This is a genomic window from Vreelandella arcis, assembly GCF_900103865.1.
Lineage (GTDB): Bacteria > Pseudomonadota > Gammaproteobacteria > Pseudomonadales > Halomonadaceae > Vreelandella > Vreelandella arcis.
Genome location: NZ_FNII01000001.1, coordinates 341,339 through 399,009 on the forward strand (window position 1 = coordinate 341,339; position 57,671 = coordinate 399,009).

Annotated in this window: 36 protein-coding genes, 3 pseudogenes and 1 riboswitch (2 of these 40 running past the window's edge); of the genes and pseudogenes, 17 read left to right on the top strand and 22 right to left on the bottom strand. The window is 52.5% G+C overall.

What is annotated here, in order from left to right; all coding sequences use genetic code 11:
* The 7 genes from BLR97_RS01655 to BLR97_RS01695 all read right to left on the bottom strand — a co-directional run.
* A protein-coding gene (locus tag BLR97_RS01655; protein ID WP_139172875.1) for a site-specific integrase crosses the window boundary here: on the bottom strand, nucleotides 1-1,848 show its 5' portion. The gene continues 1,530 nt to the left of window position 1, outside the view; only the first 1,848 of its 3,378 coding nucleotides appear in the window; it begins with the start codon at nucleotides 1,846-1,848; its stop codon lies beyond the left edge, outside the window.
* Nucleotides 1,845-3,431: a hypothetical protein gene (locus BLR97_RS01660; protein ID WP_089701824.1), complete on the bottom strand. Its 1,587-nt coding sequence runs from the start codon at nucleotides 3,429-3,431 to the stop codon at nucleotides 1,845-1,847. The genes BLR97_RS01655 and BLR97_RS01660 overlap by 4 nt, the downstream gene beginning before the upstream one ends.
* Before the next feature lie 44 nt (nucleotides 3,432-3,475).
* Complete coding sequence (locus BLR97_RS01665) at nucleotides 3,476-4,255, bottom strand: hypothetical protein (RefSeq protein ID WP_089701826.1); 780 nt, start codon at nucleotides 4,253-4,255, stop codon at nucleotides 3,476-3,478.
* Between the two features lie 2,006 nt (nucleotides 4,256-6,261).
* The gene (locus tag BLR97_RS01680; protein ID WP_139172877.1) at nucleotides 6,262-8,862 is read right to left on the bottom strand and encodes a hypothetical protein; all 2,601 of its coding nucleotides are present in this window, start codon (nucleotides 8,860-8,862) and stop codon (nucleotides 6,262-6,264) included.
* 98 nt (nucleotides 8,863-8,960) lie between these two features.
* On the bottom strand, nucleotides 8,961-9,779 hold the full coding sequence (locus tag BLR97_RS01685; RefSeq protein WP_211605019.1) for a fimbrial biogenesis chaperone: 819 nt from the start codon (nucleotides 9,777-9,779) through the stop codon (nucleotides 8,961-8,963).
* 122 nt (nucleotides 9,780-9,901) lie between these two features.
* Complete coding sequence (locus tag BLR97_RS01690; protein WP_089701834.1) at nucleotides 9,902-10,372, bottom strand: DUF4402 domain-containing protein; 471 nt, start codon at nucleotides 10,370-10,372, stop codon at nucleotides 9,902-9,904.
* 160 nt (nucleotides 10,373-10,532) lie between these two features.
* A complete protein-coding gene (locus BLR97_RS01695) occupies nucleotides 10,533-11,045 on the bottom strand; it encodes a DUF4402 domain-containing protein (RefSeq protein WP_170832958.1) in 513 nt (170 codons plus the stop codon).
* Nucleotides 11,046-11,222: 177 nt separating this feature from the next.
* Nucleotides 11,223-11,311: riboswitch (cyclic di-GMP riboswitch) on the bottom strand.
* Nucleotides 11,312-12,440: 1,129 nt separating this feature from the next.
* On the opposite strand from BLR97_RS01695, the gene BLR97_RS01700 reads away from it, so the two are divergent.
* The 8 genes from BLR97_RS01700 (at nucleotide 12,441) to BLR97_RS01740 (ending at nucleotide 20,355) form a co-directional block, all read left to right on the top strand.
* Nucleotides 12,441-13,460, top strand: coding sequence for an IS30 family transposase (locus BLR97_RS01700; RefSeq protein WP_089701837.1), 1,020 nt, complete (start codon nucleotides 12,441-12,443; stop codon nucleotides 13,458-13,460).
* 49 nt (nucleotides 13,461-13,509) lie between these two features.
* Entirely contained in the window at nucleotides 13,510-14,697 is a 1,188-nt protein-coding gene (locus tag BLR97_RS01705) for an autotransporter outer membrane beta-barrel domain-containing protein (RefSeq protein ID WP_089701839.1), read from the top strand.
* 752 nt (nucleotides 14,698-15,449) lie between these two features.
* A complete protein-coding gene (locus BLR97_RS01710) occupies nucleotides 15,450-15,896 on the top strand; it encodes a LexA family protein (protein WP_089701842.1) in 447 nt (148 codons plus the stop codon).
* Nucleotides 15,893-17,167 (top strand): Y-family DNA polymerase, encoded by a 1,275-nt coding sequence (locus tag BLR97_RS01715; RefSeq protein ID WP_089701844.1) that lies wholly within the window; start codon nucleotides 15,893-15,895, stop codon nucleotides 17,165-17,167. The genes BLR97_RS01710 and BLR97_RS01715 overlap by 4 nt, the downstream gene beginning before the upstream one ends.
* A gap of 146 nt (nucleotides 17,168-17,313) precedes the next feature.
* Entirely contained in the window at nucleotides 17,314-17,520 is a 207-nt protein-coding gene (locus BLR97_RS01720) for an AbrB/MazE/SpoVT family DNA-binding domain-containing protein (protein ID WP_089701845.1), read from the top strand.
* Between the two features lie 713 nt (nucleotides 17,521-18,233).
* A complete protein-coding gene (locus BLR97_RS01730; protein ID WP_089701847.1) occupies nucleotides 18,234-18,608 on the top strand; it encodes a histone-like nucleoid-structuring protein, MvaT/MvaU family in 375 nt (124 codons plus the stop codon).
* 108 nt (nucleotides 18,609-18,716) lie between these two features.
* Nucleotides 18,717-19,805, top strand: coding sequence for a flavin monoamine oxidase family protein (locus BLR97_RS01735; RefSeq protein ID WP_089701849.1), 1,089 nt, complete (start codon nucleotides 18,717-18,719; stop codon nucleotides 19,803-19,805).
* Nucleotides 19,806-19,983: 178 nt separating this feature from the next.
* A complete protein-coding gene (locus BLR97_RS01740; protein ID WP_089701851.1) occupies nucleotides 19,984-20,355 on the top strand; it encodes a diguanylate cyclase domain-containing protein in 372 nt (123 codons plus the stop codon).
* A gap of 115 nt (nucleotides 20,356-20,470) precedes the next feature.
* On the opposite strand, the gene BLR97_RS01745 is transcribed toward BLR97_RS01740, so the two are convergent.
* Together BLR97_RS01745 and BLR97_RS01750 are read right to left on the bottom strand one after the other, a co-directional pair.
* A complete protein-coding gene (locus BLR97_RS01745; RefSeq protein WP_244511105.1) occupies nucleotides 20,471-22,333 on the bottom strand; it encodes a diguanylate cyclase in 1,863 nt (620 codons plus the stop codon).
* Nucleotides 22,334-23,478: 1,145 nt separating this feature from the next.
* Nucleotides 23,479-25,128 carry a methyl-accepting chemotaxis protein gene (locus BLR97_RS01750; protein ID WP_089701855.1) on the bottom strand — a complete coding sequence of 550 codons (1,650 nt, stop codon included), beginning with the start codon at nucleotides 25,126-25,128 and terminating at the stop codon, nucleotides 23,479-23,481.
* A 476-nt stretch (nucleotides 25,129-25,604) separates the two neighbouring features.
* Here BLR97_RS01750 and BLR97_RS01755 point away from each other — a divergent pair, with 476 nt between their 5' ends.
* From BLR97_RS01755 to BLR97_RS01765, 3 genes are read left to right on the top strand one after another with little or no spacing between them, the layout of a single operon-like run.
* Complete coding sequence (locus tag BLR97_RS01755; protein WP_089701857.1) at nucleotides 25,605-27,911, top strand: hybrid sensor histidine kinase/response regulator; 2,307 nt, start codon at nucleotides 25,605-25,607, stop codon at nucleotides 27,909-27,911.
* Nucleotides 27,901-30,069 carry an EAL domain-containing protein gene (locus BLR97_RS01760; protein ID WP_089701859.1) on the top strand — a complete coding sequence of 723 codons (2,169 nt, stop codon included), beginning with the start codon at nucleotides 27,901-27,903 and terminating at the stop codon, nucleotides 30,067-30,069. The genes BLR97_RS01755 and BLR97_RS01760 overlap by 11 nt, the downstream gene beginning before the upstream one ends.
* Nucleotides 30,069-32,699 (top strand): hybrid sensor histidine kinase/response regulator, encoded by a 2,631-nt coding sequence (locus BLR97_RS01765; protein ID WP_089701861.1) that lies wholly within the window; start codon nucleotides 30,069-30,071, stop codon nucleotides 32,697-32,699. Before BLR97_RS01760 ends, BLR97_RS01765 begins: the two co-directional genes overlap by 1 nt.
* A gap of 145 nt (nucleotides 32,700-32,844) precedes the next feature.
* Here the strand turns inward: BLR97_RS01765 and BLR97_RS01770 are convergent, their stop codons facing one another.
* The 9 genes and pseudogenes from BLR97_RS01770 to BLR97_RS01810 form a co-directional block, all read right to left on the bottom strand.
* Entirely contained in the window at nucleotides 32,845-34,578 is a 1,734-nt protein-coding gene (locus BLR97_RS01770; RefSeq protein ID WP_089701863.1) for a PilZ domain-containing protein, read from the bottom strand.
* 255 nt (nucleotides 34,579-34,833) lie between these two features.
* Entirely contained in the window at nucleotides 34,834-38,019 is a 3,186-nt protein-coding gene (locus BLR97_RS01775; protein ID WP_244511107.1) for an EAL domain-containing protein, read from the bottom strand.
* 12 nt (nucleotides 38,020-38,031) lie between these two features.
* The gene (locus BLR97_RS01780; RefSeq protein ID WP_170832959.1) at nucleotides 38,032-39,024 is read right to left on the bottom strand and encodes a GGDEF domain-containing protein; all 993 of its coding nucleotides are present in this window, start codon (nucleotides 39,022-39,024) and stop codon (nucleotides 38,032-38,034) included.
* Between the two features lie 4 nt (nucleotides 39,025-39,028).
* On the bottom strand, nucleotides 39,029-39,838 hold the full coding sequence (locus BLR97_RS01785; protein ID WP_089701867.1) for an alpha/beta fold hydrolase: 810 nt from the start codon (nucleotides 39,836-39,838) through the stop codon (nucleotides 39,029-39,031).
* Between the two features lie 273 nt (nucleotides 39,839-40,111).
* Nucleotides 40,112-42,427, bottom strand: a complete 2,316-nt coding sequence (locus BLR97_RS01790) for a putative bifunctional diguanylate cyclase/phosphodiesterase (protein WP_089701870.1) — start codon at nucleotides 42,425-42,427, stop codon at nucleotides 40,112-40,114.
* Nucleotides 42,424-43,887 carry an ATPase domain-containing protein gene (locus tag BLR97_RS01795; protein WP_089701872.1) on the bottom strand — a complete coding sequence of 488 codons (1,464 nt, stop codon included), beginning with the start codon at nucleotides 43,885-43,887 and terminating at the stop codon, nucleotides 42,424-42,426. Before BLR97_RS01795 ends, BLR97_RS01790 begins: the two co-directional genes overlap by 4 nt.
* Nucleotides 43,888-44,106: 219 nt before the next feature.
* Nucleotides 44,107-44,256 (bottom strand): annotated as a pseudogene (locus BLR97_RS01800) (transposase domain-containing protein); the annotation flags it as partial.
* 829 nt (nucleotides 44,257-45,085) lie between these two features.
* Nucleotides 45,086-46,423 carry an AbrB/MazE/SpoVT family DNA-binding domain-containing protein gene (locus BLR97_RS01805; RefSeq protein WP_211605021.1) on the bottom strand — a complete coding sequence of 446 codons (1,338 nt, stop codon included), beginning with the start codon at nucleotides 46,421-46,423 and terminating at the stop codon, nucleotides 45,086-45,088.
* 125 nt (nucleotides 46,424-46,548) lie between these two features.
* Entirely contained in the window at nucleotides 46,549-47,295 is a 747-nt protein-coding gene (locus tag BLR97_RS01810; protein ID WP_089701874.1) for an antitoxin Xre-like helix-turn-helix domain-containing protein, read from the bottom strand.
* 223 nt (nucleotides 47,296-47,518) lie between these two features.
* On the opposite strand from BLR97_RS01810, the gene BLR97_RS01815 reads away from it, so the two are divergent.
* Nucleotides 47,519-47,767, top strand: coding sequence for a hypothetical protein (locus BLR97_RS01815; protein ID WP_089701875.1), 249 nt, complete (start codon nucleotides 47,519-47,521; stop codon nucleotides 47,765-47,767).
* A gap of 721 nt (nucleotides 47,768-48,488) precedes the next feature.
* Here BLR97_RS01815 and BLR97_RS01820 read toward each other — a convergent pair.
* Nucleotides 48,489-49,736 (bottom strand): annotated as a pseudogene (locus BLR97_RS01820) (O-acetylhomoserine aminocarboxypropyltransferase/cysteine synthase family protein).
* Nucleotides 49,737-49,928: 192 nt separating this feature from the next.
* Here BLR97_RS01820 and BLR97_RS01825 point away from each other — a divergent pair.
* Both BLR97_RS01825 and vapB read left to right on the top strand, forming a co-directional pair.
* Nucleotides 49,929-50,168, top strand: coding sequence for an AbrB/MazE/SpoVT family DNA-binding domain-containing protein (locus BLR97_RS01825; RefSeq protein WP_089701878.1), 240 nt, complete (start codon nucleotides 49,929-49,931; stop codon nucleotides 50,166-50,168).
* Nucleotides 50,169-50,856: 688 nt separating this feature from the next.
* Complete coding sequence (gene vapB, locus BLR97_RS01835; protein WP_089701879.1) at nucleotides 50,857-51,090, top strand: type II toxin-antitoxin system VapB family antitoxin; 234 nt, start codon at nucleotides 50,857-50,859, stop codon at nucleotides 51,088-51,090.
* 522 nt (nucleotides 51,091-51,612) lie between these two features.
* Here the strand turns inward: vapB and BLR97_RS19870 are convergent.
* The 3 genes and pseudogenes from BLR97_RS19870 to BLR97_RS01850 all read right to left on the bottom strand — a co-directional run.
* A pseudogene (locus BLR97_RS19870) lies at nucleotides 51,613-51,795 on the bottom strand (ISL3 family transposase); the annotation flags it as partial.
* The gene (locus tag BLR97_RS01845; RefSeq protein ID WP_089701881.1) at nucleotides 51,782-52,414 is read right to left on the bottom strand and encodes a GntR family transcriptional regulator; all 633 of its coding nucleotides are present in this window, start codon (nucleotides 52,412-52,414) and stop codon (nucleotides 51,782-51,784) included. The gene BLR97_RS01845 and the pseudogene BLR97_RS19870, both read right to left, overlap by 14 nt.
* 97 nt (nucleotides 52,415-52,511) lie before the next feature.
* Entirely contained in the window at nucleotides 52,512-54,149 is a 1,638-nt protein-coding gene (locus tag BLR97_RS01850) for a BCCT family transporter (protein ID WP_089701883.1), read from the bottom strand.
* Between the two features lie 319 nt (nucleotides 54,150-54,468).
* Between BLR97_RS01850 and BLR97_RS01855 the strand changes: the two genes are divergently transcribed.
* The 3 genes in view from BLR97_RS01855 to BLR97_RS01865 are tightly spaced (each overlapping or abutting the next) and all read left to right on the top strand, a layout consistent with a single transcriptional unit that may run on beyond the window.
* Nucleotides 54,469-56,115 (top strand): GMC family oxidoreductase, encoded by a 1,647-nt coding sequence (locus tag BLR97_RS01855; RefSeq protein ID WP_089701885.1) that lies wholly within the window; start codon nucleotides 54,469-54,471, stop codon nucleotides 56,113-56,115.
* A complete protein-coding gene (locus BLR97_RS01860; protein WP_089701886.1) occupies nucleotides 56,116-57,225 on the top strand; it encodes a mandelate racemase/muconate lactonizing enzyme family protein in 1,110 nt (369 codons plus the stop codon).
* Nucleotides 57,222-57,671, top strand: partial view of an aldehyde dehydrogenase family protein gene (locus tag BLR97_RS01865; RefSeq protein ID WP_089701888.1) — the 5' end (the start) only. It continues 1,038 nt past the right edge of the window; only the first 450 of its 1,488 coding nucleotides appear in the window; it begins with the start codon at nucleotides 57,222-57,224; its stop codon lies off the right edge, out of view. Before BLR97_RS01860 ends, BLR97_RS01865 begins: the two co-directional genes overlap by 4 nt.

Genomic DNA, 57,671 nt, shown 5'->3' on the forward strand with positions numbered 1-57,671 from the left:
CTCTTCAGGCATCAATAACCACAGTGGCAAGCGTCGTGTTGCCGAGTAGCTTTTGCCTCTGCGGTATTCATTGGATCGAATGATGACCTCACCCTCGAAAGCATCGTTATCAAATAGGTAGGCGACATCCTTTATCTGAAGCCCGGCGCATTCGCTGCGGCGGACCCCGAGACGGTAACCAAGAATAAGCGCAAGTTTTTGCATGGTGCGAAAGCGTTCGGGCTGCTGTGAGGCTTCAATCAGTGCCAAAGCGCGGCGAAATTCGGCAGGCGTGACGATGTTGACGTCGACACGCTGTTTTGCTGTATTGCCACTCTCCAGATCGATGTGGGGGATTGCGAGGGTATCAACGAGGAAATGATGAAAATCAATAAGACGATTTTGCATTTTCGCTCTGGAAGCGGGGGTTTTGGCACTGTTTAGCACGTTTTCATACAGCGCTTCCCACTCATCAGCACTGGCAGCAAGTACGTCACCGAAGGTTTGGCTGTGCGCTACTAGCGGGCGTGCAATGGTCGATAAGTAAGTTTCAGCCGAACGGGCGACGAGCTTTGATTTAACGCGGCCCCCCTTTTGCATCAGCTTTAGGCACCATTTGGCGAGCAGCGTCACCATGGCACCATTACTGTTCGACACCGCCAGAAATGCATCGATATTGGCAATGGCTTCACGTCGGCCTGTGTGGCCCACCAAAGAAGCGGAAAAACAATGCTGCAACTGACGTAGCTGCTGTAATTGGTCGACTGGAGTAGAGCTGACCTGGTCAGTGGCTTGGAAGTCCAGGTAGACGTTATCGTCGTGGGTGTCGATTAGTGTGTTGGGTAATACGCTGCGAGTCAGCAAGCGCTGCCATGAGGACGGACGTAACGAGAGCGATGAGTCGGCTTTGCTTGCGTAGTGTACCAACAATGGTGGCATATCCAGTGCCGACGCTGTGTTAGCCATCGTAAGCAGGGCGGCGAGGCTTGTTGGCGCGCTATCGGCAATGTGTTTGATATACACCATCAAGCACTGCTCGACAGATACCAGGCTGTTGGAAGCGGTTTGCGGCCATGCCTTGCCAATGGCTTGATAGGTAATGAGGAGTAGCAACTGACTCATCGGACTCAAACAGAGTCGCCGGTATTTAAATCGAAGCTCTTTGTCGATGGGTGTTTCAGTATTCGATTCGGAAGGTGGATTACCACTAAATGCTTCGTCGGCTTCTTCCTGTTCTTCCTCATCCGCATTAGCCGACTGAATGCAGTCCGTTAAGGTGACAAAGCCAGTGCCAGGCGCAAAGGAGATGCCTTGCTCAAACGCTTTAGGTAGCTGTTCAAGGTGGTGCTTATTCAGCACCGCACCTTCCCGGACCAATTGAAATAGCCATCGCCCCACCATCCACTTTCGCAGCGCAATGTCGCTAAGCTTTTCCACACTGGGCAAGGCTGCGTCATGCACGGCTACCAGGGCATCCCAGCGATGCAGTTCAGAAAAAGACGCCGTGGTGACGGCAGGCGGCTTGCGGGCGTTAGTGACCAATGGGCTCGGTATCGTCACGCGCCATTTCAGATTTTTATGGCCGTTTTCCAGACCTCTCACTAGAAAATTGTGCGTCTTGCGCAGCGCCTTTGGCGGCGTGTTCTGGTGCAGAGTTTCAAATACCGCCGTGGTATCTGCGTCTGAAAAAGAGAGGTTCGGTTTGCCTTCCATGGAACCGGGTACCTTTTGTTCTAATGTTTCGAGAAGGCCCATTAGATACTGGTACCGCTCACGGTCGCGTTGATAGCGGCGCTCTTCTTGGCCGTCGCTTGTCTTCTTTTGAGGCTGCGGTAGTCGCCACCCAGACCAGAGAGTCTTGTCGCTCACAGCAAGGCTCCTTTTAATGCCTTCCAGCCTTGCTGCACCATCAAGCGTTGTATGACTGACGCGATAAGGGCCTGATACTCACGAGGGCAAAATGTCGAGTAGCTGGCCCAGGGCTCCTGGCCTGGATCCCAGTGACCCATAAAGGCATCGACGACTTCCGACGATAAATCGCTCTCTTTTAATCGCGTATGCAAAAAGTGGCGGTTGATATTTAAAGGGGGGCTGTCGATCCACTGTAACTGGTCATGTAGCCGGGTCGGGGTGACTTCTTTTGGATTGCCATAGTGATCCAGGAACATGAACGGCGTATCCCACCTGTTTTGAAGATAAAACGATAAACGCTCGATTATTCCTTCTCGATGGCGTTGATAGTGCTGCAGCTGCTCAACCATCAGGCTGGTCAGCGGCAGAAAACGCGCATGGCTTTGTTGGTCGTCGGTTTTGTCCGCGATGACAATGATGCGCCGCGATAATGAAATATTATCCCAGCTTGGCAGCGGGTCACGGACGCTTCTATAGCCTGTCGAGAACATCAGCATGGCTACGGTATACGCCACATAAGCGTTGTGCACACTGCAAAGGGCAGTCCACGTAGAGCCCTTTTTCGCGGCCTTAATCTGCTGTTGCATGCTGGCGACAAGGCCGTTTACGTATGTTGTTGTGGGGACTAGGTTGGATCCCACATGGTGGGCTGAATCAGAGGAAGCATTAGCGTACGCAGCCGCATGGGAAGGCTCAGCAACAGATGATGGAGAGCTGGGCGTCCATTGCTGCCTGATGGTCTCCATGGCGTGAATATAGTGCTGTTCCAGACGTTTCATGTGCGGGGCATAATAATAAAGAGAAGCCTGCTGACCGAATGAGGGAACACGTGCGGTTATGAGGCATGCCGCTGTTAAATCAGCGTCACCCTGGTTGAGCGTATTGAAAAGGTGGGCTCCTAATCGATGGACAGTTAACCGTGACCCAGTGTTGCGGTTTGCCTCAGAGAGCAGGGCTTTCATCTCCTCTCTCAAGTCTTCCCGATAATCTTTTGGAAACAGCGGCACAGAGCGCTTATTAACTCTTATAGCGACTTCGAGTACATTTTGCTTTATGAGTCGCCAATATATTAGCGGGATGGGTAGTGCTAGGCGGTCTTGTGTGGTGCGCATGTGAGCGGGCCAATCGCCTGTCAATTGGCGACTATTTTCTGGTCGATAAACCCCTGATACCCAGCAAGCGGGCTCATTGGATAGAATGTAAATAGCCTGGTCGGTAATGACCTGTGGGATTCGCTCAAGGCGCTTTATGATCTGCGTGTCCAGCACACTGTCGAGGCTACGGCCCGTGATTAATAGCAGTCCGATTACACACTCAAGTCGCTGACGTAGAGCGGGTTTCTTTTGTTCTAATTGGCTTTTTAATTGCTGAAAGTCGAACGTATTTAGCTGTTCCCATCGCCCCGGTAACAATTGAGCGGCTTTATCCTGAAAAATTTGCTGGCTGCGTGCGCGAAATACTGCCAGCAGCGAGCTATCACCCTTCGCGGCTTTGATTGGAGCGTCATTTTGGGTGAGTTCGGTCGCTGGGCGCTCTTCCATGGTAGATAACCCGGAAGCACGCAGCGTGTTTTTCGTTTTTTCATCTATATCGGGTGGCAGGGTGATCGCTGAATTAGCTGTCTCGCTCCAGCTTTCCTCAGGATCGTCATCGAAGCGACGCTTGCGCTGTACTTGCGCTGTACTTGCGATGTGTTGTTCGCTTCATCAGAGCTAGGATCTTGATAACCTTGGCGTGGCTGACGGCGATTGAGAGCGTAGGCAAAGAAACGCTCTAATTCAGTAATATACTTTTCTTGCTGATTTTTATCTCCGTATGCCCGGTAATTCCTGCATCTTTTATAAAGTTCGTCTGTTGGCTCATCGAATGGTTTGAGATATACAAGCCACTCAGCCTCCATACGCCTGGCAACTTTGCAAGCGGATTCCAGGGTTTTAAGGTAAGTTGTTCTCTTAAGCCGCTTTTCATCCTCTTCGTTAAAATTTAAATAGTTGTTCGCGGCTTGAATATCGGTGCGCCAGTGAAACGCCGCATTGATAATGTGCGCCAGTAAGTGAAGACGATCATTGAGCCCTTCAATATCGTCTTGCATTTTTGTCAGCTTATACAAAGCACCATGGATGGGGTGCGTGCCATGAATGCCTTTTTCCCTCTGACTTGGCAGTGATGTGAGTGCTAACTCTCCCTTCATTAAGGCGTCTGCAAGCTGAGCAAGTGCTGATGAGTCCCAAGCGTCGTCACAAATAACAGCCAGTTTTTCAATGGTAGTGACCAGAAGTGGACGAATGGTCTCAATAGCAAAATAGCCATCGCGGGGTTGCAGCACTTCATCTAGCAGAGCAGTGAGTTGCGCATTACTGTCCATAAATTTAGCTGCCCTTAAACGTTCCGCCGATTGATACTGAGGGCCTCACAGAAGGAAGTCTTACTGTTGAATTTTTCCGACAGGGCTGTTAACGCTTTGTGGTCAGAAGAGGCTAAGTGTTCCCATAGCGATACGATATAATGCGAGAGATCTTTTGGCGGAAGTGAATGGCAAGTTTCGGAGGTTAGCGCTAAAGAAAGTGCCAATGCTTCTGTGTTTTTACTGAGGGGCGCATCCACCAAAGTGACGCGAACCTTTTCGCTTCCTGCTAGGCGAAGCCGGGCAAGGTATAAAGGGAACAGGTTAGCAATGCACATGAGCTGGGTGCGGCTCTTACCTCGTTTAGCCCCGTATACAACAGGAGGGTGCTGAATCATATAGATTTTTAATGCCTCATCTGACAAGCTCTTGACGTCCCGCAAAAACGATGAGCGCGCTAGGAATAGGCGAAGCACTGAGGGGGAGAGATGCGGACTGACTTCAATTTGAGATAATGACACCCGTCGTGAGCCTCGATCATTTAGCATTAAAACACCTGTTTTACTTTCTTGGCGAGCCTTGCCTAGCCAAGTGGCTAGCTTTCTCTTAAAGGGTTATACACCTCCTTTTATCATGTTTTTTGATGATCGTAACCCCTGGACTACAAAAAAAATTGGAGAGTTTTATGGCCACTAGCTTTGGCTTATTATTTTCTTTTAATATTTATTTACGTAAATAATATGGATGCGGTTATTATTTTAAATAAAATGGCAGTCAATTTTATTTAGTTGTTTTTTATGAAACAGGCTGGCTGCCTCACCGTACGAGACCAGTGGCATGGCTAGACGTCGGCGGCGCGGAGATATCCGTTTTTCCAATCCGAAAGGGTGTGTGTGAGGGCTGCTCGCCAATCATTTTGCTTATCAAGCCGATGGCAAGCGCACCTCCTACGAGGCGAATCTGAAGGTAGTTCGAAGCAGAGCGGTGACCTTACAACCGAGAAGAGGACCTGAGGCGTTTGTCTGCGTTAAGCGTATCCGCCTTGGCGGATGTGGGTGAGGTAAGCGATTACGTCGTTAGCTCTGCCCCGCATAATCAGTTGTTCGGCTGTAAGTCCCCCCAAGGCAGAAATTGTATATGTTCGATACCACGTCCAGGCAGCGGTTCGAGAGCCCGCCCAAAGTTCGACCAGGTCCAATATGGTTTGAGTTATCTTTTCTCGTTCTTCCTCGCTTTGGCGATCGCGGTAGCGGGCCCAAACCAAGCCGGTCCCAAAGAGGAGTAGGGCGGCACACAGGATGCCGAGAGGAAGAAGAATAGCCAAAACATCAGGCGATAAGGGCTGCATTTGTAGACTCCTCTTCGATGTTCAGGATGAGCCTTATGACTTCTTTAGGCGATAGCCTAGCAACGAGGATAGCTTCTCGTAAGGCCGCTAGGTCTGAGACCATGCTTTCCAAGTTAGCGCTAGCCGTGATTTTACGCTGTCGTCGATTTCTATAACTCTATCATACTCGCCCATCGATGGGTGTCAGGCGGGGCTGCTCGAGGTAACCTCTGGTTACCTCGAGCACCGTGAATCCGTCGCGGTGGCCATTCAAGGAGCATGACTTCTCTAGCGCAATGGGTTTGGTATTCACAAGGGGGGCTTGATGCTTCTCGATCTCTACCCAGCGCAGCACAAGATCGCAACCGTAGATGCTATGCATTTATAGATGTGCAGGCAATTCATTGGCCACCTTAACCACAACAAACATTGGAAAGCTTTGAGCCTATATGACGAACCTCTAAAAGGCTGCTCAGGGTCGATAGCACCTATGCATGAGTATTCCTGTTTCGGCCAAGAGCAGTCGTTCAGTCGAAATACAGCTAGGTGATTTGATATAGCAATAGAAAATGGATTTAAAGGTACTGACAGCTATGCCTCAGATGGCCACTGGTCGCGGAACGACTAATCCAAGCAGGGTCGACTGCGCAGTGTGATGTGTGTGCGAAGGTTGGGGCCACTTCATATATCGGTAAACACTTCAATCCAAAAAGTCGACGACGGGTTCTAATGGTGTAGTGAGTGACGAAGGAAATACCTTCAGATCGATGCCGCTGATGAAGTCGCCATCACCTGACACGGTCAGCTCTCTTCTGCCGCTATCGCTCAGGCTCAGGCGCTGCAGTTGCTGCGGTGAAATTCTTAACTGGTACTCCCCAGCGATGACGCCTGGCACAATATAGAAACCGTCCCAGCTGCTTGTCGTGCGGGCCACTACCTCTTGCCGGTTGTTGAGCAATTCCAGCTCAATATCACCGACACCGCGCTCGACACCCTTCTCCAGCAGGTAGACCGTGCCATCGATTTCCGTGGTCATGCGCACCGGGAATTCCAGGCTGGCTACGCTGCCCGGTCGCGGCACCAGCCTCAATCCTTCGATTTCCGGTGCCCATTGCGGGTCTTCCAGCGTCGCGGTGTCTATCGCGATGTCGAGATGCTGCTTCACAGGCAAGTGATCGATATAGGCGATACCTTCCGCATCCGTGTGGGCCCGGTGCTTGACGCCATTAACCTTGAATCCAGCACCTTGCAGCGGCGCCTCATTGTTGCCCATTACGCCATCGTTGTCCTCGTCGATGAAAACGCGCACGGAAGCGGCCCCTGTGTTCGCCATGGGCTGGGCATCGAATCGCCAGTCGGAACGCCGAGAATCCCTGCCCATGGCAATAAACAATTGCGCCCCTAGCGCGATATCTCCTGTGTCTACATAGCTGGCACTAACACCCAACCCGAAGCGGCCCAGGCTCTTGGTTAAGCCAGCGGAGTACCGGGTTTCAGGAGGCAAAAAGGTGTGGGCGATGCCCAGGGCCCCGCGGTAGCCGTCTGCAAGATATTTTTCGGCGGAGAGCGCCACCGAGGAGATGTCACTCTCAGCGTCCAGCCGGTAGTCGACCTGGCCGCGCAAGCTCATATCGCGTACACGGCGGCTGACCTGGAGGCTGCCAGTCGTGTCCTCGCTGATATCGGAGGCGCGCCAGCGAAGGGTGTTGGTGAGGGCCGTGCGATACACATAAGCGGAAACGCGGGCGCTGACATCGGTATTGGCTCTGCCGGACTCACGCTCGTCCCGCGTGGCCTCCAGGGTGAGGGGTATGCGCGAGCGAGAAGTCAGCGGAAGCGAGCCGGTGAGTCGAAGTGCATCACGGGTGAGAATGGGGTCGTTACTGGTGGTGAACACCTCGCTGGTGAAGTCGGTCAGGAGAATGCGACTCGCGTCCACGGCCACGCCGCCGATACGGGTCTGGACATCTAGCTTGGCCAGTGCGCCTCCGTCCTTCGCCTGGACAAGGCCCCCGCCGAGACTCAGCGACCGCCAGAAGGTGCGTACTCCCAGGGTGGAATAGAGCTCCTCTTCGCCGTCGGTCGGTGCGCGGATCAGCCCGGCCGAGGCGGTCAGTGAGCGCGAGAGGCCCAGGTCGAACTGGGCGATGGTTCGGGATTGCCCGTCGTCGTCCCGGTGCTCGGTCAGGCTGTACTGAAAATCACCGGGGAGCACCATAGATTGATCCAGGGGAAAACTGTATTGCTCAACCCGGGTCTCGCCCAGGGGACCGTTGAAGATAAGCCGGAAATCATTGCGACCATAGCTCAGTGGCTGATCCTCGAAACGATAGCGCCCCTCGGCATCAGGCTGTGCGAAGCTTACCAAGGCACCATTGTAATAGAGCTCCACGTCCCATCCCGGCAGCAAGTCGCCCTCGAAGGTCTGGCGGTCGAAGCTGGTGGGCCGTGTCAGAGGGCGATTGCTCAGCGTCACCCCTTCACCTCCGATTCCGCGGGAAACGTTGTCAACGCTGGGGGTCGAGAAGCTGCCCAACTGAAACGAACGGGCATGCAGGGGACCCAGCAGTTCTCCATCGGGATCGTGACGACCTAATGTCGCTCGCACCTCCGGCGAAGGGTTCTTTAGGCCGCTGGAAAAGTAGAGCGAGGTCTCCATGCCCAGCAGATCCCCCGTGAGGTAGGCGGTATAGGCCGTATCACCTTGGGTACGGTTATTGCTGTGCTGCACTTCGGTGGTCAACGTCTGATCGATGAAGGGCACGCTCAGCAGGCGATACGGCTGCTCGTGGCGGGGATAGTCGGGATCCTCATAGCCACCAGGCATTCCGGCACGACCCCCGAGGTCTTCCCGAGCCAGGCGGGCCTGCAGTGGCAATGCCTCGAGGGCATGAGCGCGCAGGGAGAGGCTGGCACGGTCGACCTCGAATGTCAGCGGCAGCCAGTCTTCGAGCAGCGACGCCGCGACATAGATATCGTCAGGCTCCGCCAGCACCAGCGCCGGATCGAAGGTCTGGGTATTCCCGGCGAGGGTCACGCTAGCGTTGTCTAGGTTCAGGCTGAACCCGCGATCCTCGCTGAGGATAAAACCGCGGGCGACGCCTTCTACTGGCTGAGTCTGGATGGAAATGGTCAGCAAACTGGCCAGCTCGCCCAGCGGCAGCAGGGTATGGTTGCCCACCGCATAGGCAGGAATGGCGCCTGAGAGCACGGACTGGTCCAGGCGCACTTCCAGGATCAGTAACTCCGGTTCGCTTTCCGGCTCCTGGGCTAGCATGACGGGGGCGTGGGCCAGCAGCATTAACCACAACGCCAGCATCACCAACTGACTGGTCCGGTGGACGTGACTGGCTCGGTGGGTGGTAGTGAGTATCGGATCATTGCGGTAGAGCAAGGGGGCTATAGCGATAGCTCCGCTTCGGCCAGCAGCCTGCCACCGTCTTCCGCCTGTTCCTGGTAGGTGACGCGCAGGGTGCCGTTGCTGAGGGGCAGGCCACTCGGTGGTTGCAGTGCAATGCCCGCTCGACGCAGGGGGTTGGGGGTATAGACAGCCACCCCATTGGCACGGCCGATGACCTGCTCTGCGCCGCTTCGCGGGGTGAAACTGACGGTCAGATCGCCGAAGACGGACTGGGTACCGTTGCGCTGCATCTGCAGGGCAAGCAGCGGTAATCCGCTTGAGGATCGCTGAAGCTGGAGCTGGGTCAAGGCAACATTGGCGTCTGTCGCGCCATGACGCACGATCACCGGAACGGAGGCGCCGACCAGGGCCGTCAACTGAATGCCTATCTCGCCAGCGCCAGACTCGATGCTCCGAATTCCGCTGATTTCTGGCTGTTGTGCGAACAGCAAGTGAGATCGGTACTCACCGGCCACCAGATCGGCAGGCTTGCGTACCATGATGCGTACCGCCTGCCCGGCACCGGGCTCGAGGGTCACCTGGCGCGGCGAGTACTGCAGCAGATTATCGGCAAGCTGTTCTCCCGCCAGAGGCTCGGCGACGTCGGAGAACTCACCGGTTTCACTCATGCGCCGGTTGACCAGCGTGATGCGATAGGTGGCAGTTTCGCTGCCATTGTTGATCAGCTCCAGCTGGGCCGACCGCTGGTTGCCCTCGAAGACGACCCGGGTCGGATAAAGCATCAACTGGGCCAATGCCTGGCCCGCCGGCAACATGAACAGCAGGGCGCAGAGGGTGAAGCGGGAGATTGACGTCATGCCACGCGCTTTCTGGGTCGAGGTCTTGGGGATCATGGTGGAATCCATTTATCGTCTGTTTCGGGAGTACCGGATGGCACTTGGAACGACGGGCGCCACCCGGTCGCGGCGCTCGAGATGCATCAGTTGTAGTTCACGATCACGCTGAAGCTGCCGGTATAATCCCCTGGTGTCTGTGCAATACCGACATTGAGTGTTCCCCCGACCGTCAGGGCCTGGGAGCCGCCGGCACTCAGCTGGCCGCCAGCCCCGGAGGGAGCACCGGTAAAGTCGTTGATGACCATATCGCTGCCCGGGCCCGTGAGCGTCACGAAATCGTTGCCAGGCAACTGGGTCGTATAGGTCGCCTCGGTATCGCCGGTTACCGTAAACTCGGCGGCGAAGCCCTCGCCCGAGCGGAGCAAGAGCACCTCCCCGCCAGCAGTGCGCAAGCCATTGGGGCTGACGGCGACCGAACCGCCATTGCCTGCCACGAAATTGCCGAACGACAATCCTCGGGTATTCTGGATCACGATGTCCTGCGCCAATCCATGGGAAGCAACGAGAGTGGCCAATAAGGCACCAGCCGTGATCACTGCCCATTTATGGTTCATCGCAATATCCTTGGAGTCTGGTAATGCGGATCTGGTGGTAGAGTAAAGTGACGCTGACGTTGGTCAGCGCCAAATCAGGGTGGAGCCTCCGAAAGGTCCTTTCAGCACTCCACCCTGGTCGTCGCCGGGCTGGCGCCCGGCTCGACATGCCGGTTATCGGTTAGTTGTACTCTACCGTTGCCGTTACACTGCCTGTGTAGTCCCCGGTCACTTGCGCTGCACCCACTGTCATTACTCCACCCAGATAGATGGATTGAGCACCTGCTGTGAGTGTGCCGGATGTCACTTCACCGGAGGTAGCATTGGAGCCGGTTAGGTCACTGATTCTTGCCAGTGCCATGGTCTCCCCCACTCCGCCCGCACCGGTCGAAAGCTCGGTATCGCCGGACCAGGTAATACTGTAGGTGGCGGCACCGTCACCGGTAACGTCGAACTTGGCGGCGGTCGGAGAAGACCCGACGCTCGAGAGAATGACACCCGAACCTGTTCGTGCACCACTGGTTGAGACCGTCACACTACCACCGGCACCAGGGGCGAACTTGCCAAAAACCAGGTCCGCCGACTTTGCGATGGCGATGGGCACGATAACGGTACCCGTCGCTGTGGTCGAAGTGGCCGCAGCAAAGCTGTTGGATGCCCCGAACGCCCCAATCGCGACGACGGAAGCCAGCACGGTACGGCGAAAATTCTTGCGAATGAAAGCAGATGATTTCATTTGTCTATCCCCTGTAAGTCATTGCCACGGTGGTTTGCCGTGGGCAATCGTTTGAGTTAAAACCCAAGTAGGGGAACCGTGAACATTGCGATGGAGGGCGGGCATGAGAAAAGCGTGCTCGGACCCAAAGGAGATGTAGGCGATCCCGCTGTCTTGAGGTGATTACACCCTTTAGACCGGTGACTTTGCGTCCCCGCCTTTCGACGGGTTTGCCTTTTTCTTTCTTTCCGAAAAACGGTAAAGTTATCGTTTTTCTTCGGGGTCTTATCACTCTTCAGTGAGTTGACCTAAGTGTATGCTGGCTGAAGGCGAAGGTTTCCACAAGCTTTTTATTTGCAATAATTCTAAATTCAGGGGGGGATTACTCATATTAAATTCTATCTGTTTTATTTATAGAATAAATACCATTAAATGCTGCACTGGATGCCAGTTTTTTAAACCTCTATTTGAGCATGAAAGTTCTGCGAGATAAAAGCACGGAATAAATCAGCACATTAATCACTCCAGAGTTATGAAAAGAGTATGCCATTCAATGGTTTGTTATTTTCCTTCCGATGCGGCCGAACTTTCATCTAACCTTGCTATTGGAATTATTAAATCGGGTAGTTTGGGGTTTCTATAAAGAAATATCCGGAAAAGTTTTCTCGTCGGTTTTTTCTTTTAAGTATATCTTAATTTTCAACAACTTACTCTTTAGCTGAATGTACTGTAGGCTCGACGTCGTCAGATCAATATCGCATTGAGTAGATTTTTTCTTTTCTGACGCTTCTGATAAAAAGCTTGTAACAGAAAGCGGAGTGCAGCAATCAGGTGGATATGTTAACTGCGAGTGATCTTCCTCTGATTACTTTCATTAATATCGAAGTTTCGGGACTTGAATCCAGGGTACAAGGCCTGAAGGTGCCTACAAACTCGGGCCATTCAATAATCTGAAATAAATATTGCACTTTAATCGGCCAGGGCGGTCTTAAGAGCTATGTAACAGGTGTCGCTCATCCCTCGCTCATCCCTCGCACATCCTTCGCTCATCCCTAATGAACTGTATTCTTTATAAACTTGTGACGGGGTCATGCCTCATCACTCTCTTGGCGGGCAAAAGGTGATATCAAAAGTCAAAAGTTTCGGACTGTCTCCATCATTGCTGTTGGCTTGTATAACAAGCTCTATGATCCATACGGCAAGCGCTGCCAGCTCCATTTCGTCACTTGAGTACGACGGCTTTACCTACGATTTGACGACGACCTTGACATCCTACACGGAAAATCTCGGTCTTCTGGAATCACAACCATGGTGGGGGGATGGGCGGTCTCAATGACCAAGTGCAACACCTAACCTATCAGGTAGGGTATTGCCATGACTCACTGTTATCGCCATCTTTCTGCTGAAGACAGAGCCGTCATCATGCTGATGCGGGTTAGCTACTCGATTCGCGCTATCGCCCACCAACTGGGACGTGCACCTAGTACTATTTCACGCGAACTGGTGCGCCATACAGTCAAGCCTGACGGGGCGTATGACGCTAGCCTCGCTGGACACAGAGCCCGACTGACCCGCTGTCGGCCTCATCGTAGCCCGAAGCTACCTCTCAATGGTGAGCTTTTTGAGCTGGTGGTCTACCTGCTGCGCAAGTACTGGTCACCAGAGCAAATAGCCCGCACACTGAAGCGTATGTTTCCTGATAACACTGACCGCCACGTCTCGCACGAAGCCATCTACAATGCGCTCTACCTCATGCCGCGCGGCTCGCTCAAGAAGGAGCTGATTGCCTGTTTGCGCCAGGGTAACGGCAAACGACGCCCTCGCAGCCGTGGCAAGGATAGGCGGCAACAGATTCCTGACCTGGTGAGCATCCACCTGCGACCACCTGAGATTGAAGACCGCCTGATGCCTGGCCATTGGGAGGGTGATCTCATCATGGGTGCCAACAACCGCTCTGCCGTCGGCACGTTGGTAGAGAGAACCACGCGTTTAGTGATCCTGGCGAAAGTGGATGGCACCACGGCTACAGCGGCGGCTGTTGGCTTCAGCGACAAGCTCAATGAGGTGCCGCGCGCTCTGCGCCTGTCCATGACCTATGACCAGGGCAAAGAGATGGTGAAACATGCCGAGATCACTCAGAAGACGGGGACAGCGATCTACTTTGCCGACCCGCATAGCCCATGGCAGCGGGGTTCCAATGAGAACACCAACGGGCTGTTGAGACAGTACCTGCCGAAGGGCACGGATCTATCGGTCTACAGTCAGGAAGAGCTCGACGAGATCGCCGACTCACTCAATACACGGCCGCGCAAGACACTGGACTGGCGCACGCCGTTGGAAGTCTACGCCGAGGTGCTCAAGAAATCCGTCGCCGGACCGAGCACGCTTCAATAGTGTTGCACTTGGAACTTGAGGCCGCCATGCCTCATTAGCCAATGCATTGATGGATTTAGTTCGGTACGATCTTGGCGACTATTTCGATAATTACCCAGCTTCATCAGAAACAACCGTAAGTGCTTTGACAGCTTATGATATCAGCAACGGTTATGTGTCTATCTCGTACTGGAATGGAACAGAGCTGATCGATTGTCCTGAAAATTGCCCCCGAGTATCTGATTTATATGCCTATATCATCGGTTCCAGAACGGTGCTGGTCTTGGTGGATTTGCCCCCAGATTCTAAACCCGAACTGGTCTTGTTAACTTTGGCCGACATTCAAGCCAGTCTGCTCTCCACTAGTGCCGGCATTCAGTCCAGTCTTTCCAGTGTCAGCACACTGGTCAACGGAGCCCACAGTCGCCCCATGTCGCGGTGGGTTGCCCCGGGCCAGAAAACATTCTGGGTGGCCGGTGACTGGGGTAATGACAACAATGGTAGCCGTGACGGTACGACAGGCCTCGCCGAGTTGGGTGCTGGCTACAATTTTGGCTCTGCACAGATCAATTTTTCCCTCGGCAAGACATGGGCTGATCAAGATCTGGTTCATAGTGGTGATCTGGATGTTGACGGCCAATACGTCATGGTAGAGAGTATCTTTCCCGTCTCTAAGTTAAATGGTGTTTACGCCACACTGGGTGCCTATAGGCACTGGGCAGATGCCGATATCCAGCGCGGCTATCTCAATATGGGAAATCCGGAAACTTCATCGTCCAGCCCCGATTCACGCTCATGGGGCGTAAGAGGGCGGCTTGATTGGGAAAATGCTTTCGCTGTGAAGTCCGCACGATTTAGTCCCTATGTGGACCTATGGTATACCGAGACTAAGCTGGACAGCTATACCGAATCAGGCGGGAGCTTTCCTGCGCGTTTTGATCGCCGTGAAGACGATGTCTCTGAGCTACGGTTTGGTACAAATATGGCCTTGCCTATCAAGGAAACCGGTTTTGATTTCATCGCCAACCTCGAAGCAGCCCGCCGCTTTGAAGGCAATGCCGAAAACACCACAGGTGAGGTCATTGGCCTTTTTCCCTTCGATGTTGATGGGGGAGAATATGACCGCAACTGGCTGAAAGGTGGTGTTGGCGTTGAGGGAAATCTTGGCAACGGCAAAGTCTCACTGATGGTCAATGGCACCACTGAAGGTGAGTTTATGAGCTCCTGGGTGGCGGCTTCCTATCAGTTGGAGTTTTAAAATCTGTAAAAGGAGTTGGCTAACCCTCATGTTTCATGAGGGCTGGCCGTCCGTGGCAGAGCTGCAAAGTGGCAATTGTCCCTAGGGTGCAACCTGTAGGCGACTGAGACCGGGACTAAAAGGCGCTACCTTGAGTATGACCCAGGATACCCTCTGCGGCTTAAGACATTGCCTACTCAAAAGGTACCCCTCACCTACCCCATCGCTGAGGGGCCGCCTAGTTATTTCCTGAGAGTTATCCAATTGAACTCGGCTGGGCCGACACGCTTGGCAACGGCGATGGGTTTCTTGTTCACCCCCTAGACGACTGGACGCATTGGGATCCCGTGGCAGCGTCTATACACGGTATACGGCGAGACGAGCTGTTCGAAAAAGGTTTACCTGCCCATGAAGCTGCTGATCGGCTTAACGACATGCTTGGGTGTGAAGTCGTGTTTTGTGACGGACTGGATTCAGATCAATTATGGCTAAATAGGCTCTTTGATGCCGCAGGCGAAGTGCCTTCGTTCGAATTGGCTGATTTTCATCAGCTGCATACATTGCTCAGCAAGCAGCAGATAAAGTGTCGCTTCAACACATCCTTAGAGGCCTGCCCATACCTCACCGCACACAGGCTGATGCCGAACGTTACGCTAACGCCTTGCTCGCGAGCTACGCCAAAGAAGGCTCTCGCTAATATAAAAGCGGTGGCTTGTGTTCATTCCTGGTCTCCTTGATACTGTTTTTATATACAGTCTTTTGAGGTCGCCAATATGTCGCTCACCGCATCCTTGCTGGGGCGTGCTGATTCAGCCGCATCTCCCTATCGAATACCGCTTTATAGCAGCGCCGTGCGTGCTGGTTTCCCGAGCCCCGCTGATGACCACCTCGATACCGAACTGGATTTACACCGCTACGTCGTGAAGCGCCCCGCGTCGACGTATTTTGTGCGGGCGGAAGGGGATTCGATGATTGGCGATGGCATCCATCACGGTGACTTGTTGGTGGTGGATCGAAGCCTTGAAGCGCTCCCTGGCCGTATTATCGTTATCGCCGTCGATGGCGAGCTGACCGTAAAAAAGCTGGACCGCATTGGCCAGCGCGCGTACCTCAAAGCCAGCAATCCTCATTTCAAACCGATCCCTCTCGAAGGACGGGAGTCCCACGTGTGGGGCGTGGTCACCCATGTTATCCATGGTCTGCCGGGATCACTGCCATGATCGCGCTGGTCGACTGCAATAATTTTTACGTCAGCTGCGAGCGGGTATTTAATCCCGCTCTGGAAGGGCGCCCAGTGGGGGTATTGTCGAATAACGACGGTTGCGTCGTGGCGCGTAGCAATGAGCTAAAAGCCCTGGACGTTGAGATGGGCGCTGCCATGCACCTGCTATCGCCTGGGATTCGTCGGCAAGCGACACTGCTTTCCAGCAACTACGCGTTGTATGGGGACATGAGCAAACGCGTCACCCAGGCGCTTAGCGAGTTCTCTCCCCACGTGGACATTTACTCCATCGACGAGAGCTTTGTGGGGTTTCAAGGTTTTGACCCCGCCAGTCTAGAAGCGCGAGGCCATCGCATGCGCGCCACGGTGCGCCAGTGGACGGGCATTCCGGTATCGGTGGGCTTTGCCCCAACCCGCGTCTTAGCCAAAATTGCCAACCACGTGGCCAAGAAAGACCTCGTCTGTCACGGGGTCTGCAAGCTGGAAGCCAATAGCCTGGCCACCCAAGTGCTGTTGCAACGGCTGCCGGTCACCGAGTTATGGGGCGTCGCCAGACGGACAGGCGAACGCCTGAACGTGATGGGCATCGAGACGGCGTGGCAATTGCGCGAGGCCGACCCCAAGCAGATACGTAAGCGGTTCTCCGTGGTTCAGGAACGCATTGTGTGGGAGCTGCGCGGAGAGAACGCCATCAGCTTGGATGACATGAGTTTGCCCAAACAGCAGATCATGGTCTCCCGCAGCTTTGGCCGGCTGACTGAAAGCCCTCACGATCTTCGTGAAGCATTGCGGACGCACGCCTCTCGGGCTGGCGAAAAGTTACGCAAACAGGGCAGCGTCACGTCGGCGGTGATGGTGTTTGTGCGTACCAATCCTTTTCGTACGGATTTACCCCAATATCGGAACCGGATCGTGGTGACGCTGGAACGACCGACGGACGACAGTCGAGAACTGGTCGCCGCGGCCATTGAAGGACTGCGGAAGCTCTGGCGTAAGGGATTTGGGTATCACAAGGTAGGCGTCATGCTGCTGGATCTGTCCCCCAAAACGAATCGTCAGCTCACGCTCAACGAAACACCCCAAACGGAAGCCGAGGCCAAACGTAGCGAACAGCTGATGGCGACCGTGGATAAGCTGAATCGTGAGCTAGGGCGGGGCACCATTCAGTTAGGCGTGCCACGCCAACACAATGCCTGGACGCTACGCAGTGAACGGCGGACACCTCGTTACACCACCCAGTGGCGAGAGTTATTAAAGGTGCGTGCCTGATACAGAAGGGGGCGAGGGTGGATGCTATGCTGTTGCTAAAGGTTAGCGAAGGGCCTTTAACGGCTCTTCACGATGGCATACTCATCCATCAGTGGATCAGACCCAACAACCTCATGATTGATGCCAGCTAGCGAGGTTTATACGCCATGACGGATCCCCAGGAGAAACTCCGCAGCAGTGTCACCTCCCAAGGCGATTTACTTAGCCCTGTGGGCGAAAACGAGTGGGAAGCCCTAAGTGAGACGCCACGGTATACGCTGGAACAGCTGCTCGCCCAGTGCGATGCCGATGCCCCTGAAATGAAAGACGTCATGGATTGGCAACTTCTGAAGCGGACTGGGCGTGAACAGTAAGGTCTTTTCATCAGTCACACCTGATGGAGGAGGCGCAAACGAACGGAAAGCAAAGCGAGCGAGGCAAGCGTTGAGAGCAAAGCTGTCATTACCTCAACTATGGGAGCGCGCCAAATACGTCTCATGGCCACGTAGTCACGCCAACCCCATTGTCCGCGTGCCGAGGAGTCTAAAACGATTGCTCGGTTGCCCAATGAGTACGATACGTTTGAGTGCTGTATCGCGTATAGGGATCAGCGCGGCGTTGAGGTGTGGGGAAAGAAGCGCTGGAGGGAGTTACTGCTCGTCGAGGCACGCTCGGTCGCGAAGCATCATCAACGGCCTGCGGGTCCGATAACAGGTGTCTATCACTATGAACGCCCGTCGGGCTCAACCGCATGGATTGCAGCATGGTATGAGCTAACAGCCGACGGATCACGAAAAAACGCAGCGCCCAATTTACTTATGGCACTGACATATCCCGCTATGCTTCTTCTGATGACGCCATGCTGGCCGCGATTAGTAAACGAAAGGAAGAAGAAGCGCGATGGTACTGTTTACTGGGAGAGTGGGATGAGCGCTATGTGAGCAAATAGATGGACATCAAGCATTGCTCAGAAGCTTATGAAGTATGTGGTTTTAAACTAAAATCGAAAAGTTAGCGGTCCAAGCTTGATATGGTATATTAACCAACGGATAATCGTGAATAATTTAAAATCGTTTGAGTAAATTATATGCCGTCAGTATTAAATGATTACCTTAAGAAAGAACAAATGTTAAAGCAGCTTCAAGAAGAGCTGCAGCAGCTAGAAAGTAATAGCGAGCTCAAGAAGGAGCTAGAATTCAAAGAAAAATTGCACGCGCTTATGTCTGAATACGGAAAAGCGGCACGTGATGTGTGTGAAATCTTAGACCCTTCTAGCCTTAAGGCTCCCGCCAAGGGTGCCAGTGCAGGTGGACGTAAAAAACGGCTATTGAAGGTCTACAAGAACCCGCACACAGGCGAAGTGGTCGAGACTCGCGGCGGGAATCACAAGGTTATTCAACAGTGGAAAACTGAGTATGGTAACGACGAGGTCGTAAGCTGGGTTGTGGAAGAACGAGGCTAGCCCTCTCCTCGCCCATCGTCTTCGTGGTTATAGACTGCTTTAGGTGAAGACAATCTACTCACCACAATGCGTTATGCCTTCGGTTCTTATCAACCACCGAGACTTTTCATGCACACTCCACGTATTGCCATTGTAGGCGCTGGATTGGCAGGGCTTTATGCAGCGTTTTTGTTGGAGCAGCGGGGTATTACTGATTACGTGGTGTTGGAAGCGCGGGAGCGAGTGGGGGGGCGTATTGCGTCGTTATTGCCTGATGAGACTAACACTATGGAGGCGTTTGATTTGGGGCCTTCTTGGTATTGGCCGGGGTTTCAGCACTCGCTAGGAGCGCTGGTGGACTCGCTAGGTCTTACGTCGTTTGCCCAGTATGAAACTGGCGATATGATAGTGGAACGCTCTCACCAGATGCCGCCAGTACGTATGCAGGGCTTTGTAAATCAGCCCCCCTCCATGCGTCTACGGGGCGGCATGCAGGCGTTGATTGATGCGTTGCACCAGCGCGTTGGTTTTGCACGTATTTACACTGGGCAGGCTGTTCAGTCTATGTCGCTCACTTCCAGCGGCAGTGTGGAGTTGGTGTGTGCTGGCGGGCAGCGTTATACCGCCCAGCATGTGCTGCTGGCAGTGCCACCGCGGTTAGCAGCGCAGGCGGTTACGTTTTCACCGCCGCTACCCGAGCGGCTGACCCACCAATGGAAGAGTACCGCTACCTGGATGGCGCCTCACGCTAAATACGTCGCGCTGTACCCCACGCCTTTTTGGCGTGAAGAGCAACTTTCGGGAGAAGCGCGAAGTTTGATGGGTCCGCTGGGTGAAATTCATGATACGTCACATCCGGATGGCCACGGGGCGCTGTTTGGCTTTTTCAGTTTGCCCGCCAGTGCCCGTGCGCAGCTTGGCGATGAGGCGCTACTCCAGCACTGCCGTGCGCAGTTGGTTAGGCTGTTTGGTCCTCAAGCATCTAGCCCTAGGTGGGAGATGATTAAAGACTGGGCGCAGGAGCCGTTTACTGCTACTGATGCGGATCAAATGCCCAGCGAACACCACGGTATGGCGCCGCCAGCGCGCGCTGAACATGGCGCTTGGCAGCCTTGTTTAACTGGGATTGGCAGTGAGTGGGGCGAGCAGTATGCCGGTTATCTAGCAGGCGCCATCGAGGCGGCCGAGCTTGGCGTGGCGGATGTGTTAGCACTTTAGTGCGTTTGCTTGTCTTTGCATTAATTCCAACAGCTAATCACTAGAGCGCGTCAGTAGCGCTTTTAGGCTGTGGGATTCAAATCGCTGCTGAATATTATTGGCATAAAACTCTTCCAATACGTCGGGCAGCTTGCCGTTGAGCAGCTCATCGTACGGTGACAGGTGGCATTACGAAAATATGCTGGGTGTCTCTGTCCAGGAGATATATCATGGCCATGCCGTTGGTGATCAGACACTCATCGAAACGGCAAAGCAATTGAGTGAATGCGTACGAACCACTGATACGGTTGCACGCATTGGCGGTGACGAATTCGTGATTCTATACGCGCCGCCACTCCAGCCTGACGATATTGAAACTCTGCGCGCCAGAATCATCGCCTGCACGGATATACCCATTACCCTTAACGACGGCCTTTCCCTGACGTTATCGCTTAGCGTGGGGCTGGCTATTTACCCGACTGATGGGCAGCACATTGATAACCTGTTTACTACTGCCGACAATGACATGTACTCGCACAAATCAGCGCGAAAATCGCAAAACCGCCGCTAGATGTAAAGAAAATTCGGCTTTGAGTCGTTTTGTGGGATGTTTATCGCCTGTGGGTGGTAAGCTCCCCCCCCCTTGCTTATGAAAACTCACCAACCCCTGGTGTGCTACCTATGTCTCACAGCTTTCTAATGACAATACGGTTCCTGCCTGTGTCTTTTGCTTCATAAAGACCATTGTCAGCGCGCTTGATGGCGGCTTTTAACGTCTTTTCGTTGCTAGCGACATGCGTGACGCCAAAGGAAGCAGTAATGGTAATAGTGGCAGGCGTGTCATCGTGCTCAATAGATACATGAGCTTTTTCCACGGTAGCCCGTATGCGCTCAGCAACTTGCCACGCTTCCTCCAGCGTGGTGTTAGGCAGCAAAACTGCGAACTCCTCGCCACCGACGCGGCACAAGAGATCTTCCTGGCGCAGTAATCCTTTAATCTCGTCGGCAAAGCGCTTGAGTACTTCATCGCCTGCGTCGTGACCGTAGTCATCATTAATCTGCTTGAAATGGTCGATATCAATGGCGATGAGCGAAATGGGAGTTTGGTGCCTTGAAGCACGTGAGATTTCAACGCTGGCCTGAGCTTGTAAATAGCGCCGATTGAATACACCGGTTAACGGATCAGTCATTGCCTGGGCGCGAAGCTTCTCTTCAAGGTGCTTTCGATCAGTGATATCAAAAACAGAGGCGTTTGAATAAATAAAGCGGTCTTGTTCTAAATATCCAACGCTCTGAATCACCACCTGGCGCTGTTCGCCATCGGTGGCTACCAATTTGCATTCCGCTTCACCTTGGCGACCTGCTTTTACTTCCTGAAATGCTTGATCAAAATCCAGCAGTGAATCGGAGGAAATAAAGTCACGATAGCACCGATAACCGACGGCATCACGAGTTAAGCCTAGCCAGTCAAGCTCGGTTTGATTCATCTTGATGATCACACCATCGGCATTTAACGAGTGGTAACCACAGGGGGCACTTTCATACAGGTTGCTGACTTCAATGGCTCGCTGCTGAGCTTGGTGGCGCAGCAGACGCTGCTGATGACTGCTGAAAGCCCAATAGATACCAAGTGCAACAGCTGTCGAGTAGATGAGCAGTAAAAACCACACAACACTGGCATCGTCTTGTAGTAGCGATTTCCAGGTAGGGTTGGGGAGGCTGACTCCCAACACCCAGGGTAGGGTGTCGTCCTGACTGAAAATATGTCCAGCTAAACCCTGGTGAGTTTGGCGACGCATATCCATGCGCTGAAAACGTAGTAATCGGTTCTCCTGGGTCAAAACTCCTTTATCGAGTCCGGTAATATGCTGCCATGATTCGTCGGTAAGTTGAGCGTAATCATCACCAAAGCTCATTGGGGGCAGTTGTTGGTTTCGTTCTGTAAGTAGCCATCTTCCCTGTGCATCCGTCAATATAACGCCCGCAGTAGGTTCCATTTGCGCTGCCTGATGAACGGCCTCGGTCAGGTGCTGCCAATTAAGGCTCAGCAAAACCATCCCTTGGCGTTCACCTTGGTCGTCAAACACAGGAGTGGCAACATTGACGACCGGAATCACTTCGCCGCTAAAAATTTCATACTGAAGATTGCGTCCGGGAGGAGAGATGTAGAGATCACGTGCAAATAGTTCACTGGCACTTTTAAAGTAATCTGTGTTGGCATGATCTCTTCTGGCTAAGCGAGGATCGGAGGGAGTATCACCTGGAATACGCAGAACCTCTACGCCTTGGTTATCGATCAGCATAAGCTTGGTGTAGCGGGGGTAATGCTTGATCAAAGTCGATAAAAATCCGGTCAATTGTTCTGGCGCTGGGCTGCCAAGACCTGCCTTACCGTCTTTGGTCATGAGCGCTTTGATGGTCGGCATTTCTGCAATAGCGAGCGCGTAGCTAAGCGTCTCGTTGATATCGCGCCACAAGGTATTTTCACTGACTTTCAAGATAGCACGTATCTCTGAGCGGGTATTCTGCTGTTGTGTTTCCAAGTGCACATGAAGAACCGGCCATAGCGTAGCGGTGACTAAAACCAGCGGCACTATCACAGCCAATAATAGGCGCGTGAACAAACGTTGCTGAGTCAATGTTGGGTACCTGTGGTGGTTCAGACTCGCCATTCTATTATTACCAATGCATTATACGACGCCAAGCGACGGGCTGATACGCCAGTAAGCACACTAATTGAAGAGTAGTTAACGGTATTTAAACCATAGTGAAATAAACGTCAATCGGCCTATTAAGATCGGGCTAGAAAAAATTCATGCGGTAATACAGCCTGCAGTTAGAGATAATTGTCTTGCTTTTCTGATTTATGGATGTATTAAAATTTAATTGTCGCACCATTGAAATTCCTTTCAGAAAAACAGTCACGGTTTTTGAGTTTTATAAGCAATAACCCGAATGACCAGCTGAATTAAGTTAAATTAAAAACTGGAAGTCGCTCAGGTAACTGCCTAACCATTTCGCAACCATGTGAACTATAGAAATTATTTTCTAGCTATAAGTAAAATAAGAAGCTTGAAATCTATGTTTATCGGCAATCATATCACCGAAAAGGATTTACTGGCGAATCCCAGTAAAAAAACTGCTTATTTTTAATTTAAAGATGTTAGCACGGTCTCGCGAAGATTGTTTCCAGTGACCCGACCTCGATCCATAAAATCCACTGAAGTGCTGCTATTGTTGACTATATATTTAGTGAAAAGCAATCTCATCGAGCCGCACAGCTCGATCTCTTGGGTATCGCATATGACGCTACTGCCTATGATATACCGGGTTGGCGACTAGCTGAGATGTTACTTCAGTGGGCTAAAGAGTACGTGAGGCCAGAGGATTGGCGACGATTGCAAGCACGTGTCAGAAGGCGCCGCGGTTGACTTGCTATCTAGGAAGCCAGAAACCTGCGTCTCCAGACAATTTTTCGTTTTGTGCCTCATTAATAGACCTTTGAATAATTGGCTTTTAAAGTCAGTGGCCTCGAGTTCCAGTCATGGGTAATGGAGCAATATCAGCGGTATCTATCTAGTTTATTTGTTATTTTTTGACCGATTTCCGCCGTGTTGACGGAAACCGGAACTTCCTCATTCAAGGCGTTAATGCTTACTGAAAGAAAGCGCCACAATGTCATCTCAGTCGTGCGTTAAAATGACTCCCACTCCGGCTCTCTGTTTGTGCGGCTGTGCGTGCTCGGCAAGCTGGCTGATGAAGAGCTCTGCTTGGCGGGTGAGGGGGCGTTGCCCTTTGGATCACTGGGCAGCTTAAAGCTCGTAATTAGCTCAGCAAGGCGATCCGCCTGATCTTGCAGTGAGGCCGCAGCCGTACTGGTTTGTGTAACAAGCGAAACGTTTTGCTGTGTCGCCGAATCCATTTGCGTTATGGCTGTGCTCACCTGGTCGATACCGCTTTTCTGTTCGTTAACAGCCAGCGCAATTTCCTGCATCAGGTCGGTTACTTGCCTAACGGCTGCGACCGTCTCGTCCATTCCCTCGCCGCTGCGCTCCGATTGGCGAACGCCTTCTTTAATGCGCGTGGCAATGTCGTCGATGATAACGCGGATCTCGCCGGATGATTCCGAGGTCTTAGTGGCAAGCTTGCGCACTTCGCCGGCAACTACCGCAAAGCCTCTGCCATGTTCACCTGCACGGGCAGCTTCTACCGAAGCGTTAAGCGCCAAAATATTGGTCTGGAAGGCAATGCTTTCAATGACCTGGATGATTTCCTGCACCTTTTTGGAGTGCTCTTCCATATTGGTCATTAACTCTGTGGTTTGGTCGACTTCCTTGCGGGTATCACCGGCTTTGTGTGAAGCACTCTCTGTTAACTGACGAGCTGAGCTTGAAGTTTGATTGTTTTGATGAACGGTCGATGACATTTCCTCCATACTGGAAGCAGTTTCCTGCAGAGCGCTTGCCTGTTCTTCGGTACGCGAGGCTAGGTCTTCACTGCCGCTAGCAATCTCACGGGCGCTATTCGCCACAAGCTCGCCGGTTTGGGTCAGTGTGAGCATCATGTCGGTGAGCTTGTTCTGCATCAGCCGCATAGCCTGGTAAAGCTTACCGATCTCGTTGCTGCCTTCATTATGGATCTGACTGGTTAGGTCTCCTTGAGCGATATTCTCACAGATAGTGACTGCCCGGCTTAGCGGCTTAACGATAAAGTGACGCATGCCAAATTGAAGGGCTACAAAGAGGATCAACGCTATCACTAGTAATATGGTGGAGATCCAAATCACTTGCTGGCTATAGGCTTCAGCGTCTGCCTCCATTTCACTGGCGCGATCACTGGCATAACGGCCGAAATCACGCGTTGCGCTGGTCAAATCACTAGCGTTATCTTCCAGGCGTTGTTCGTCAGCGGCAATTTGTTCTACGTCGCCTTGCTCAATGCCGGCCACCAGATCCTCTGTAATTGCTTCTCTGTAGCTGGTGAGAACTGCCATATAATAAGGAAAACGCGATTGGTCTTCCGTGATGTCATGGGCATCAAAGGCGTCAAAGCGTGCTTGCGTACGTGCGAGACTTTCGCGAACTTGCTCAATCGATTCATCAGCCCCAGGTTCGTTGTTGCTTGAAAGTTCAACAAACTGCGCCATACGTAAACGCATTTCCATCAAGTTAACTTCCATCCGATTAGCAGCCATTACTTGGTCTGCACTCAATTCAGACAGCTCATTGATCTCATCCAGGCTGGTGCGCGAGGCGTTGATGGAAAAAGCGCTAATGATGAGCACCATAACAATGAGCAACGCCATCGCGCCGGTTAAGCTATGCTGAATGCGTATGTTTTTCATGTGTGTTCCCTTGGGTTTAGCTGCGTGGGTTTCAGAGGTGTATTAATAAGTCATTTTTAATTTATTTAATTTTTATGACATCTTTGTGTTAAGCAGCTAGCGTGTCTCGCATTAGCTCTATAACTTATTATTAAGTAGCATTTGAAATGCTTCTTAATCAAGTGTCTCTTGGGAAAAATGCTTCCAAATTCCACTTGCAATGTAGCCCCCATCATTGGTAACGCCTTGGGTTTATTTCTGGATCCTGTTGCAAAAATGATTTCTGCCTCGTTGTCAATTATCTAAAGGGTGGAGGGAGGCGCTCATCATCTCGTCCATATTTGCAATACTACCATCGGCATTGGTAGAGGATCGTTGAATTACTAAAGCTGATGCCTAGTGACTGGTCATTGCAACTAGCTTAAATTATAACTAATGATATTTTGTCCTTCTTGAAGGCCAAACAAAGCACCACATTTTGTCTCGGGTTAAAACTTATGCGCAAGGACGGCCTGAAGGATCAAGAAATCGAGCAGCTCAGGAAAGAGCGAGACAGGTACCGGAACCTTTTCGAGTCGGCACCCGGCCTTTACCTTGTGCTTTCACCAGAAGAATTCCGCATCGAAGGCGTGAGCGATGCGTATCTGGACGCTACTTACACTCGAAGAGAAGACATCATCGGTCAGAAGCTCTTTGATGTTTTCCCGGACGACCCCAAAGACGCTAGCGCGGATGGAAGTCTCAACCTCAGGGCATCTCTGCACAAGGTTAAGATGACGTTTGAACCCGACGCCATGCCACTTCAGCGTTACCCGATTCTTAATCCGCAGACCCATCAGTTCGAGCAACGTTATTGGAGTCCTGTCAATGTTCCGGTTTTTGAAGGTGATGCGCTGGTTCTGATCATCCATCGGGTTGAAGATGCCTCCTTGTCACATCGGTTATTCAAGACCCTGGAAAGCATGACTGATGCCTTCTACATGTTGGATCAGGATGCCAACTTTACCTATGTGAATAGAGTGGCCGAAAGCGTCTTGCAGAGATCCTCTGCTGAGCTGATGGGCAAAAATGTCTGGGAAGCGTTCCCGGAAGCAAAAAACACCGAGCTCTATCCTCACTATACTGAGGCAATGAAAACAGGTCAGTCCAGGCACTTCGAGTTTTACTTTCCTCCGCTCGATCACTGGTTCGAAATCAACGCCTACCCTTCCGAGGGAGGGTTGTCAGTGTATTTTCGAACGGTGACAACACGGGTACGGCTAGAAGAACAGATCCGGGAGGCGGAAGAACGTTTTCGGCTTGCCGTGCGGGCGACGCTTGACAATATCTGGGATTGGGATCTGGTCGCCGATAGAGTTCGCTGGAACGATGGTATTGAGCCGGTATTCGGTCATGCTCAGGCGGAACTGGAATCCTCCTCGGCTTCCTGGATAAGGCGTATCCATCCTGACGATCGGGATGCCGTTGTCAGTAGTATTCATAAAGTGATTGAGGATCCTGCTGAGTTATTCTGGGAAGGTGAGTATCGGTTTCTGTGCGACGATGGCTCCTTTGTCATCGTGGATGACCGCGGGTTTGTCATCCGGGATTCATCTGGCTCGGCGACGCGAATGGTGGGAGGAATGAATGACCTTACCGAAAAGCGACTTGCCGATCAGAAACTCAGTCAGGCTCAAAGGATGGAGTCGGTTGGTCAACTTACCGGTGGTATGGCTCACGACTTCAATAATCTTCTGACGGTCATCCTTGGCAATGGTGATCTTCTGGTTGAAGAGCTTTCCTCAAACCCTCGCTTACAGCCATTGGCGGAAACTATCTGCAATGCAGCCCAGATGGGCGCTGACCTAACTCAGCGGTTATTGGCTTTTTCACGCCGGCAGATGCTGGATCCTGAGCCGACTGATGTAGACGGATTGATCCAAAGCATGATCCAGCTGCTAGCGCGCACATTAGGGGATCATATCGAACTGACGTTTAAAAATTCGGGCCATAAACGCCTGGCGATGGTGGATCCGTCCCAGCTAGAAAATTCGCTGTTAAATCTGTGCCTAAACGCGCGTGATGCCATGGTCAATGGCGGAGTACTAACCATTGACTCTGACGTCGTAGACGTTGACGAAATCGCTTCAGAGTCTGTCGACGACCTAGTGCCAGGAAGCTATATTCGGGTTTCGGTAACAGATAACGGCTGTGGTATATCTACAGATAACCTTTCAAGAGTATTTGATCCCTTTTTCACTACGAAAGATCGCTCAAAGGCAACAGGCTTAGGTTTGAGCATGGTGTATGGGTTTGCTCGGCAAAGTGCAGGCCATGTCAGTATTGACTCAGAGCCTTCTATAGGTACCTGTGTCAAACTGTATTTGCCCGTTCACTGGTCGTCACCACAAGTCTCCTTAAAAGGTCATGAACATAAGATTCCAAGCCAATATGAAGCTCATAAGACAATCCTGGTTGTTGAAGACGATGAGTTAGTGCGAGATCAAGTCAGAAATCAGCTGACCATGTCGGGCTATCGAGTGCATTCAGCGTCAACGGCCAGCGAAGCACTCACACTTATTGAAGAGCAACCGGATATTGATCTGCTGTTCACTGACATCATGATGCCCGGTATGACAGGACGTGAACTGGCGGAAAAGGTCCAGGAAATCAGGCCTAGAATGCCCGTTCTTTTTACTTCGGGCTATGCGGAGGAGTTGCTCACTGCCGACTACACCGGGAAGCCGACGTTTTCGCTACTCTCCAAGCCTTACCGCAAGGCGGAGCTACTCGAACGGATAAGCAGGGCAATCCATGAACGCTAAAACAGAAACGGGAAGTCTTGCCCGTCGATTGTTGGTTCTTGACGACGACGGAATGACCGGTGAAACCATTCGCAGGATTGGTGAGTTCGCGGGCCTAGAGTCCACTCATACCGCTTCGCCTGTAGAATTTTTTGAACTGGTTGAAAAGTGGCTACCAGATGTCATTGCGCTGGACCTGCTGATGCCGGAGATGGACGGTGTAGAGGTCATGGCAAAACTTTCTAGCCTGGAGTGTGATGCAAACCTGATCATTACCAGCGGTGTTGGAACCGAAGTATTAAATGCTGCCAGTTTGTCTGCAAGCGGACATGGCCTTAACCTGATTGGAGTGCTTCCCAAGCCCTTTTCTCAGGCAAAGCTTCGCTCTCTGCTTCTACAGCCGAATCAGCGTGAGGGAAAAGAAAAAAACATATATCAAGGCACAACATCAGAGCAGCCTACCGTGGCGGATCTGCGTAAGGCTATCGAGTCACGTGCTATTTCCGTCGTTTATCAGCCCAAAATATTTTGCAAAACGGGGACACTGGCTGGCTTCGAAGCTCTTGCCAGGTGGTGTTTGGATGGAAAGCCCATTCCTCCTGACAGGTTCATTCCTCTTGCGGAAGAAAGCGGCCTTATCGATGATCTTACACGACTCATCATAGAACAAGCGCTTAAATGGTTGGCCGCAGTTTCCGAAGAAGGGGAAAGTAATCTCTTTGCAGGCATCGGGCAAGCCCATCTGTCTATTAATATATCGGCTCGTACTCTGACTAACGCCCCCCTGTTTCAGTGGGTCGTTTCATTATGCGATGAGCTAGCCATAGACCACCATCGACTGATTTTCGAACTGACAGAAAGTAGCGCAATGGGTGACACGGTGACAGCGCTCGATACCCTGACAAGATTACGGATGCAGGGTTTTAAGCTATCCATCGACGATTTTGGCACTGGTTTTTCCTCTATGGTCCAACTCGTCCGGCTGCCCTTTTCCGAGATCAAGGTCGATAAGTCCTTTGTTATGGACATCGGTGCGTCGGCGGAGTCTCGGGCCGTTACCCGGTCTATTGTGGATCTGGGTAGCAGCCTCGGGTTGCTCTCCACGGCGGAAGGGGTTGAAGATCAAGACACCCTTGATTACTTGAAAACGCTAGGGTGTGATCTTGCTCAGGGTTACTTCATCTCTAGGCCATTAAAAGACAATGATGTTGTCGACTGGTATCGACAGCGTGAGGGCGAAAGAGAAACGTTTCGTCTGGATTCTGTGAAAGAGTCAATGATCCTGGGGACGTTACCGGAGCGACGATTTGATCGGATAACACATATTGCACGCCGTTTATTCGACGTGCCTACCTCGCTGATTACCTGTCTTGATCGCGATACACAGTGGGTCAAATCGGGTAACGCCGACTCAAATTATAGAGTGCCCAGGGATGAGAGCTTTTGCACGCATACGATTATGGCGGATGGCGTGCTTATTGTTCAGGACGCACGTCTTGATACACGCTTCATGGAACTGGAGTTGGTCAAAGGCGCAAAGCACGTCAGGTTCTATGCCGGTTACCCGGTATGCCTGCCCAATGGGGCGAAGGTGGGTGCTTTATGCTTACTGGATCGGGAGCCCCGTTATTTATCGGATCGCGATATTGAAATTTTTCAACGCCTGGCGGCAATGGTGGAAGACGAACTGACGACGCCAGAAAGTCCCAGTGATACTGTCATGGAAGGTGTTTTGAGCAAAGGCGCACTGCGTGCGAGAGCGCAAGCTACATTGGAGCTTGCAGAAACTGTTAACGAGCCAGTAGCCGCTATACTCGTAACATTGGATCAGCTTGGCGATATCAACAGACAATTTGGTTGGGCAATGGGGGATCGCTGTCTCAAGGCAGTAGCCGCTGTCATCAACCGTATTTCGAACCCATCGGATATGGTAGGGCGTTACCGAGGCGGAGAAATTGTCATTATCAGAATGAATCCAAGCGTGGCCGATGCACAAGCGCTTTGCGAGGATTTACAGCAGTCGCTCGAAGCACTCAGCAATACCCTTCATATCCCAATGCATGCGCTAGTGTCCATTGCCTTTCTTGATACCAAGAAACCGGGGGCCCTGGAAACGGCTATTGAAGACGCTCGGGCCTCGGCAACGGCCGTGGGGATATCACTGGAAGGAAAGCGCTGATGACACTTCAAGAAAGCCAGGCAAGGGCACGCCCTATCGTAAAGGCGCTGATCTTGGTGTTGCTTAGTGCGGTTTTTCTGACAGATCTATTTACGCAGTTAGGGTTTGCCCACGGCATTCTTTATCTGCCCGTTCTGATCTGGGCGGTGAGGTTGCGTGGAAGATCCGGTCCCTTTCAGAAGACGGTGCTACTTCTGTCACTGGTAGGCGTCACGATTGGTTATTTTCTAGCGCCTGAACCGGCCGAGGGCTTCCCAGACTACTATGTGGTGGTCAATCGAATCCTTTCTGCTGCCATCCTCATTTTCAGCTACTGTGTTCTCAAACGTAATCTGGACATGAAAGCCCGTTTTTCTGAGGTGGAACAAAAAGAAGAGGATCAACGTGAGTATCTTCAGTATTTCATTGAGTACATGCCAATTCAGATTTGGTCTGCCAATCCTGAAGGTCAAGTGGATTTTGTCAGTGGTCAACTAGTGGAGTTCACCGGGAAAAGCGAAGATGAAATATTGGCAGACTGGCTGGCAATACTTCATCCAGATGATCGTGAAAAGACCCGAAAAGCTTGGGCACACTCTGTGGCAAACGGTGATCCATACCGGATCGACTTCCGACTGCAGCGTCATGACGGCGTCTTTGTTTGGTTCCAGACCCAGGCCACTGCTCAGAAAGACCCGAAAGGTAATGTGAAGCGCTGGCTAGGTTCATCTATTGATATAGACGACCTGAGGCAACTGCAAGAAGAATCTGAACGCCAGGCTGCTAAGTTTCAGCACACAGTAGAAAGTATCACGGATGCGTTCTTTACTCTGGATCAGGAGTTTCGTTTTACTTACCTGAATAAGAAAGCGGCTGATACTCTCGGAGTTGCCTCTACCCAATACTTGGGGGAAGTGATATGGGGAGCGTGTTCCATTGGATACTACAGTCCTTTCGCCAGACAATATCGTCAGGCTGCAGAGACCCAGGAAAAACTCCATTTCGAAGAGTATTTTGAGCCTGCAGATCTATGGCTGGAAGTGCATGTATATCCTTCTTCCGAAGGCCTGACCGTCTATTTCTCTGATGTGACTGTTCAGCGCCAGGAAAAAGAGCAGCTTAAACTACTCAGTTCGGCTGTTGCACGGCTAAACGACATCATCTTGATTACTGAGGCTGAACCGATTGGTGATCCGGGGCCCAGAATAGTATTTGTCAACGATGCTTTCGAGAAGCGCACAGGCTACACCCGCGAGGAAGCTATCGGAGCCAGTCCGAAGATATTGCAGGGGGCGAAGACAAGTCGTGCCGAGCTCGATAGGATACGTTTGGCTCTTGAGAAATGGGAGCCCGTTCGTGCGCAGCTGATTAACTATACGAAGTCCGGGGAGGAGTTCTGGCTGGAGCTGGACATCGTCCCGCTCACCAATGAGTCCGGATGGTACACCCACTGGGTTGCAGTGGAGCGGGACATCACCGAACAGAAAGCCATGCAAGAACAGCTTGTGGCGTCTCAGAAAATGGAATCAATCGGTCAGCTCACCGGAGGAATGTCCCACGACTTTAACAATTTGTTGACTGTGATTCTGGGCAATGCGGAACTTCTCGAAGAAGAATTGGAGGGTAACGAAGAGCTCTCAAGTCTCGCTGCGCTCATTTGCCAAGCCGCAGAAAAAGGCGCGGCCCTAACTCGTAACTTGCTTGCGTTTGCCAGGAAGCAACCGCTGTCCCCTCAGATCATTTCGGTGGGGGACCTGTTGAGAGACATGCAGCCTATTCTTAAAACATCGTTAGGAGAACGGAACCACCTCGAACTTGAGACGGCGGAAAGTCTATGGAATGTTTTTGTAGATCCTGCCCAGTTAGAGAGTGCTATCCTAAACCTCGCCATTAATGCTCATGATGCAATGCCGCGTGGGGGATCGGTCAAGGTGCTCGCCAATAATTATGTGGTAGAGGAGATCGAACGCACTCAGGATCCAGACTTGTTACCTGGTCAGTACGTTCAGATCAGCTTCACTGATAATGGTGAGGGTATACCGCTAGAGCTACAGAAACGTATTTTCGAACCTTTTTTCTCTACCAAGCCGGAAACGAAGGGAAGTGGTCTGGGGCTGAGCATGATTTTTGGCTTTCTTAAGCAGTCTCGGGGAACGATCACTGTCTACTCCGAACCTGGTCTTGGTACTACCTTTCATCTCTATCTACCTCGCGCTGACACAGAGCTCCGTATTGATCCAGAAGAACAATCTTTGCATGTTAATACTGATTACCATGATGCTTCAGTATTGGTGGTGGAGGATAACCCCGAGATTCGAACCCTCGCTGAGAATGCCTTGACTCAACATGGCTTTAAGGTGGTTTCGGCAGCAAGTGGTGATGAGGCAATGGATCTTATCAATGGTGGATTACAGACAGACCTTTTGTTTACGGATTTCGTAATGCCCGGACGTTTGTCGGGGCCAGAGCTTGCAACCATGGCTGTTGATAAAATGCCAGGAGTACGGGTTATTTTGACGTCTGGTTTCGCGGATCTGAGGTCGGTTTTTCCATCCTACAGTGAAAATCACACGTTGTTGCCTAAACCCTATCGAAGTGGTGAGTTGATTGGCTTGGTGCGCCAAATGTTGCGCCTTTCGTCTCTTAATTGACTTGTGCTGGGAAACCAGGGAGAGGCGGTGTTACCAATCTTACTAATCGCCCCGGTAAGTGAAAGAGGTATCACCCAGCACAAGTATTCTTCGCATAATATTCAGGAATGCTGACAACGTCGTTTATTTTGACTGGTTTATGAATTCAGGTTTTCAGTACTTTGATTCCGTAATCTGACGGATTAACAATGCCTTCCAGCTTGCCGATCTGAGACAAGTCACCTTGGGTGATCACACTGTTGATATTGGTGTCTGGAAAACGTAGATTCTTGACCACGTTAACCTTACTGGGCATACCTTTCCCATTTATATCCATGACCCAGGCAAGGAACCCACCCGAGAATTTGGCCAGACTGCCAATCGGATACAGACCATATATTTGAATATATTCCACCAGCTCCGTTTTATCATAAACGGTACCCGTCTCATGAATTCTGCGGTAAGCGTCAAGCGGTGAGCGCGGGGGCTCCCCATTACGCGCATGGAGGAGTTTATTAATCGCCTTGATCACCGATACCAACCTAACGAGTTCTGATAGCTGTTCGCCGCGTTTCCCCATCGGATAGCCCGAGCCATCCAGACGTTCGTTGGCATTCTCGATAACATCGCGACAGGTGGGGCTTGGTTCCCAGTCAAGCTCGCTGAGCTTGTTATTCAGCACGGTCACATGGCCACTAAGCATCGTTTTTTGGGCGGGCGTCATGTTGACCTTCAGCGACGGCAGTGCCGCGCTGACTAGCAAGGGCTTGCCCATGGTATGCAGCAAAACACCCAGTACAGTCTCACGTACCTGAGGGTCATGTGGATCACGGCTCAGCAACATGTCGATCAATTGCCCTGCGACCTGAACCGCATGCCTCACCCAGTCTGGTTCATCACGCAAAAAAGACAGTGCATAAAGAAATGTCTTCCGATCCTTTTCTACCAGGTAACGCAAGGTATCAACACAGTCGTAGAAAATCTCTGCAGGGAACAGTTGTCGCGTTTTCATGTACATCAGCCCTACTTGCAACTGATGGGACACGTCCATTACACCGCGCTCCATGGGCGACTGGCGAGAGCGCTTGTCACGTTCCTGGGCTTCCCGCTGCTGGATTTTTTTTTCCTTGGCGCCAGGAATGAATAAGGGAGAGTGATAAACCATTTTATCGTTCGTTCCGGTACGAAAAGCGGCTTCTCTTTCTGACTCATTCACGTAGTGATATAACGCTTCGGTCTGTGCGGTTGATAAATCTATAAACTGAATACCGACAGCTGCATAACCCTGGTTACCAAAGGGGCGTATATGACGAATTATGCCCTGGGTAAAAAAACTATCGCCGTTGGGGAACTCCAGCGTTACCCCGGGAATATCCTGGTCGACGCCAATCGCAACGCTATCCGCCAAGTCAATATCGACCATGCAGCCGCCAATCGACAGGTTGCGCAGTCGACCCGGGACGTTGAGCTCATGAAGATAGACTTCGATGCCTACCCGCGTTTGCATGCCCAGAATAAACGGAATACGAACGGCGCCTCGGTTCTCTTTTACGAACACAGATTCCGGAAGCTGACACTCTAATCGATATACCGTGCTGTCTGTCTTGAGCAGCTTGGCGGCAACGTTGCTGAGGCTGTAGGTATCTCGCTCGGTACCGTGTGGCCCTTTCAGCGCCTCCAGATCAAAGCTCAGGTTGCCGCTAGCCAGATAGTGCTCAATATCTGATCCGGCATAATCCACCTCAAGTACCATCCGCCCGCTACCCAGGTTCAACTCCAATACCTCTGCCTTTAAGGCGTAGGGCATGTATTTCGAATAGATAGATAGCTCATGGGTGTGTTGAAGCAGTGAGCGAATCACGCTGGCTGATGGGTTTTCGTAAAGAGTTGGAGCCGCCATTTGAAATACCTGCTCATATGCTAGTAATAATTATTTTCCTATATCGTGCGCATAGGATTTTTCTATTATAGAGCAGACTATATACACTTTAATTAGCAGGGCAATCACTAGGTTTGTAATGTTTTGTGCGTAGATAGCAGTGTGCAAATCCGCCATGCCTGCTCCAAACGCTTGTGAGCTAGAACAGGCAATCAATGATGCCGTGCTAAGTCATTACTGGCGCTTGCGTCATACCACTAGCAGCACAACTACTGATCAATTCTGATGCGTCGAGGGAAGCACCTCCGGCAATGCCATGACATTAGCAAGCGGCATAGGCTTAGCAAAAAGAAACCCTTGCAATAGATCACACTTCCGGCGGATGAGGTCTTCTTGTTGGTCGAGCTCCTCGATGCCCTCTGCCACTACCACCAGATCCATATGATGGGCCATGGTAATAATTCCCTGCACGATAGCGGCGTTGCGTGAATCTTTCGTGATGTCCTTGATAAAGGCTCTGTCCAGCTTGACCTTGTGTATGGGTAAGTCGCGTAAATAGCTCAGGCTTGAAAACCCGGTACCAAAGTCATCGAGTGCCACCTTGATACCCATCGCTTTAAGCGTGTTAATGAGTTCAATGGCTTGCTCAGGACCGTCCAACAAAACGCTTTCAGTGACTTCCAGTTCTAGCCATTCGGGTGGTAAACCCGATATGGTCAACGCCTGCTGAATATCTTGAAGAAAGCCTTCCCGACGGAACTGAAGCGAGGATATGTTAAGAGCCACCGGTACAACTTGTGCATTCCTAGCCTGCATGGTGGCGTGTCTGGCGGTATCTTGACAGACACGGTGCATGATCCATCGTCCTAACGATATGATTTGCCCCGTCTGCTCAGCCAGCGGAATAAACACACCGGGTGAGATCATTCCCCTTTCAGGGTGATGCCAACGAATCAATGCCTCGAAACCGCGTATTCGACCGCTTATAGCCTCTACAATGGGTTGGTAGTAAAGCTCAAACTGTTCCTTTTGCAGCGCCTCATGTAGATCGTGTCTCAACATCACCGCGTCTTCGGTGATACGTAGCTCATCGCCTTGGTACCACTGCCATGTATTACGACCCTTTTGCTTGGCATCGGCCATAGCAAGGTCAGCACGCTGCATCAACTCATAGGCGTGCTCGACGGATTCACAGTTACAGGCGATACCAATACTGGCACTGATATGGATCGCTTTGCCTTCTAAATGGAAGGGGGCAGAGAGAATATCCAGCATTCGGTTAGCCATCGTTTTGGCTGCTGCGCATCCAATCAGGCAGGAGGTCAATAATGCGAATTCGTCGCCGGTCAGGCGAGCCAATGTATCGTACGGTCCGATTACTCTTCTTAAGCGATCCGCCACTTCGGCTAGTAGCAGGTTGCCAATGTGATAGCCCAGACCATCATTGACGGCCTTGAAACCATCCAGATCGAGATGCATTGCCACGATCAGGCTATTGTCCTGAAAAGCCTGCTCATATGCCTCCTCCAAGCTCTCATCGAGAGCCGTGCGATTAGGCAACCCCGTAAGCAAGTCATGAGTTGCTTGATAGGCTAGCTGGGCTTCCTGTTCATGCTGCTGGGTAATGTCTTTAGCAATACCAAACACACCCTGCGTCGCGCCTTCGACAATGATCGGCATCGTCGTTAGGTCAAGCGACCTGAGAGAGCCGTCGCGGTGAATTATCTCCAATGCCACCTGCGTCGGTTGGCCATTAAGCGTTATCGCAAACAATGACTTCAGACGTTCCGTATCCTGTGGCCGTAGCAATGCGGAGAAGTGATGCCCAATAACGTCGTCATTAGAACGCCCTGTAATTTTGCTGCATGCTTCATTCGCGGTAGCGATACGGCCTTCGAGATCAACCGAAAAAACGCCATCGGGATGATAGAGGTATAGAGAACGGTAACGTTGTTCGAGGTCGTATTGTGCTGCTAGCCGGACTTGAGCAGCAGACAGATCACGCGACCGAAACAATACCATCCTGAACAATCCCAGGGTCAGGGCCAGAAGATAGCTTAGTAGCAGGCCGGCGATAGCGAACCCCGCGGGCATCATGCCTGCGCGCAACATGCCCGAAACAGAATCCATGTGTACATCAAGCGTCAAGAGACCGCCGCCGGGAAGGCCGACATGACGAGTTTCCAGGTGAGGCAGTGGGCGCTTAGGGGTGCCAGTAGTCTCTCGTGTCGGCTGTCTCATGGTGAGATATGGCGTGTCCCCACCAACCGTCAGCCGAAAGTGATCCAGCTGTACGCTCAGCGCTTGTTCCAGAAGATCCGCTACATCCAGTTCCGCCGCCACCAACCCATCCGCAAAGTCACCCAGGGAAGCCACCATCAACATTGTGTTTGGTTTTCCAGGCACTGCCAAAGACCAAGGGGCCTGCCAATCAGTCGACAGCCATTCTGAAAGACTTGAGTTACTTATTGCTTGAGCCAGTTGAGAGGGCTTTTGTTGACTGGAAAAGCTCATTTCCTTTACTTCGCCTGTCGGGCCAAGCAAGGCTAGTGCTTTTATGTAGGGTGCATGCTGAAAATAGGGCTGGGTCTGCTGCTGCCAACGTCCTTGAGTCGGCAATGTGTTGACCATCGCTTGTCGCCAGGCGAGTCGTTGGATTAATTCCCGCTGGGCCTGCATGGTGTGTTGTGCATCAAGCGCTGCATTATCCATTAGGGTTGCGGCGCGGCGCTGTAAATCGCTTTGGGCACTCCAGCTCAATATGTACCATGCTAAGCAGCTGACAATCACACCGCCGATGGCAGCGAGCTGGGTGAGTCTACCAAGAGGGATAAGGCGTCTACTGCCTCGCCAGGCAGCCCCTATAAAGGCAGAGCCACCCAGCAAGGCGTAGAGTGTGGCCAGGATAGGCGCTGAAACAAACCCTTCTGCCCACTCAAGGCGGTTCGCCGGGAGCAGCATCATCAGCAATGAAAAGCTTCCTGCGCCTAATCCAAGTAAGCCACTGATGGCCCAGATACACCGGCACCAACGTTGCCGGGTTCCGATAGACACGCACACGGCCACCATGAATAACAAAAATGCGGCTGCAGATAGGATCCTCGGACCACCGGAAACCCAAGAGGTACCGTTCCATGGTCCACCGGCTAAGACGTTGTGGGCCAAGGTATAGAGTGTGATCAACGCCAATGGAGCAGCGGCTAGGTAACATAGCCATTTCCGGTGAAAAAGCCAGCCGAAAAGACCAATACCTGCCAAAAAGCCAGCCAAAGCCGCATCGGGTACCATCAAGCCACTTAACGGATAGGCCACCCCAATAATATGCCCCAGCAGGCCAGTGCCACCCAGCAAGGTAAAAATGGCGGCCACCATCAACAACCCGACATCCATGGCGATATCGCGTACTCGATAAGTTAAGTCGGCGTCTAACTGTGCGCTTTGTTCAGCCGTTTTATCCTGCATGGCAAGCCCTCTTCACGACTGGGTGACGTGGTTACGTCCCTGACGTTTAGTTACATAAAGCGCCGAATCGGCTCGCGCCATCAGGCTCTCGCATGTGTCACCTGGCAGGTAGCTCGTCACCCCAAAGGAAGCGATAATAGGAACGGGTTCCCAGTGATGGACTTCAATGGCGCAGCGCAACCGCTCAAGCGCCCCCACCGCCTCATCAATGGAGGTATCTGGCAGTAGTAAGGCAAATTCCTCGCCCCCGATACGCGCGACAAAATCATTTCCGCGCAGTTGCGATGAAAGCAGTTGGGCAAGTGCCTGAAGCACCTGGTCTCCAGCCGCGTGGCCATGTTGATCATTAATCGGTTTGAAATGGTCAATGTCCAGAATGGCAACGCTGAAGTCATTCGAGTGTCGATAGGCGTCAGCACCCGCGAGACGTTCCTGCAAGGCGAGATCAAAGTGGCGTCGGTTGGGCAAGCCGGTCAACGGATCGCTTCTAGCTTCATGGCCTAGCTTCATGGTGAGTCGGTGAAGCTCTGAGTTGCGGGATTCCAATATCGTACGCATGGACTCAAGCTCAGCGATAACCTCGCTTTTCTCGCTGAGTGCCTGCTGCGCTTCTTTACGCGCATCCAGAAGGTCACGCTCCAACTGGTCTTTACGGCTAATGGGCAGCATGGAAATCAGCGTTAAGGGCGTCTCTTTCGTACTCAACCGGCGCGCGCTGCAAAGCACGGGAAGTATTCGCTCATTATCCAGATGCAGGCAAAGGTGAACTTCATCGACAGCTCCCACATCCGTCAACCGAAACGCCATAACGCCCTGATAAAGCATCCGCGATTCAACGGTAAACAGGCTGCTGGCTAGTTGATTGATTAACTGACTCGCCGGCTGGCTCAGCCAGTCACTAAGGGTATGATTAACCTGAAGGATATAACCCTGATCATCGATGACCACCTGACCAACCGGCGCAAGCTGCCACCAACGTGCAATATCTGCTGCTCTTGGCTCCATAGCTTCAGCCTTCCTTAATTTCAAGACGTGGCTGTAGCTCATTTGCCAAGATGTCTGGAGCAGTTAGTTGCGGATAGTGGCCGGCAGCATCCAGCGCCACTAGCTCACTATCTACAAGGTGCTGCTGAAGATACTGTGCTGCCTCAACCGGCACCATGGCGTCCCGAGCCGTCTGGATGATTAGGCTTGGCACGGAAACATCAGGGAGATGATGCCGGGTATCCCCCAAGAAAATGCTCTTGGCAAGCGGGCCCAACACATCAGGAGAAATCTCAAGGAAACGCTGCTGCAGGTTTAACTGACGGGCTTCGGTGCCCGCATCACCCAAGGCGACCCTGGAGACAGTACCCGCCCAATCGTGATAGTTGTGCTCCATGAGCTGCATCAGACCATCAAGCTGTTCACGCGTGTAGCCACCATAGTAATCAGGTGGGTCATCTAGATAACGTGCCGAGCTACAAATCATCGCTAGACGTTTAAATGCGTTAGGTCGCTGAATAGAGGCAAGCATTCCGATAGTGCCTCCAATAGAGTGGCCCAGCATGACGGCGCCCTCTAGGTCGAGTTCGTCGCACAATGCCACGATATCCTCGGCATGCCCGGACGGCTTGTCGTGACGGTTGACGTCATAAGCTTCGGGTGCGGAATAACCAAAGCCAGCAAGGTCGACAAGAATCAACCGGAAATCTTTCTCAAGAAATGGAATAAGGCGGCGCCATACCGTCTGGTCACAGCCAAAGCCATGAACCAGCAGCATCGGTGCAGTGCCCTGACCGAGCTCGTTGACATTAAGGAAATGGCTAATAGATGTCATATAACGCTCGGCTTTAACGTAGGCAATGACATAACGTTAACATGTGTTATGACATTGGCGAAGCAAAAGCATTAATGCTTTTTACCTAACCTAACTAATATGATAAGAATTCACATTTTAATTGATTTTTAATAAAAAGCATTAATGTAGATGAGTTAAATTAATGCTTGAGACATTAGGAAATGGTAAAATAAAAACTACCCAAATCTTATACCCTAAATTCCTTAGCCAATGAAAAGCCACATTTAAAGGCAACGGCGATGATGTAATCGTTTAGTGTTTACTTGCTTTCTGTCCCGACCTTCTAAGCCGTTCTTCAAGTTCGCGGGCGGGGAGCGCCGGGCTAAACCAGAAGCCCTGCCCCCAGCCGTTATTTTCGGTTATTTCCAGCGACATCTGGCGCTGTTCGTCGGTTTCGATACCTTCTGCGATGGTGTGCAAGTTTAGGCTGGACGCCATCTCTTGAATGATGGATACCAGTGCCGCCCCCTTGCTGTTTGGCTGGCCTAGCTCGCTAATGAAGCTGCGGTCGATTTTTAACGTATCAATCGATAGGTGTTGCAATCGGCTCAACGAAGAGTACCCGGTGCCGAAGTCATCGATAGCGAGCTGGAAACCTTGTCCGTTAAGGCCCGCAAGCAGCGTTTCGATGGCTTCAGGGTCTGTCATCAAGGTGTTTTCGGTGACTTCCAAGTGCATCCAGCGCGGATGAACATGCGGGCTGACCAGAGCAGCAAATTGCTCTGCAATACCACTTGCATGCAGCTGGTGAAGGCTCACGTTGACCGCCATCTCCAGCTGGTAACCCTTATCATGCCAGTCTTTAAGCTGTCGAGCGGCGGTTTCCAGTACCCAGTCACCCAGCGGCTTGATCATGCCGGTCTCTTCGACGATGGGCATGAACGCCCCGGGCATTAAGATCTCACCATTGTCTTGAGGCCAGCGAATCAGTGCCTCAACGGCGACAATCCGGCAGCTGTCGAGCGCAAAGATTGGTTGGTAATGAAGTTCGAACGCTTTGTTGTCCCATGCTTCTCGCAGGCGTGATTCCATCGCAAACCGTTGCTGCCGGCTGTCTGAGAGGTCTTCCGAAAACAACACATAGCGATCACCGCCTTGGCGCTTTGCCTCGAACATGGCCTTGTCAGCATTTTCGATCAGCAGGGTAGCGTGACTGCCATGGTCTGGGTATAGGCTGATGCCGATACTGGCGCCGATGTGGTGAGTAAAACCACCTTCCGTTAAAGGCTCTGCCAATCGGGCAAGAATGCGATTAGCCAGCGCACACGCATTGGTGATGATCTGTTCTCGCGTTGATACGCCACCCTTACGGGGATCATGGTTCATCAATACCAGAAATTCATCGCCCCCCTGGCGAATCACCTGGTCGGCGTCGCGTACGGCGCTTTGTAAGTGTTGCCCAACTTGAACAAGGACACGATCGCCGACTTCATGGCCCAAGGCGTCATTGATCAGCTTGAAGCGATCAAGGTCAATGAATAAAACGGCACCCGAGGTTTCAGGATGCTCAGCCGCGTCCAGCATTTCATCCAGGTACTGGACGAGGTGGCGTCGATTGGGAAGCCCGGTTAATGCATCGGTGTAGGCTAGGTATTGAATCCTGGCAGATTGATGTTGGCTTTCCTGCAGAGCGCGTAATGCACTTAGACCGAACACCAGGTTATCGGCAAGGCGTTCTAGCAGCTGGCACTCTTCGTCACCGAATCGCCCTGGATCTTTCGAGTAGATAGCCAAGCAACCAGGGGGGGCACTCTCAAAGATCAAAGGCAGGGTAACGGCTGATGACAATCCGTGAAGGCGTGCACGCTCTTTAATATGATACAGGGAGGGCTCATGGGCGATATCGTTCACTACGAGTGTCTTGCCCGAACGCATTGATTGGCCGACGGTGCCTGACCCCTTGATATCCTGACCCCAGCCAAGCTTGAGCTGGTCAAGAAAAGCGGTGGCCGGCCCCGCGCTGGCATGCACTTGGATGGGCTTATCGTCCTGATCAATGGCGAAGCCTATCCACGCAAGGTCGTAATTCACTTCATCGACGATAGTGCGACATAGCGCGCTGAGCATGTCGTCTTCGCTTTTGGCGCGAACGATAACACTGTCACAGGCGTTCAATGTGCGCAGCGCACTGACAACGCCCACAAGCTGCTGGCGATTGCGCTCCTGTTCCCGCGATAGCGCGCGCAGACGCAGTAGATTATGAAGCCTCGCCGTCAGTTCGGCCTGGGTGGTCGGAATACGCAGGATGTCGTCGACGCTGATCCCGAGCTCTGCATTGATTCGCGGCGGAATCTGAGTGCGACTGTCGGAGACAAGCAGCACCGGTAGCATAACGGGGGCCGCTCGATGGCGCAGTTGGAGGATCTTATCGTAATGGCGCTGCAGTGAAATCGTATCCGTAACGATCAGGTCGACTTCTGGAGTGTCCTCGATAGTGCCGTCGGCAAACGCCTCCTGCGTGTAGACATTGGGCCCAAGCATTCGCTTAAGGAGGTCGGCATTTGCCCGATTCGCAAGCGCGATGCTGATTACGGATTGGTCTTGAAGTGTATGCTCGTAATGCGTCACGGATGGTCACTAAAGTGGCTGGGGCGCACCATTTCAGGTACGCCATTCAGTAGGCCACGCATGCCATGCAGCGCCTGGCCCACCTTGAGTCCATCCTTGGTAATGTCGAACTCGCGAAGTGCTTTCTCAAAGCTACCGGCCCGCTTCTTGAGCACACCAATCGTCTTGCGAAGCTCACCGTTGAGCTCGATGTAACGCAGCATGATAATGTTATCAGCCACATAGCTTAAGCCATATTCCGTCACGCGCGCCTGCGTGCCGGTAATCGTGAAGGTTTCGTTCACCAGCACCACAGTGACGCCCATGTTGGTGAGATAGCGGCATAGCGTGTGGACACGCGCCTGGAGGTTCTCGCCGCACATCGATTGCTGGTACCCCGACAAGCTGTCGATCATCACCATGGTCGTGTTGGCCGTCTCGACTTCCTCACGGACTCTCGACGCAAACTGGTCGGGGTGATAAAGCAAGGGCTCAATGGCTTCAAAACTCAGATTGCCTTTGTCAACCATATCGTCGGCGGCCAACCCGATCTGTCGGCAGCGCGTAAAAAATGTCGATGCATTTTCATCGAAATTGTAAATCACCGCGCGCTCGCCGTTGGCGGCTGCCTGGATAATCAATTGCGCACCCAGCGTGGTTTTGCCTACACCAGTAGGACCAGACAGCAAGGTGACTGTGCCGCGCTCAATCCCGCCGTGGGTAAGCGCATCAAACTCAGGGAGGCCAGAACTGATCTGAGTGTGCGTGTGGGAGCGGGAAAATTTATCAGGCATTAAGCGCGGGTAAAGTGTCATGCCTTGCTGGTCTAGCTGGTAGAAATGCGCTCCGTCCTCGAAGCCTGAGCCGCGGAATTTTGTGATTCTGCACAAACGGCCATAGTCGGTTGATTCAAGGCTTATGACGCCATCGCTTAAAAAGGGCAATGCGGTGTCGTCTTCGTCGGTGCTTTCCTCTGAGGTGAAAAGGACGGTTGCCCCTTCGCTGGTCAATGTGCGTAACAATGACAAGACTTGCTTGCGAAACTGGAAGGTGTCGGCGGACAGATAACGCATTTGGCTGAGTGAATCGATCAAGACTCGCGTGGGTCGATGCTCGCGAACATGGTCGAGAATTCTATCGTGGGTGGTATTACCTTCGACGTCCCAGCTTTCAAGCAAATTATAGGTATCGCTGCTCACGTCACTTGCCTGGCCCGGTGATACGTCTAAAACGTCTACACCATCAAGAGAGAGACCGCTTCGGCACGCGTTGTCGCGTAGCTGTGCCTCATCCTCTCCTAGCGTCACCAACAAGCTATCCGACGCATTGTCGATAGCCAGGAAATGCATGCCTAGCGTCGTCTTGCCAGATCCTGGGCCACCCTGAATAAGATAAGCGCGCTTTGGTATCAAGCCGCCATGAAGTATCTGATCGAGACCGATGACCCCAGTTGATAAGCGAAGCTCGTTGATCTGGGTCATCTTTTATTCCTGATTGGCTTTTGCTCAGATGGGGTAGATTGTCGCCAAGTGATATTTGCTTCGTTGTGTATACAAACGCGCAAATATATTCATAATCCAAAAGCAAAAAAGAATACTATTGTGTAGGCCCAGTTAAATCCAGCGTGTATCTAAACGGTGTTTCAATGTGTGAGTATATTCTTTATAAGTAAGTGGCCACCGATCACCGCTGGTGCGTTATCAGGTGGATTTTTGCCAGTTTCGTGGTAGGGATTCGTGGAGTTGGCTAGCCTTGTGGGTCGGTAGTCGCTCCAGAGCGTCTCGGAGGTAGGCGTAAGGTTCATGGCCATTGAGCTTGGTGCTCTGGATCAGGCTCATAATGTTGGCCGAGCTTGCGGCTGCGCAGTTATCCGGCGATTTATATATAGCGTATCGCTGGTCGGCTCTCTGACATTTCTGCGGCATCTAGATAAGCGTGACTTCATCTATATGGTGTGAGGGCTTAAATGGAAGCGCATTCTGAAAAAAACATGACCAAGATTTTTGAAAGTTAAGGAGAAGAATAGGATGAAAAATGACCGAAAAAGATGCCGAAAGCTCAATTTTCCTTTTTCTGAGGCAAACTTATTGAAAGGCCTCACGCCACACTTGGCTCATTCGGACGAGCTAGCATCTATATCTGCTAAGGAATTACGCTCTAAGTAATGTCTTGATGCGTGATTTTTTATAAGTGTTGCATATAGAAGCTCGTGGTAGGTAGGGAAGTTCTGCAATCACTAGTGTTGGCTAAGCGGCTGAGAATTTTCACTGCTCGGATTTGCTGGCAATGGCTACGCTAAAAGGCGTGTTGCGAGTCATCACGGTAGGCGATTCAAGAGCCAAGATAAGGCCAGATTAGCGAGTGACTGCTTGCCATGGTTTTCACGGTGTTGGCTCCAAATCATGCAAAGTGATACGACCGCTAAACTCATCAGCATGGATGCCAGCATAAATTTATTCATGACCTACCTCACTGTTTGGGAATAGCGGCTCATATCTGTGTGATAACTGCTATCGCTCACGTTGGCATTCCGCAGATGGAAGATAATGCTCCGCCGAGAATTTCACCGCCTCTATGGCTGCCGGCTCAAGCGCCAAGCCACTTCAGCGCCGCCGAGCCCAGGAACAGTTTCTATCCAGCTATCAGCCAGATCGCCTGATGGACGAGCCATCATAAAAATCAGGTGTCTTCTCCTTTCAACGGCTGATCGAGGTCGACCTCTATATTGTCTGTCAGACGTAGTGCCTCCGACAATGTACCGGCTGTGATGGGGCGCACGATGTGTGGCTGCGTCAACAAATCGCGATCCAAGCGATCCAGAGTGTTACCCACATGAGCATACTGCATAGAATCATCTTCACCTGTTCCGCTATCGTCAGACAGTAGCCATGCTCCCATACCGCTATCTTCCAGGGCGTACACCCCGCGGCCTGAGCGCCACACCAACCCCTTTTCACGCAATGAGTCCAGGCCCCGCTGAATGGAGGAGGGGGCTGGCTGTGTTTTACGCCCAGCGCGGGCTTGGATCTCTTGCAGCGTTGCTTGCGTGAAGGGTGTAAAGGGACGATTCTCGGCGGCTGCTTGAGATAAGACGAGCAGAATCGCCTGCTGCAATTCGGTCAGTTGGTCATACTCAGACTGGAAAATGGATAAGGCGTCCGCCTGAACCGCGTTAGATCCTTGCTGTAATAGCTTGCCCAATTCAGGCGCCTGCCCATGCTCCAGTGCGACTCGCTTAACGACCTCCCAAAGTCGCTCAGGTCGATGCCCCATGCGCTCGAAGGTCTGCGCAACATCAGCTACCTGAAAGGTATTGTCTGGCGCCAGTTTCGCGTTTACATGCTGGGTGAACGCCTCGATAAAGTCGCTGCCCAGTAGCGGGAAGGGAGTGACGGTATTGCCAAAGAAGGGTTGATCTCGACTCATCACGAGCTTCGCAAGCTTGTCCCGGCTGCTACCAGTGAAGACCAAGCGAAGTCCGGGTTGCTTAACGCCCAGAGTAAGCGCATCCCGGGCAGCTTTTAGCGCGAACAGGGTGTTCATGCCCCTCTCGCTATTCAGTGCGTGCTGCGCTTCGTCGATAAAAAGGATCACCGGATACCCGGATACTTCATACAGCGCCTGCAGGGCCTCAACCAGCGTAACCCCGTCGGGAAGCGTCGGCTGTGATCGATCCCAGATCAATGTGCGGTAGAGACGGGCGGTATCACTACCTGCGTTCTTCAACGGCTGCTTGATGCGTGGCGCATAAGACTGCAGCTTCGCCATGATGGCGCGTTCGATCAGTAAACCGGGATCACTATGCGGGATCGTCCAGAGGTCAACGTAGACCACTTCCCAGCCTCGTTGCTCGCAGGCAGGTATCAGGTCTTGGCGCAGGAAAGTACTTTTGCCTGTACGGCGTGGTGAGGCAAGAAACAGCCCACTGCTGTAGTCCAGCAAGCTCTCGCCAGCAAGGCCAGCGACAATCGATGCCGCCAGCGTGGGTCGATGGAAGACAAACGTTCCGAGTGCCATGGACTACGCCTATTTACCCAAGTATGCGTAAAATTATACATCAAGATATTAAAGTGGGGTAATACAAGCCTGGTAGACGGCTACAATCTGAGGGCTTCCGGCAGTTAATGCATCGCTGAGGCTTTTTATGCAAAACCTTCCTGGCGTTTGGCATCCAGATAGTGCCGGGGCGAGCGCAATCCGGCTAAACCATCGCGATGCATGACCGTCATCGGAGAGTCGCTATGAAACGGGGCGTGATCAATGGGCGAATGAAGCCACCGTTGCTGCTGCTCCCTCCGAGGGAAGAGTATCGTTAAAGACCGGTAAATCCCCAAAGTGTTGGACGCGCATTTCAGTTGCTCAGGCTGCAATGTGGCATGTGAGGATGTGGCCGACCATTCACTATATGTCCTAACACTGAGTCCAAGCAGTGATGCCATCTCTATGTCGGAGAAACCCCATTGTCTTGCGATCGACGGGAAGGTGCGCATGACTTCGGCACTGGTCGCCGCGCTATAATGTGTCGCCTGACGATCTGATCGACGGTGCTGATGCCAATCGAGCCAATCAGTCTCGAAAGCCACCAAGCTTTCTTCGTTTTCCACAACGGGAACCGCCGCAACGGTCAAATAATCCGCAAATTCATCCTGTAGCGCTAGCGGGACATCAAGCACTCTCACGTAGCGAGTTCCCGTCGAGGTGATATGGATAGGCACCTGTCCTTCCAACACGGCGTTGTTGGACCTCTGCATATCGGCCTCCCAATCCTCCCTACTACCTACTGGCTCATAAGAATCATCGACCTCACGAACATCCTCCTTCAAGCGATTCTGAGGACTGTTGCTATCACCACGGTCAATCGGCCGTTGCGAGTCTTCTTCTTGTGTCATCTGAGCATCCTCATCGCAAACCTGCCAACATCAAACACCCAAAAAGAAAACGCAGTTTTTTAAGTACTCAAGCCAAGACTAATGCCAAGTCAGCAAACAGTCGTTGCTGACAACAGTATTTGGCCGGGGCAACAGCAATGGCAACTCAGGGTGACGTTTGCTTCAACCAGTGGCCCAAACTGCCATAATCTAGTAAATAACAGTAAGCATTAGGAGAAAGCCAATGTTGCGCCACGAGAATATCCTTACGAGCTTAGGCGGAATGGAACTGGATGTCGCGATAGAGCGTACACGCGATGCCCTCACGAATCAGCTTCGCCAGCCTGCGAAATTGAGTGTGTTTGGTGACGGCGAGCAGATAGACCTGTCCATGCATGAGCGTTTTCAAATATTGAAATTAGTGCGTGAAATGCTGGAGGCGAGATTGGCGGTTTTGGAAAACGAACCAGGAGAATGGCTCCATGGCGAGTGAGAGTTCAAAATAATAGTAGATTGGTTTCGCCAGTTGCTCCGTCTAGGCGTTGCTTTTTCCTCATAGCGCATTTCAGGAGTTGGCCAAGGGTCAAGTCGGTACGAATTTCAGACCACAAAAAGTCACGCGCTGTGCCCAATGAGTCGTGTCAAAAGGGTTTTTATCGTTTTTAATTGTTGCTAAGGTTTTGGTTTTAGATTGCTAGTATATGAGCATGCATATGATTTTAAACGATTTCTATATTTATGATATTAGCAAAGAATAAAAATGATACTAGCAGTTTACGGCCTCCGAAGCCGAGGGTCGCAGGTTCGAATCCTGCCGGGCGCGCCAAGATATCAAGGGCTTACGTTAACGCGTAGGCCCTTTTGTTTTGCGTGTGTCAAATCTGTGCCATCTGTGTGCCAAGTTCGCCAACATTTGAGCTAATATCGGTTATCTGACGTCAAGTATGGCACCGGTTTATCATCTCACGCCCATTCTCTCAGCAAATTGCGGGTTTGCCCTCAATCCCTGGTGTTGTAGTAATGCAAGATTAAAAATTGCGTCCAGAGAAGCCGTTGGCGTAGCAAGCGGCAAGACAACGGCAGCTTTATCACGAAGTTGCTGACAGATCATTCTGTTGTCATCAAAGTATTGTCATCAGAGCAATATGTCCCGCCTGGCCCTGGCAATGCCTTTGAGTGATGGGGGCGATCGACAGACGGTGTGATTCGCGCCGCTATCCCTGAGAAACCGCTAGCGCCTGATCGATGTCCGCCAAAAGATCTTCGATATGCTCGATGCCAATAGACAGGCGCACCATATCAGGCGTAACACCCGCCGTTTTTAGCTCTTGTTCGTTTAGCTGTCGGTGGGTGGTGGACGCAGGAATGGACGAGCAGCTCTTGGCATCGCCGATATTGACCAATCGCAGAATGAGCGACAGCGCATCATAAAAGCGCTCGCCGGCCGCTTGACCGCCCTGAATCCCAAAGCTGAGAATGCCCGAGGCATGACTGCCCATATAGTGCTGGGCTAATGCATGGTCTGGATGGTTATTCAGACCTGCATAGTGTGCCCACGCCACTTGTGGGTGGCTTTCCAGATGCTTTGCCACCGCCAGTGCATTGGCGCAGATACGTTCAATACGCAGTGAGAGCGCCTGCAGAAGCGCCGCCCCCATGTTTTCCGCAACGGCACCACCCGGGCACGGGCAATAAACGCCGCATCGCCCACATCGCGCGTATAGCTAACGCCGTGATAAGAGACATCCGGTTCGTTCAGCAGAGGGAAGCGGTTGGCATGCTCAGCCCAGGGGAACGTGCCGGAGTCCACAATCACACCGCCCACCGTGGTGCCATGCCCCCCCCCCGATATACTTGGTCGCCGAATGGATGACAATATCCGCTCCGTGCTCAATGGGCCGACATAAAAACGGCGTGGCGGTAGTGTTATCCACCATCAAGGATACTCCATGGCGGTGGGAAACATCGGCAAGTGCGCGCAGGTCGACGACACCGCCGGTGGGGTTGCCAATGCTTTCGCAGAACACTGCTTTTGTTCGCTCATCAATCAGCGCCTCGATGCCCGCTATGTCATCTTTGTCGGCAAAGTGCACCTGGATTCCCTGACGGGGCAGCGTATGCGCAAACAGGTTGTAAGTACCGCCATACAGCTCGCTAATGGAGACAATGTTGTCGCCTGCTTCGGCGATGGTTTGAATGGCATAGGTGATTGCCGCCATCCCGGACGCCACCGCAAGGCCCGCCAAGCCACCTTACAGCGCGGTTACCCGCTGCTCCAGTACGGCACAGGTCGGGTTCATAATCCGGGAATAAATATTGCCTTCCACTTTTAAGTCAAACAGGTCGGCGGCGTGCTGAGCGTTATCAAACGAAAACGAGGTGGTCTGATGAATCGGCACCGCTACAGCGTTTTGGGAGTCAGGCTCGTAGCCATGGTGGAGGGCGATGGTTTCAGGTTTCATAAAAGCGACTCATAAACGGAAGGATGGCCTTGATCTTAGTGAAGTCGTCTCGCTTGGGCCAATATCGTTTAGTCGCAAGCTTGGCTATGCATCAATATCCTAATAGAGGCTTTCGATCATATATGACCAATAGGGTCTTCCAAGCGTATATGACCAGTAGACCTAGAAAAAAGTCGAGGCTGATGCCAGATCGTGGGTAACCATTTTGACAATCAGGGCGCTAGGCATGGCGCCTTCCAAGATAAACTCCGCGGCAGTGTCATCTCCAAAGGCGATCTACTTAACCCTGTGGGCGAAAACGAGTGGGAAGCCCTAAGTGACACGCCGCGGTATACGCTGGAAAAGCTACTCGCCCAGTGCGATGCCAATGCCCCTGAAATGAAAGACGTCATGGATTGGCAACGTATGAAGCCGAAAGGGCGTGAGTCTTAAGGCCTTTTCATCAGTCAGGCCTGATTGGGGAGGCGCACAAGAACTTAAAGCAAAGCGAGTAAGGCAAGCGTTGAGAGCCAAGTTGTCATTACCTCAACTATGGGAGAGCGCCAAATATGTTTCGTGGCCACGTAGTCACGCCAGCCCCATTGTCCGCGTGCCGAGACCCTCTGGCAGACCTGAGTCTAAAACGATTGCTCGATTGCCCAATGAGTACGATACGTTCGAGTGCTGTATCGCGTATAGGGATCAGCGCGGCCTTGAGGTGTGGGGAAAGAAGCGCTGGAGGGAGTTACTGCTCGTTGAGGCACGTTCAGTGGCAAGGCATCGCCAACGACCGGCCGGGCCAGTAACGGGTGTCTATCACTATGAACGCCCGTCAGGATCAACCGCATGGATTGCAGCATGGTATGAGCTAACAGCCGACGGCTCGCGAAAAAACGCAGCGCACAATTTACATATGGCACCGGCATATCGCGCTATGCTTCTTCTGGTGACGCGATGAAAGCCGCGATTGGTAAACGAAAGGAAGAAGAGCGATGGTACTGTGTACTGGGTGAGCGGGATGACTGACATGTTAATAAGTAAGCGGTAGCCAGCTTACGGTTAGACGCTCAAAACTACCTTTTGAGCGTCGTCCAGGACGTGCCTTCGACATTAAGCTATCAAGAACCTACAGGAGGCCTTCATGACGACAGTGTCTATTTTCATATATGGCAAGCAACAGGCAATCTGCTTACCTAGTGAGATGGCTTATGAGGGTATTCAGGCGCTTGAAATTTCGCGGGTTGGGTACACCATCACGTTGCGTCCAGCTCGCCCGGCATGGTCGTCATTTCCTGAGCTTGCCAAGGCTGATGCCGACTTTCTTCGAGATCGTCCCTCGGTGGTTGATGACCAGAGATCTGGTTCACAAAAGTAGCCGTTATGTGAAATAAAATGTAATACCCACTGAAGCAGGCGCGAACTCTGCTGTATGGCGCGCTTTCTCTATCCTGATGCACTTCGGTACGTATTCCGCCAACCTTTCTGCAATACGGTCTTCCAGTTGGTTCGCTGTCAGGAATGATCGCTTACCGGTGATCTGGCCCGACGTAAGCATCGTAGCTTTGTACGAATGCGTACATGTCGGGAGTCAGCAGCATTTGAACTGATGTCCGATAGCACCGTCGAAAGAAGTATCAGATAAGGGTCGGCTTTCGCCGACAAGCTATTACTCCCCGTTCTTGCAGGATGGGGTCTTCGCGGAGCACTTTATGGACTACAAACATGCAGTTGTGAAATTCGAAGAAGGCGTTGGCACTCTGCTCTGCAACGGCTGCGGCATTACCATCGCTGTGGGTACCAAACACGAGGACAGGGAGCACTATTGTACTATGTGCATGAGTGGGAACTGCAAAGCAAAATTCAAGAAAGGAAAGTAAAAAATTGGTTCTTCGTCACTTCATGTGGATTTGGCCTGATCGAGCAGGCGGCCCACCGGGGTGCCAATCAGGTAGATCATGGCGATGAAGTTGGCCTCGTTCCGGTAGCCACGTTCCCGTGACCGAGCCGCCTAAGACAGTCCGTTCATCTCTTCCAGTCTTGCGTTCGTCAGTCCCGAGTGCCAGCGTCTAATCCACGGTCTGGGATCGCGCAAAGCGTTCCCGTGACACAGTTAGATGTTTATCGAGCTCTTGTTCGGCTAAGAAAGTGTTTCGCCTCAGCGCATTGGCAATGTCGTAGTGGCCGGCGTTAGATTGTCCGAAGGTGCGGGTCATGTTGTTGCGGGCTAGCCGTATCTTGTCGGCCACGAGGCGGTAGGAGTCGATCAGGTACTGGTTGCCAGACGACTGTATCAGGGTCATGTGGTACTGATAGTCGAAAGCCTCATAACGGACCCAGTCTTCCACTTCGATCGCTTCATCCATTTCATGGCACAGCTTAAGCAAATCACCGGAGAGCTTGAAAACATCTTGAGTCATTCTCAGCGCTCCGATTTCCATCATCTTGCGGAAGGCCATCAACTGTTCGAGTTCGGCGAGGGTCGGGTTCCAGATGCGATTACCACTCTTTGGCGAGATGGTTAACAGTCCTTCATGCTGTAGCCGCTTCAGCGCCTCACCTACCGGACTGCGGCCAATCCCCAACCCCTCGGTCAGCTCCTTGATGGAAATCTTTTGATCCAGGATATACGTCCCATTGAGTACCCTATCCTTGATAATGGTGTATGCCTGCTGGGACATTGTTTCGGCACTGTCACTCATCTCTCCTCCTCGTCATCTTGTCTTTCTCTTTGGCAACCCGCTATCACGACGACGGGCTCGGCACCGAGCCCGCTCGATCGATGATCGATCAACTCCTTCAGCCGAGATCGGTCTGGGTGGTGGGGCCGTTACCCGGAGATTTGACTCCCACGGTTGCCGGTGTCAGATACTTTCTGCCACCGATGTCACGCACCGCCGACTCGTTAAACAGGTCTTGGTCCAGCATCAGCATGAAGCTGCGTCCCACGATCGCGATAACGAAGCACAATGGAAAGCCTGTCAAGATCGAGATCGTCTGCAGCGGCGTCAAACTCTCGGGATTGAGGAAGTACAACGCCATCGAGACCATCCCTACCAGCACCAACCAAAAGGAAGCATTGTAGCGTGAGGCCTCCTGTTCTGGGAGCAGAGTCTTTTGGGTAGCCGATGCGAGTGAATAGCCCACAGCACATTGACCGCTGACATAGGACAGCAGGGCTACCAGGCCGAACACCACGATGAACAGTCCCGCTGCTGGTAGCTGCTCGAGCATGACCCTAACCACCTCACCACGCCCGGCATCGTTCATCACAGCAATAAGATCGAGTTGGCCGGTGGTCTGGAGATGGATGCCAAAGGCTGGGAAGACCATGTAAAAGACCATACAGCCCAGCGATCCTGCCACCAGGCCGGCGAAGACGACCCCGCGAATGGTGCGCCCCCGAGAAATCTTGGCAATGAAAAGCCCGTAGGGCAGGGCGTAGACCACCCACCAAGAAAAGTAGAAGATCGTCCAGGCTTGAGGAAAGCCAGTATCACGGATCACGTCTGTGGCTAAGCTCATGTAAACGAAGTTCTGCAGCATCAGGCCGAGCCCATCTACCGACTGATTGAGGGTGAATGACAGCGGGCCGCACACCAGCACCCCCGCCAGTAGAGCGATATCCAGACGCACGTTGAAGTTCGACAGGCGGGCAACACCTTTCTGCAGCCCCAGTATCAGAGCCATCATCGGAATGAAGGTCCACAGGAAAATGACGAATATATCGAGCACCGGGTTGCCTGCCTCCATGCCGAAGGCGTAGGCAAAAGTGCTGGAGATCAACGGCGTTCCCAAGGCAATCGAAGTCATGACGCCTCCGATGATGCCGAACATGTAGAGGAAGTTGATGGCATGTCCGATCAGGCCATCGGCCCAGCGGCCCAATACTGGGCGGGTCAGTTCGCTGAGTTTCAAATTCCGTTGCTTGCGCACGTACATGGCGTAACCGATTGGCACCGCGCAGGCGATGTACCAGGCCCAGGCGGACGGCCCCCAGTGGAACATGCCAAAGGCGCTGGCCCAACGCGCCGCCTCGGCACTGCCCGGCTCTGCGCCAAATGGCGGCGACTGCATGATCCAGATCCACTCCGCGGCACTCAGATACAAGAGGCTACCCCCGGTGCCGGAGGTGAAGGTCATCCCCAGCCAAGTCAGCGTAGAGAACTCAGGTCGCGTGTCGCGATCCCCGAGTACTACCTTGCCGTAGCGGGACATGGCCAAGTAAAGACAGAAGCTCATCGCGCCGACGGTCGCCAACAGGAAGAACCAGCCGAGTTCATTGGTGGTGAAGGCATGAGCCTTGTCGAGCAGCTCGCCGCTTCCCTCAGGCCAGAAGGAGAAGACGACGGCCAGCACCAAAGTGAGTACAAGGGCTGGCATAAATACCGCCAAGTCAAGGCCGGCGATTTCCTTTCTTATTTTCTGATGAAGCATGGTCATAGCCTGTCAGGTTGAAACGAAAACCCCGCAAGTACGGGAGAACCAATTCTTTATCTAACATGCTAGATTAAAGGCTGAGTTTCAACACGAAATACCCTGAAACTCTTTTCATAAAGATGGCTAAGTATCGGAATATGAATATAAAACACAATAAAAACAAGCACTTGTTTTGAAATATTTTAATTATTGAAATAATAATTACCGTCATTTTCAGACCAAGAACCCAGTGCTATATCAAAAAACCGCCTTCACATTCCGTTATCTAAAGTGTTAGATTTGTCGCATCGCTGCCTTACCTGACTGGAGCAAGCGCATGAATTCCGAGGTCGACATCATCATCATTGGTGCAGGCTCCGCTGGCTGCGTGCTGGCCGAGCGACTGTCACAGGATCCGGAAAAGCGGGTGTTGGTAATCGAGGCGGGCTCCCGCGGCAATAGCCCGAAAATTTCGGTACCGGCGGGGTTCGTATACAACTTTAACAGCCCACGCTACAACTACTGCTATCGTTCCGAGCCGGAGCCGGAACTGGGTCACCAGCAGGTCTATCAGCCTAGGGGCAAGGGCGTTGGTGGGTCTGGAGCGATCAACGCTATGATCTATGTCCGCGGCGAGCCCCAGGACTTCGATGACTGGGCCAAGGTCAGCGCTCCCCGCTGGTCCTACGAAGCGGTACTGCCCTACTTTCGGCGCCTGGAATGTCATCACAGCTCGAATGTTCATCAGCATGGCCGCGACGGTCGTATTGGTATCCGTTCCACCCGTGATAGCGCACCGGACCTGTGCCACGCCTTCTTTGGCGCCTGTGACGTCACTGGCCTGTCCTACAATCCTGACTTCAACGGCGAACGGCTAGAAGGCTACGGCTTCTACGATATGAACGTGCGCGGCGGACTGCGGTCCTCCAGTGCCCGGGAGTATCTGGCTCCGGCCCTAAAACGCTCCAATGTGTCGCTGGTAACCAATACCCAGGCAAGGCGGTTGGTGTTTGAAGAGCAGCGCGCAGTCGGCATCGAGATCCAGCAAAACGGTGAACGTCGCGTCATCAAGGCTCGCCAGGAAGTCATCTTGTGCGCCGGAGCAGTGGACTCGCCCAAGCTACTTCAGCTTTCCGGAGTGGGTGACGCTAACGCTCTGGCCAAGTTGGGTATCGACAGCGTGATCGATAATCCAAACGTTGGCCAGAACCTCCAAGATCACTTGTGTGGAAGCCTCTTCTATCACAGCCGTGAGCCAACGATGAACGTCACGCTTAACAGTTTGGCTGGTAAGCTCGCTGCGGGCTGGAGCTACTTGACCAGGAGGCAGGGGCCGCTGGCCTTTGGGGTCAAGCATGCTGGCGCCTTTGTCCCCATAGACGACGTTCCTCTTCAGAAGCATGTCCAACCAAGGGTTCTTGGCAGCGCCAAGGCACAGGTGTTCTTCAATCCTATCTCCTATGCACTACCGGAAGCTTCGGGCGGCAAGCTAAAGCTCCACAAGCACGCGGAAGTCTCGCTGTTTTACAACGTCTGCCGCCCTCATAGCCGTGGTTCCATCACTCTGAAAAGCGCGGACCCTGATGATGCCCCGGCGATCCGCAACCGTTACTTGTCCGATTCCCGGGATAGGGCGGAGCTGCTCGAAGCTTTTCGTCAGGTACGTAAGCTGGCCAATTCGGGGCCACTTAAGGAAGTTCTGATCGATTATCGAGGCTACGAGGACATGCATAGCGACGAGGCCATTCTCGACGACTTCACTGCCTCCTGTGGTTCTATCTACCACCTTTGCGGCAGCTGTGCGATGGGCACCAGTATCGACACTTCAGTGGTCGACCCTTCGCTGAGGGTACACGGTGCCGAGGGCCTGCGAGTCGTAGACGCCTCTATCTTTCCGAATATCACTTCTGGCAATACTCAAGCTCCCACTCTGATGGTGGCAGAAGTAGCCGCCGACATCATCCGCCAGTCCTGGAATGCATGAATGAAGATCAGCAAGGTTGAATCCTTCCATACTGAGGACGTAGGCATCGTCCGAGTCACCATGGCCGATGGCAGTCAGGGCCTGGGACAGGTATCTACCTATAACGCCGATATCAGCGTGGAGGTCATGCACCGCCAAGTGGTGCCCTATTTCAAAGACCGCGAGATTAACGACATCGATGATATCGCCGATGGCGTGGCACTGGTGCTGGAGCGTCAGCACAAGTTTCTCGGCTCCTACCTGTACCGCGCCTTGTGTGGTGTCGAAACTGCTTTGTGGGATTGGCTAGGCAAATCGAGAAACAAGAGTGTGTGCGAGCTGCTCGGCGGCACCCCGCGCCCGCTCCGAGTCTACGCCTCCAGCATGAAGCGCAATATCACTCCCGAACAGGAAGCCGAACGATTTCTGCGCCTTCGTGATCGCCACGGCTATGACGCCTTCAAGTTCCGTGTCGGCGCTGAATGTGGGCGCAACCAAGACGAGTGGCCAGGCCGTACCGAAACCATCATCCCTACCATTAGGCGCGCACTGGGCCCCGACGTAGACCTACTGGCTGATGCCAACAGTTGCTTTAACCCTGAGCGTGCCATTGAAGTTGGTCACCTGTTAGAGGACAACGGTATCCGGCACTTCGAGGAGCCTTGCCCTTATTGGGAGATGGACTGGACCCGCAAGGTCACTGCAGCACTAACGTTAGACGTGACCGGCGGCGAGCAGGACCACTATCTGCCAGCGTGGCAGAAGATGATAGATGACCGCGTGGTCGACGTATTGCAGCCCGACATCTGTTACATGGGTGGCATCACCCGCACCCTGCAGGTGGTAGAAATGGCACGCAAGGCCGGGCGCATCGTTACCCCGCACACCGCCAACCTGAGCCTGGTCACCATCTTCACTCTGCACCTACAGGGCGCCATCGACAATGCTGGCCCCTATCTTGAGTTTTCTATCGAGGAAGACGACTACTATCCCTGGCAGTACGGCATCTATGAGAACTTCCCGGTGGCCAAGGATGGCAAGGTCACCATTCCAGACGAGCCGGGCTGGGGCATCCGCGTGCGCCAAGACTGGCTGCAATCCACCCACTACCGAGCGAGCGAACTCTCATGACTGAACTTAAGACTCTCTGCAAGCAAGCTGGCGTGGTTGATCCGACGCCGCACCTGACACCGCGTCACTTCATCGACGGTCAGTGGCAGGCATCCACTTCCGACGAGACCATCGACGTCACAGACCCGGGTAGCGAGAGCGTGATCGCCCGCATCGCCCGGGGCACCCCGGAGGACGTCGAGACCGCCGTAGTCGGCAGCCAACGCGCTTTCGACCAGTGGCGGCGCCTGACACCGGCGGCGCGGGCCGAGCATCTGTTTCGCTTGGCCGACACGGTTCGCGACCATGGTGAGCTGCTGTCAGTGATTGAATGCCTGGATTCAGGCAAGCCCTACGCCGAGGCCGAAGCCGATATTCAGGGGGCCGCCTCTCAGCTGGCCTATTACGCGGGGCTCGCCGATAAGATCGAAGGTACCACCACTCCGTTGGGCGAGGGCTTCGTCTCG

Bases quoted from the DNA above. Each gene is read 5' to 3' on its own strand.
- BLR97_RS01660 (WP_089701824.1), bottom strand. From the start codon at position 3,431: ATGGAAGAGCGCCCAGCGACCGAACTCACCCAAAATGACGCTCCAATC.
- BLR97_RS01665 (WP_089701826.1), bottom strand. From the start codon at position 4,255: ATGGACAGTAATGCGCAACTCACTGCTCTGCTAGATGAAGTGCTGCAA.
- BLR97_RS01680 (WP_139172877.1), bottom strand. From the start codon at position 8,862: ATGCTGCTGGCCCACGCCCCCGTCATGCTAGCCCAGGAGCCGGAAAGC.
- BLR97_RS01685 (WP_211605019.1), bottom strand. From the start codon at position 9,779: ATGACGTCAATCTCCCGCTTCACCCTCTGCGCCCTGCTGTTCATGTTG.
- BLR97_RS01690 (WP_089701834.1), bottom strand. From the start codon at position 10,372: ATGAACCATAAATGGGCAGTGATCACGGCTGGTGCCTTATTGGCCACT.
- BLR97_RS01700 (WP_089701837.1), top strand. From the start codon at position 12,441: ATGACTCACTGTTATCGCCATCTTTCTGCTGAAGACAGAGCCGTCATC.
- BLR97_RS01705 (WP_089701839.1), top strand. From the start codon at position 13,510: ATGGATTTAGTTCGGTACGATCTTGGCGACTATTTCGATAATTACCCA.
- BLR97_RS01710 (WP_089701842.1), top strand. From the start codon at position 15,450: ATGTCGCTCACCGCATCCTTGCTGGGGCGTGCTGATTCAGCCGCATCT.
- BLR97_RS01715 (WP_089701844.1), top strand. From the start codon at position 15,893: ATGATCGCGCTGGTCGACTGCAATAATTTTTACGTCAGCTGCGAGCGG.
- BLR97_RS01720 (WP_089701845.1), top strand. From the start codon at position 17,314: ATGACGGATCCCCAGGAGAAACTCCGCAGCAGTGTCACCTCCCAAGGC.
- BLR97_RS01730 (WP_089701847.1), top strand. From the start codon at position 18,234: ATGCCGTCAGTATTAAATGATTACCTTAAGAAAGAACAAATGTTAAAG.
- BLR97_RS01735 (WP_089701849.1), top strand. From the start codon at position 18,717: ATGCACACTCCACGTATTGCCATTGTAGGCGCTGGATTGGCAGGGCTT.
- BLR97_RS01740 (WP_089701851.1), top strand. From the start codon at position 19,984: ATGCTGGGTGTCTCTGTCCAGGAGATATATCATGGCCATGCCGTTGGT.
- BLR97_RS01750 (WP_089701855.1), bottom strand. From the start codon at position 25,128: ATGAAAAACATACGCATTCAGCATAGCTTAACCGGCGCGATGGCGTTG.
- BLR97_RS01755 (WP_089701857.1), top strand. From the start codon at position 25,605: ATGCGCAAGGACGGCCTGAAGGATCAAGAAATCGAGCAGCTCAGGAAA.
- BLR97_RS01760 (WP_089701859.1), top strand. From the start codon at position 27,901: ATGAACGCTAAAACAGAAACGGGAAGTCTTGCCCGTCGATTGTTGGTT.
- BLR97_RS01765 (WP_089701861.1), top strand. From the start codon at position 30,069: ATGACACTTCAAGAAAGCCAGGCAAGGGCACGCCCTATCGTAAAGGCG.
- BLR97_RS01770 (WP_089701863.1), bottom strand. From the start codon at position 34,578: ATGGCGGCTCCAACTCTTTACGAAAACCCATCAGCCAGCGTGATTCGC.
- BLR97_RS01775 (WP_244511107.1), bottom strand. From the start codon at position 38,019: ATGCAGGATAAAACGGCTGAACAAAGCGCACAGTTAGACGCCGACTTA.
- BLR97_RS01780 (WP_170832959.1), bottom strand. From the start codon at position 39,024: ATGGAGCCAAGAGCAGCAGATATTGCACGTTGGTGGCAGCTTGCGCCG.
- BLR97_RS01785 (WP_089701867.1), bottom strand. From the start codon at position 39,838: ATGACATCTATTAGCCATTTCCTTAATGTCAACGAGCTCGGTCAGGGC.
- BLR97_RS01795 (WP_089701872.1), bottom strand. From the start codon at position 43,887: ATGACCCAGATCAACGAGCTTCGCTTATCAACTGGGGTCATCGGTCTC.
- BLR97_RS01805 (WP_211605021.1), bottom strand. From the start codon at position 46,423: ATGGCACTCGGAACGTTTGTCTTCCATCGACCCACGCTGGCGGCATCG.
- BLR97_RS01810 (WP_089701874.1), bottom strand. From the start codon at position 47,295: ATGACACAAGAAGAAGACTCGCAACGGCCGATTGACCGTGGTGATAGC.
- BLR97_RS01815 (WP_089701875.1), top strand. From the start codon at position 47,519: ATGTTGCGCCACGAGAATATCCTTACGAGCTTAGGCGGAATGGAACTG.
- vapB (WP_089701879.1), top strand. From the start codon at position 50,857: ATGACGACAGTGTCTATTTTCATATATGGCAAGCAACAGGCAATCTGC.
- BLR97_RS01845 (WP_089701881.1), bottom strand. From the start codon at position 52,414: ATGAGTGACAGTGCCGAAACAATGTCCCAGCAGGCATACACCATTATC.
- BLR97_RS01850 (WP_089701883.1), bottom strand. From the start codon at position 54,149: ATGCTTCATCAGAAAATAAGAAAGGAAATCGCCGGCCTTGACTTGGCG.
- BLR97_RS01855 (WP_089701885.1), top strand. From the start codon at position 54,469: ATGAATTCCGAGGTCGACATCATCATCATTGGTGCAGGCTCCGCTGGC.
- BLR97_RS01860 (WP_089701886.1), top strand. From the start codon at position 56,116: ATGAAGATCAGCAAGGTTGAATCCTTCCATACTGAGGACGTAGGCATC.